Here is a 44,860-nt window from a genome sequence, read left to right on the forward strand (position 1 = left end):
ATTTGCAGCAATAATGGAAGGATGGCAATTATTCTTAGATGTGTCCACACGGTAGCCCGCTAGCGCTATCGTCCCGCTCGTGAACCCAGAATTATTGCATTAAGATAAAGTTTTAAGTACACAAGCGAGATACTCGCGCCAGCATACGATTGACTGCATTTTTTTTTTTTTAAAATAATGTTTCTTTGTGCGGATATATCTGTTATTAGATAAAAATTAAATTTATGACCGAGAAATTTACACTTACAGGCGGAGCAAGAATTGGAATGGCAAATGCCAGTTATCCTTTTGCTGATTTATATGTTGATAAAGAAGTTTTAAAAATCAATGCTTCTATTGTGGGTAATTTGGTTTTTCAGCCAAAAGATATAATTTCGATAGAAGCATACAATTCAATTCCGATAATTGGAAACGGAATTAAAATAAATCACAGAATAGAAAAATACAATTCAAAAGTTATTTTTTGGACACTTAAAAATCCAAATAGGGTTTTAAGCGAGATAAAGAAAACGGGATTTTTAGAAAATTTAAATTCTGAAATAAGCGCTCAGAATTTAGAGATTATAGAAACACAAAATCAGGGTGGATTTCCGATAAAGAAGCCTGTAGTTATATTTTATGTTTTGGCTTGGAACTTTCTTTTTTTATATAATATTATTCCTTTTTTCCTGAAAGGCAAACAAGAAGGTTTTCCATTTGGAATTGGAATGAAATCAGCTCTGGGTTTGGTTTTTATAAGTTGTATTTTAACCTTGGTTTCAGTAAAATTTAAAAAAATAATATTGAAAGAAGGTAGAGAATTTAGGGATATTAAGAAATTTATATATTTACTAATTGCTATAAGTGGGATGATGTTCTTGCAGTTTACAATTATGAATTCTACATTAGGAAATTGATTTTAATGATATTCATATGACTTTACAAGCTTTGTATGCTATTTACGACAACTGTAATTCATTGCATACAATGCCTACAATGAAGCGATTACAACTCCAACAGACGCTTTTATTAAATTTACTTAATCTAATATTTTAAACATGAATGAATATCCAATTGAAATAGAACAATTTCATCAAACACTTACTAGTTTGAAAGGAATAGAAAATGTTTCCAGCGGAATTGATAGTTTAGAAGAAGTAAAAGAGGAAATTTTATCAGGAGTGGAATTTTCACATCTTCCAATAGCTGCACTTTTAAGAACAAATGGAGGTTTTGAAAATGAGATGTTACTCCAGTTCGAATTCAATATCGATAAAACTCAGGAAAGTTTGATTTCACTAGAATTTCTTTCCTGGTTTATAAGAGATCAGTCAAGAGGAGGAATCAAATTACAATTACGGCCTTTTGCTTTACCTCCACAAGTAGGCGAGAACAAACAGTTAGGACAAACTTTAAAATTTCAAATTGATTATTTTATTGCTGATGCACCAGAAACACTTGAGCCTATTTTGGATTTAATTTCAAAACTAAATAAGTCTCTTTCCTTATTTATTAAACTTTACGGTATTCCTTTAAAGTAAAATACAGTACTATAGTATTTAATCGTTAAAATCATAAAAGACTTAAATCATTATAACAATATTTATAATAAAAAAAGCAGCTCCTAAAGAAGCTGCTTTATATTTTTGGGAGCAAAAAAGGCTAAAAATTGACGACGAAATGTAGGATTTTCGTTTATGGAATCATTAATTTTTAACCGCTTTTACTTTTTTGTTTGAAACGCTAATTTCATGTTTTATAACTTTGTTGTTTTCTAGTACTTCTAAATAATAAGTTCCGGATAAATATCCTTCTAAACTTAAAGTTTTTGAAATTTCTAATTCATTTACAGCAGATTCTCCTGTGTACAATAAATTATGGTTTTCATCATAAATTGAAAAATTTGATTTTGTAACAGTGTCTAAGGTAAAGCTAACCGTTTTTCCGTTACCGGTTTTTATATACAAGATATAATCACCTTTTCCATCAATTGCATAAGTACTAAGTGTTGATAAAAATACAGCTACAACGAAGCTGAGTCTAAAAATTTGTTTCATCTTTGTTTTGGATTTTAATTAATTTTAATTTTCTTTTTTCATTCGTGGTAATGACAAAACTACAAATACTTCTCTTATATCAAAATTTTTCTGATAGTAATTATTAACAGTAACTTGTTGAATTAAAGGCTTTTCTGTGTTTTTGTTACTGTAGTTACGGATTTATTGGCCATTTGGTTTTGTTTTTTTTAAAAATATTTAAAATTTTAACAATCAGACCATTTATTCTTTATAAGTATTTTCTGTTAAAATGTATTTTGTACACTTATTTTTTATTCAAAATTAAAATCTATAGAACAAAAAAAACAGCTCAAGAACCACCAAGAGCTGTTTCAAACAATTAAGTTTTAAACTTTACTAACTATCTAACCTCATTTTTATACTGTATGCGAGTATAAACTTTTTTAGCGTACTGCTACGCTGCTATCTTTTGCAGAAAATCCTGCTTTATATACTGATGACATTACTTTTGTTGATAATGTTGAAGTGTTATCAATTATTATAATTTCGTGTTTTATTGTTTTTACATTATCTTCTATTTCTAAAATATAACTGCCTTCTGGAAATTCTTCAAAATTGAAAGTTCTTAAAATTCCATCTTTTCCTGTAGCATATTCAGAATAAATCAAAACGCCTTGTTTGTCGTATATAGATAAAGTTGCTTTTTTTACATTATTTAAAGCAAAAGTTACCGATCTTCCATTTCCTTTAATTACATGAAGAGCAAAATCTCCATTCCCGTCGATTGCATAAGTACTCATTCCTGTGAAAAGCACTGCACATACTAAACTTAATTTTAACATCTTTTTCATAACTATAGTTTTTAAATTAATTTCTCTAATTCTATAGTGCTAAATTACACTGATCATGCCTTAAAATGCACAACCCTGTTTTCTAATATATGTGCTATATTCTCATTTACGAAACCGTTATATGTTAAAATTTGAATTATATTTAGTGATTTATAAAATTTGATTAAAAATCTGCAACTAAATTAAAAATTCACATAACAATAAATTGATGTTTAGTTAATCTAATTTTCTCGAATTTCTAATTTTATGAGGTTATTAAAAACAAAAAAAACAGCTCAAGAACCACCAAGAGCTGTTTTCAAAACAATTAAGTTTTAAACTTTACTAACTATCTAACCTCATTTTTATACTGTATGCGAGTATAAACTTTTTTAGCGTACTGCTACGCTGCTTTCTTTTGCAGAAAATCCTGCTTTATATACAGATGACATTGCTTTTGTTGATAATGTTGAAGTGTTATCAATTATTACAATTTCATGTTTTATTGTTTTTACGTTATCTTCTATTTCTAAAATATAAGTACCTTCTGGAAATTCTTCAAAATTGAATGTTCTTAAAATTCCATCTTTTCCTGTAGCATATTCAGAATAAATCAATACACCTTGTTTGTCATATATAGATAGGTTTGCTTTTTTTACATTATTTAATGCAAAACTCACAGTTCTTCCATTTCCTTTAATTACATGAAGTGCAAAATCTCCATTTCCGTCAATTGCATAAGTACTCATTCCTGTGAAAAGCACCGCACATACCAAACTTAATTTTAACATCTTTTTCATGACTATATTTTTTTAATTAATTTCTCTAAGTTCTATACTGCTAAATTACACTGATCATGCCTTAAAATACACAACTCTGTTTTCTAATATATGTGGTATATTCTCATTTACGAAACCGTTATAGGTTAAAATTTGAATTATATTAGGTGATTTAGTTAATTTGATTATTATTTTTTAATAAAATGATGATAATTACGAATGTGATAATTGAAATGGAAAATTTATTAATTTGTTATAATTATATGTTTTAAAAAAAATGTATATAACAAAATATTAGAAATTGAACATAAAAAAACAGCTCAATAACCACAATGAGCTGTTTTGAAAACTTCTAAAAAGTTTATATTGTAATGCTATTTTAACCTCATTTTTTATACTTTATAATTAAAGTATATTTTTTAGCGTACCGCTACATTTGAATTATCAGAAAGATTTGTTTTGTAAACTGATGAAATTGCTTTTCGAGATAACATACTTTCGCTATCAGTAATTATAATTTCATGTCTTACTTTTTTCAAGTTATCTTCAGCTTCTAAAAAGTAAGTTCCTGCTGGAAATTCTTTTAGATTAAAAGTTCTCAAAATTCCATCTTTACCTGAAGCTTTTTCAGAATAAATTAGATTACCTTCTTCGTCATAAATGGATAAGCTGGCTTTAGTTACTTTGTTTAATGCAAAAGTAATTACTCTTCCTTTTCCTTTTAATACATGAAGATTAAAGTCTTCATTACCATCAATTGCATATGTACTCATTCCGGAAAAAAGTACTGCACATACTAAGCTTAATCTTAAAGTCTTTTTCATGTCTTTAGTTTTTAAATTAATAGTTCTAATTCTCTGATGCTAAATTACTTCGGTTATAGACAATTTTACGCAACTGCATTGGCTGATATGTATGCTGTATTCTCATTTACGAAAGCGTTGTAGGTTAAAATTTGAATTATTTTAGGCATTTTTGTTAAATTTGCTATTATATTTTAAACTTTTGAAATGAAAACAATTGCCCCAGCTCTTGAAGTAGTATCAAACTCTTATGGAAGTTCCTTTACCTACACTAAACATGCTCAAAAAACAAACAGTAAATCACATTTATTACATTATCATCCTGAGATTGAAATTGTATTTGTAAATGGCGGTGCAGGAAAAAGACAGATAGGAAGCCACATCTCTTATTATACAAATGGTTCTTTGGTTTTGATTGGTTCCAACCTTCCACATTGTGGATTTACAAACGAAAAAACAGGTAATAAAGATGAGATTGTAATTCATTTCAAACCTGAATTTTTAGGCTCTGATTTTTTTAATGCTCCCGAAATGAAAAAAATCCAAAAACTCCTTAATCAGGCGAAAGCAGGAATAGCATTTGGAGGAGCAACAAAAAAGCGCATTGGAACAAAAATGGATTTGATGGAAAATAAATCTCCGCTGGAACGTTTAGTAACACTTTTAAGCATTTTGGATGAACTGGAATCTACAGAAGAATATACAGTTTTAAATGCTGACGGATTCTCTCTTGAAATGCAGGTACAGGATAACGATCGAATCAATGTAGTGTTTAACTATGTAAAAGATCATTTTCAGGAACCTATTTCTATTGATGAAATTTCCAGTCTTGTTAGTATGACAACCCCTTCTTTTTGTCGTTACTTTAAAAAAATATCCAATAAAACCTTTACTGAATTTGTAAACGAATATCGTTTGGTGCATGCTTCTAAACTTTTAGCTGAAAAACCAATAAGCATTAATGATGTTTGTTACGAAAGTGGGTTTAATAATTTTAGTCATTTCAGTAAATCTTTTAAACAATATACCGGCAAAAGTGCTTCAGAATACAGACAGGAACATAGGTCTGTCATTATGTAGTTAATTTTTATATGCCCATTTTTATAACCCGACAGATTTTTTAAATCTCGTCGGGTTTATTATTTATTTTGAAAAAAGTATATTTACATTCCTAATCGAATAAAAATCAATCATGAAAAGTTTTAAAATTTTAGCATTCCTGTCTGTTTTATGTTTTTCATCTATTTCGTATGCCGCCAAAGTTGATTCATTAGAAGTGGCCAGCACAGCAATGAACAAAACATATAAGGCAGCAGTTGTATTGCCTAATTCGTATACAAAGAGCAAAAATACATTTCCGGTCCTTTATTTATTACATGGTGCTTATGGACATTTTGGAGATTGGTTAAAAAACACTCCAAATAAAGAATTGGTTAAAAATTTAGCCGATCAATACAATATAATAATAGTAATGCCCGAAGGAGAAACGTTTAGTTTTTATCTGGACAGCCCTGTAAACAAGGGAAGTCAGTTTGAGACTTACATAACTCAGGAAGTGATTCAGAAAATAGATAAAACATACAGAACCATTGCCACTAAAAATGGCCGGGTTATTACAGGACTTTCCATGGGAGGTCATGGCGCTTTATATTTGTCGGCCAAACATCCTGAATTATTTTGCGCTGCCGGGAGTATGAGCGGAGCTGTTGATATGGGCACTATGCTAAATCGGGATTCATCTGGTCAGGTTATAAAGCTTATTGAGCCTGTTTTTGGCGATAAAAGCAATGACATAAAAATGTATGAGCAGCATGCCGTTTTAAATATGGCAGATAAAATAAAAGATAATAAACTTCCGCTCATTATTGACTGCGGTGTTGATGATTTTTTAATAGAAGCCAATAGAGAATTACACAGAAGGCTGGTATATAATAAGGTAGAACATGATTATACAGAAAGACCTGGTGCCCATACATGGGAATATTGGGAAAACTCATTGCCTTATCATGTATTATTTTTCAGCAAAATTTTGAATAAAAATAAAGACGTCGACAAAAAATAATTTACTGGATTATTTTGGAATTTTATTCAGTTTCAAATAACCATTATGAAATTCATCCTGTTTCACAAAAATTTCATTATAAGCAGTTATTTTTATGGAATACATATCCTGATCAGCAGGAGATAGAATGTCTGAAACATTATGGAGGTCATCCACATCGATTCCGTATTTTTCATCTATATGTGAAACGGCTCCTTTAAAACCAAAGTGTTTATAGAATGCTGATTTTTTAGATTTTTTAATTGCATCTGCAATCGTGTCTGCAACGGTTAGCATTTTATAATGATATTCTTCGAATTCATTTTGCTTATAACCGCCAAGATTAAGGAAAAACAATTTTGGTGAATTTACATCTGGTTCTAAAACATCATTTTTTGGGACAACAGATATTAAAAAATTATCTACGGCTGTGACTTCCCGCCATACATCAATATGAATATCGGTATTGGCATCTGGCCAGAATTCTTTTATTTTCGGCACTAGTTGCGATAAAGAATTCCCGATTCCGAAAAAAATATCATGCTGTTCAATAAGTCTTCCTTTTACAGTACAGCCAAGCATTACAAGGTAAAGTTTTATTTGTTCTTCCATACTTTGTAAAGATAATTTAAAAAATATACATGAAATTCTGCTGAAAAACTTTTTTTGGTTTAATTTTTGAAATACCTTTATGTATAAACCTTAAATAAATAAAAAAGATGAAAAAGATATTGACCCTTTTCGCAGTTGTTGGATTATTTGCATTCTCTGGTTGTTCAGATGATGATAATCAAGATTTTGATACAATCTCTCATGTTTTCGAGATCAATAAAGCTAATTTTAGTTCTACCGCTAATTCTGAATTATATGTAGATTTTGATACCAGAATATATACAGGAGATGTTATTTTAGTTTATCGATATGACGGAGCTGATCCCGATACAGGACGAGATATATGGACACCACTACCAGAATCTCATTATTACAGCAATGGTTCTCTACATTTTGCCCTCAAATATGATTTTACCCAAGATAATGTTAGAATCTTTACTGAAGGATTTCAATTAAATGTTAATCCTATTCCATCAGATTTTGTAGTTGATCAAATATTTCGAATTGTAATTGTTCCTGGAGATGATGGAGTAAATACAAATAAATCCGTTAATAAACCTAGCTATTCTGATTATTACGAAGTAATAAAAAAATATAGTATTGATGATAGTAATGTGAAAAGACTAAACTAAATTCTTTAAAAAAAAAGGAAATCGTAAGATTTCCTTTTTTTTTAAAGAATTTATTGTTTTATAAATGTTGTTTGATAAGAGTAACCTCTAGTTGCCCTTTCTGCCTTTATTATTATATTAAGAAAATAAATTCCTAATGGTAAATTTGAAACATCTAATTGGGTTAAGTTTGAATTTATAATTGAATAACTATTTGGTATAAACGTATTACCTGTTTGATCTATAATAGTTATATTTGATATTGTTACAGTTGTTCTAGTATCTTCAATATTTAAAATTGATGTTGTTGGATTAGGATATATTTTTATAGATTTATTTGTGGTGTTTAATCGCGATTCAAAAATAATTTTAATAATATTACTTGAACAATATTTTTTTTGAACATTATAATCATAATAAAGCCTTCTATAAAACTGAGACTTATCTTGATCTTGAGTAGAAGTATCTCTCCTTCCAGTTGAAAGATTTTGTGTAGGTAAATAATCTTTTGAATTTGCTCCAAATATATCCTCCCAATTTATACCATCATTTGAGATTTGCCATTGAACCATATCTTGATAATCTCCAATAATTGGACTTGCTAATTTATCACTAGCTACAGTTTGATCACAACAAATGATGTTTTTTGTACTGTTACTACCAAGAGGTATTATATTGACAACATTGCTTGCTGCTGACTTTCTATATTTTGTTTGTGGAGCAGATTTTTCTTCAAGAACTAATCTTCTATACTCCATTGCTTGGATAGTTTTAGGGGGAGTGTAATTCGCTTCTGTAGAGCCAATTATATCTGTCCAGCCATATTGAGCAAAATAATAAGAATTGAACCAAGACCATTTAAGAGGGAATTTAATTCTAGATTGCCATTGATAATTGGTTAAATCAGTGGTCACACTTTGGTTTCTTCTTCCTCCTGTTCCTGGTATAACAACGGTTTTAGTTGCTTGATTACCAATTATAGTTTTAGGAGTTTCATCATTTGTTAGGGATTGATTACTTTCAATTGTATTGTTGACTATAGCTGAAGTTCCGTAAAAATTTGTAGGGAAAGCTTTTATCTCACTACTATATACAGGGCTGCTTCCGTTATTAAAAGTTGTTTTTTGTCTTAGTGTAGTATATTTATATATTTGGTAATTTCCTTGGCTTCCATATTGAATGTCATTTTCATCTACCCATACTTGTGACTCGATATTTTCAGCATTAATAGAATTAGTATGAAATTCAGGTAATAATGGGATGCCACCATATGGTATATGTTGAAGAAAACCGTCGGAAGGATCCGGGGTTGTTGGAGTTGTAGGAGTAGTTGTATTGTTTTTTATAACACTTATATTGCTACTCTTATATATTAATCCAGTAAAAGTTTTATATTCGGCATAAATATATCCTCCAGTACTATTAAACTGTGCTGAATCTAAAGAAATGACAAACCCTCTTGATCCAACTTTTCCTCCTCCAAAAAATAAACTTCCTCCATTACCACCTGTGGGTATTATAGCATTTGACCCGGTGGTTTTAACATAATATAAATTTATTGTTCCATTATCACCGGCATTAGCTAATAATTCTACCATCACTGATAATGAAATACTAGAAGTAGTTACGTCTCCTAAATTGATAGAGCCAGAACTATAACCTACTCCATTTACAAGTGTTGGAGTAAGTGTAACTTTTTGCCCAAACATAGAGATGTTTAATAGGAGCAAGAAAACCAAATAAACGTAATTTTTTCTCATGATAAAATTTAATGATTTATAATGAGGCAAAAATAATATAAATAAAGTATTATCTTATATTTATAAAATAAATTACGGCTTTTTTTTACAAATTATTCTTCATCAGTATCAGTAAGCTGTTTCTCATCACCAAATTTTAATGAAACCAAAATTCCAACTAAAAGGGAAAGGGCAATGAAACCTAAAGAAGCCCATTCCGGAAGATGAATATAATCGTGCAAAAGCATTTTTAAACCAACAAAGGCTAAAATAGCAACTAAACTATATTCTAAATAACTGAATTTCGCCAGCATATTCGCAAGGAAAAAATACATAGAACGTAATCCCAGAATAGCAAAAATATTAGAACTGAAAACTAAAAACGGATCTGATGTAATAGCTAAAATGGCCGGGACGCTATCTACGGCAAACAAAACGTCCATAACTTCAATTACAATTAAGGCAACAAATAAAGGTGTTGCCGCTTTTTTTCCTTTTTCAGTTAAAATGAAAAATTTCTCATGATCCATTTCTGAAGTTATGGGTATAATTTTTCCTAATGTTTTATAAACGAAAGAATCCTTTGGTTGAAAATCTTCATCTTCTCCGCTAAACAACATTTTTATCGCTGTAAAAAGAAGGAAAGCACCAAACAAATAAGTTGTCCAGGTAAATTTGTTAATTAACATTACTCCAAAGAAAATCATTAATCCACGGAAAATTACTGCTCCCAAGATTCCCCAAAATAAAACGCGGTGCTGATATTTTTGAGGTATTTTAAAAGAAGCAAAAATAATTGCAATTACAAAAATATTATCAACACTTAAAGAAAGTTCTATCAAATAACCAGTAATAAACTTCATTGAAGCTACAGCAGGTTTGAGATTATCCGGGTTTGCAATATAATCTGTTGTGTAAAGCCAGTAAATAACTCCCGAAAAAAGGAATGATAAAGTTACCCAAATCAGTGTCCATTTACTTGCTTCTTTGGTGCTGATAATATGTGGGTTTTTGTTAAACACACCCAAATCCAAGGCAAGTATAAAAACTACGGCTAATAAAAACAAAATCCAGACTATCATGGTATATATTTTTTTAATGATTTACAAAGATAGGTTTTGAAGTCAGACTTTAAAATTAAATATTGAAAAGTTACCTTCAAATTTAGAAGTTTTTTGAATTTAATTAAGGAGAAATTAAGTAATGCTTTCTTGTCTTAAAATTGATAACAAAAAAAAGTGCCATCGATTACGATGGCACTTGTATATATTTAAACTAATGAATTATAAAGCTGATTTTACAGTTGTGATAATTCTAGCAGCAATTTTGTATGGATCACCATTTGATGCTGGTCTTCTGTCTTCCAACCAACCTTTCCATCCTTTTTGAACAGTGATTAATGGGATTCTGATTGAAGCACCTCTATCTGAAATTCCATAAGAGAAATCGTGGATAGATGCAGTTTCATGTTTACCAGTTAAGCGTAAGTCGTTGTAAGCACCGTAAACTGCAATGTGTTCTGCAACAACAGGACGGAAAGCCTCACAAATTCTTTCGTAAGTAGCCTGGTCTCCACATGTTCTTAGAACATTATTAGAGAAGTTAGCGTGCATACCAGAACCATTCCAGTCAGTATCTCCAAGTGGTTTTGGGTGGTACTCTATATAGTAACCATATTTTTCAGTCAAACGATCTAATAAATATCTTGCGATCCAGATTTCGTCACCAGCTTTTTTAGCGCCTTTAGCAAATAATTGGAATTCCCATTGTCCGCAAGCAACCTCTTGGTTGATACCTTCAAAGTTAAGTCCGGCAGCGATACATAAATCAGCATGTTCTTCTACTAATTTTCTTCCGTGAGTGTTTTTTCCACCAACAGAACAGTAGTACATACCTTGTGGAGCAGGATATCCTCCAACAGGGAAACCTAATGGCAATAAAGTTTTAGTATCCATGATGAAATATTCTTGTTCGAAACCAAACCAAAAATCATCATTATCATCATCAATTGTAGCTCTACCGTTAGAAGGGTGTGGTGTTCCGTCAGCATACATAACCTCTGCCATTACAAGGTATCCATTGATACGGGTTGGATCAGGGTAAATTGCTACAGGAACCAGAAGACAGTCTGAAGATCCTCCTTCGGCTTGTTTAGTTGACGAACCATCAAATGACCAGTTATCAAGTTCTGCTATCGTTCCTTTGAAATTCTCGTGCTCTTCAACTTTAGTTTTACTTCTAAGATTTTGAGTTGGTTCATATCCATCTAACCAAATGTACTCTAACTTAATTTTAGCCATAATAATATAAATTAATTTTTTTGTTTTTTTCGTTGGGTCAAATATAGATTTATTTTTTAAGTCGTAAAAATTAGGGGGGCATTTTGTTTATGGAACGTTTATTTTTTACAGAAGCGCAATTTTGACAGGGGTATATTTGTAAAAAGGCAATTTTTAACACGTTTAAAAAATAAATTCGTAATTATTTTATATGTTTTATTATTTTAGTTGTTATCTAATTATTAAGAATTGTTTATTTCTTGGATAATACTGTAGGAATTTGTTATATTTCTTTTAAAGTAATCCATTATTCTTTGAAATATGTCTGATATGTTGAAAAATTATTGTTCTAATATTATAATTAAGATGCTTTAAACAACTTTTATTATTGTTTATATTTGTTTCCAGCAAAATTGAAAATAAGTATAATTATAAAAAATACAGACATGTCAACATTACGTTTTCAGGCTTTGAAAGAAGCTTCAGCAAGAAAGCCAATACACTTTGAAGAAATAGATAGAAAATCAACCATTTTTGGTGCCAATGTGTTTAATGAAAAAGCAATGAAGCAATTTCTGACGTCAGATGCTTTAAAAGGAGTGAGGGATGCTATTCAACACGGAACCAAAATAGACCGAAAACTAGCCGATTATATAGCAATGGGAATGAAAGAGTGGGCTTTAGCAAAAGGAGTTACACATTATACCCACTGGTTTCAGCCTCTTACCGGAACAACTGCAGAAAAACATGATGCCTTTTTTGATATATCTTATGATGGGAGTGATCCGGTTGAAAAATTTGGAGGTGCACAGTTGGTGCAGCAGGAACCTGATGCTTCAAGTTTCCCAAATGGGGGCATCCGAAATACTTTCGAAGCCAGAGGATATACGGCTTGGGATCCAACTTCGCCAGCTTTTATTTATGGAACGACGTTATGTATACCAACTGTATTTATTGCTTACACAGGTGAAGCTTTAGATAATAAAATTCCGTTATTAAGAGCGCTTTCTGCTATGGATGAAGCGGCGACCGAGGTTTGTAGATATTTTGATAAAAACGTCAAAAAAGTAACTGCCACTTTAGGCTGGGAACAGGAATATTTTTTAATAGATAAAGCGTTGGCCAATTCACGTCCTGATTTGATGATGACCGGGAGAACATTATTAGGACATACATCTGCTAAAGGACAACAGCTTGATGATCATTATTTTGGATCGATACCTACGCGTGCTTTAACTTATATGAGAGATTTAGAACAGGAATGTATGTTATTGGGAATTCCGGTTAAAACGCGGCACAACGAGGTAGCACCCAACCAGTTTGAGCTGGCTCCAATTTTTGAAGAAACCAATCTTGCTGTTGATCACAATTCTTTATTGATGGATGTAATGCAAAAAGTTGCGGAGCGTCATGATTTTAAAGTTTTATTTCATGAAAAACCTTTTAAAGGAGTAAATGGTTCAGGAAAACATAACAACTGGTCATTGGCTACTGATACGGGCGTAAATTTATTGAGTCCAAGTAAAACGCCAATGAGCAATTTACAGTTTTTAACGTTCTTTATCAACACCATTAAAGCGGTTAATGATTACGAAACTTTATTAAGAGCTTCTATCGCAACTGCCAGTAATGATCACAGGTTAGGTGCTAATGAAGCGCCACCGGCTATTATCTCGGTTTTTATTGGAGAACAGTTAACAAAAGTTTTATCGGAACTGGAAAGTGTAACTACCGGAAAATTATCTCCTGAAGAAAAAACAGATTTGAAACTGAATGTAGTAGGTAAAATTCCGGATGTGCTTTTGGATAATACGGATAGAAACAGAACATCTCCCTTTGCTTTTACAGGAAATAAATTTGAATTCAGGGCTGTTGGTTCAAGTGCCAACTGTTCGAATGCTATGACTACATTAAATACGATTGTAGCAAAACAATTAAAGGATTTTAAAATTGAGGTTGATTCCTTAATCGAATCGAAAGACATGAAAAAAGATGATGCCATTTTTAATGTTTTAAGAGAATATATCAAACAATCAAAAAAAATACTTTTTGAAGGAGACGGATACAGTGAAGCTTGGGAAAAAGAAGCCACTAAAAGAGGATTAAGTAATTTTAAAACTACTCCTGAGGCCATAAAGGCAAAAGTTTCTAAACAGGCATTGGACTTATTTAGCGAAATGGGAATTTTGAACCATATTGAAGCCGAAGCACGATATGAAATTGAATTGGAAGAATACACAAAAAAAATCCAAATTGAAGGAAGGGTTTTGGGTGATATTGCCAGAAATCATGTTATTCCAACTGCTATTCGCTATCAAAATACTTTAATTGAAAATGTAAAAGGTTTAAAAGAAATTTTCGGAAAAGAATTTGAAACGATTGCAAAAGAGCAAATTGTGCTAATCAAGGAGATTTCATCTCATATTGAAGGGATTAATTCTAAGGTTTTAGCCATGACTAATGAAAGAAAATCGGCTAATCAATTAACGGATGCCCAAAAAATGGCCGAAACATATTGCAATAAAGTTATACCTTATTTTGAAAACATACGCAATCATTGCGATAAACTTGAATTATTGGTTGATGATGAAACCTGGACTTTAACGAAATACAGGGAGTTATTGCTAACTAAATAATTTTATCAAAACATACTATTTAAAAAGATGGAACTTATATGGTTCCATCTTTTTTGTTTTATAAAATCATTATTTATGATGATTTCGTTGGTTTAGTAAAAATTAAATTTGTGTACTAATTTTTATTTAATGAAAAATATTTTATTCGTTTCGTTTTTTTTGTTTTGGTTTTTCAAATTACGTTCAAAATACCCCTAAAGTAAATTCTAAAAATGAAGAAAATAAAAATGATTTAAAAAAAATTTGATTACACAAGATGATTCTTTTTTTAATCAAACATTAATTTCTTCCAGACCCAATAAAAGATCCTTATATATTAAGGAAAGCTTGCCAAATGTAGAAGATCAGGAAATTGATAATAGATTTAGAAGCATTATTGTTGAATTTGAAGATGCAAAAAGCGGACTGTTCTGTTTGAGGTCAAAATCAGTTAATCACTAAATATCAATTCACTTATAATGATATTTCCAAAAAATAAAACCTGAAAAAGGGTTTATATCTTACTTTTTATTCAATAATAACAGAATTTTAGTAGCTAAGAATTCTACTCTGGAAACTAACAAGGCATTATATAATGAAGCTTACGGACATAATGCCAATCTAATTTCCAAAGTTTTTTTAATGATTAATAATCAGTCTACACCTTATTTTTCAAATGAAGGGAAAAATGATTATTCACTGATTTTAGAATTAGATAAACAGATTGACACCCATGCAATTCTTTACCTGAACGAAAAAGGAAATCCTGTCCAAGGATTTTTAATAGAGCAGCAACAATCTGATAAATACAAATATATACAATACGAAGATTCTAAAATAGTTTTTCTAATAGAAAGATTAACTTTTGAAGATATGAAGAAATTAATTTTATAGGCTCAAAAGCAATAATTATGAATCAAAACTAAATGACATAAATTTATCAAGAGACAAAACCGATTTTCCAAAACAGCCAAATTCTGAAATTACAATTACAGAAAATGTAGATCATTATCGGATAACCAATAGTGGTGAAATTTCATTTAGTAAGTTTTTTATAAATAAAAAGACAGGCTTTAACTCTGGTTTGCTGGAAGGTACATATTCAGTGCCACAGGTTAAGCCTGTTCCGGAATCTACTTATGATCAGGAAGAAAAAAGTAAAACTTCTTGATGGAGATTATCTTTCAAAAAAAAGCAAAAAAAGAAATTATTGAGATGGCTGTTCCTTTATTAAACAAAAAACAGCCTTTATTAATATTAAACTTCGGTAATTACGAAATTACAGTTTTAAGCGACAGCAAAATATATTGGTTGAATTTAAAAGAACGTTTAGCAATTGTATTTATGTAAAATATATTAACAAATTAGTTAAATAATTATCAAGACCAAAAATGAATAATTAATCCCTTTTTCATCTTAAAATTATACTACTTTATGTTTAAATTGTATAATAACGAAAACAAAATTTATGTTAATTTTGTCATATTAAAAACCAAACCTTAATAAAATTAAAATAAAAAAAATGAAAAAATATTTATTTATAACAACTATACTTCTCTTAGCTTATTCCTGTGCAACCAATCCTATAACAGGAAAAAAAGATCTTAATTTTGTTTCTAATAGCGAATTATTTCCATCATCTTTTCAACAGTATGATACCTTTTTAAAAGAAAACAAGGTAATTACAGGTACATCTGATGCAAAAAAAGTAGAAAATGTTGGAATGAGAATTAAAGCTGCTGCTGAGAAATATTTAACCTATTTAGGACAATCCCAGTATCTTAAAGATTACCGTTGGGAATATAAATTGGTAGATAATAAAGAAGTAAATGCATGGTGTTTGCCAGGAGGTAAAATAGTTGTTTATTCAGGAATTTTACCTATTACCCAAAATGATGCCGGCTTAGCGACAGTTATGGGGCACGAAGTTTCACATGCATTAGCTAATCATGGTGCGCAAAGAATGAGTGCAGCCCAATTGCAGCAATTAGGCGCCGTTGGTGTAGCGGTTGCTACAGGAAGCCAAAGTGCTGAAAATCAACAAATGTGGCAACAATATTATGGATTAGGTTCCGAAGTAGGAGTAATGCTGCCTTTTAGCAGAAGTAATGAAAGTGAAGCTGATAAAATTGGGTTGACTCTTATGGCAATTGCAGGATATAATCCTGATGATTCAATCGCATTTTGGACGAGAATGTCAGCTAAATCAGGAGGATCCGGAACACCGGAATTTTTAAGTACGCATCCCTCTGATGCTACAAGAATTAATAACTTGAAATCATTGATTCCAGAAGCAAAAGCTACTGCAGCTAAAGTGGGAATTATTTATAAATAATAAAAAAAAATTATAAAATAAGTTTAAAAGAAGGTTGTAATTAATCTACTTTTAAACTTATTTTATTATATAAAGTTACAGTTTCCATTGCTTCTTTAACATCATGAACCCTAAGTATCTTTGCACCTTTAGTTAAAGCAATAGTGTTAAGAACTGTTGTTCCGTTTAGAGCTTCCTGAGCTGTACCATTTAATGTTTTGTAAATCATAGATTTTCTTGAAAAACCAGCTAAAACCGGTAATTCTAACAAATTAAAAAGTTCCATTTTTTGCAAAATTTCATAATTCTGATTGGTTGTTTTAGCAAATCCAAACCCTGGATCTACAATTAAATCATTGATTCCAAAATTTTTCGCTTTTTTTGCTTTTTCAGAAAAATAGAAAAGCATTTCTTTTACGATGTCATCATATTGAGTTAAACCCTGCATTGTTTTAGGATTTCCACGCATATGCATCATGATGTAAGGCACATTATAGTGTGCAATAACATCAAACATTTTATCATCTAATCCCCCGGCAGAGATATCATTTATAATGGCTGCACCATTTTCAATACTTGTTTTTGCGACTTCAGCCCTAAAAGTATCAATTGATAATAACGTATCCGGAAAATTGTTCAAAATCAATTGAATTACGGGAACAATACGTTCAATTTCTTCTTTTTCCGAAACAAATTCAGCACTTGGTTTACTTGAATAAGCACCAATGTCTATAAATGTTGCACCATCATTAAGCATCTTAGTAACCTGAGAAATGATTTCATCTTGATTTTTATATTTTCCGCCATCAAAAAATGAATTGGGAGTAATATTTAAAATTCCCATAACTTTAGGAATAGACAAATCAATAAGTTGGCCTTTGCAGTTAATCAGCATAGTTTCAGGTTATTTTAGTTTCAAGTTTCAGGTTGTTAAACATTTTCATACAGATTTTAATCTGAAACAGAGAAAACTTGAAACATGAAACAAAACTTTTAAAAATTTTATCCTTATTTTTGAATAAATTTTAGCAAATATACAGCAATAAATGAAGAATACTTCCCTTGAATATGATAATGTAATTACAATTTGCCGCAGTTTATTTATCAATAAAATGAAAGATTATGGCAGTGCCTGGCGAATTTTGAGACTGCCTTCATTAACAGATCAGATATTTATAAAAGCACAAAGAATCAGAAGTTTACAGGAAAATGAAATCCGTAAAGTTGATGAAGATGAAAAAGGAGAATTCATTGCCATTGTCAATTATTCTATTATGGCTTTGATTCAACTTGAATTAGGTGTTGTCGATCAGCCTGATCTGGATGCAAAGAAAGCAACAGAATTGTATGATGCCAAGATTAAATTGACAAAAGAGTTAATGGAAGCCAAAAATCATGATTATGGAGAAGCATGGCGAGACATGCGTGTTAGCTCATTAACTGATTTAATTCTGCAAAAGTTACTTCGTGTAAAACAAATTGAAGACAATAAAGGCAAAACCCTGGTTTCAGAAGGCATAGATGCTAATTATCAGGATATGATTAATTATGCAGTTTTTGCCTTGATTTTAAATCCGCTTGTTCAAAAAAAATAGTTTCACATTAATAAATTCCCAATTTAAAAATGAAAAATATCATTACTCAATTCTCTAGATTATTTGTCGGCGTATTATTTATTATATCCGGATTGATAAAACTAAATGATCCTGTTGGTTTCTCTTATAAATTAACCGAATATTTTAGCGAACCTGTTTTCAATGTACCATTTTTAGAGCCTTTGGCTTTAGGTTTGGCAATCTTTTTAGTGGTTTTGGAAGTTGTTTTAGGTGTCATGTTATTAGTGGGTTATAGAGTAAAAATGACAATCTGGGCATTATTGCTGTTAATTATATTTTTCACTTTCCTTACTTTTTATTCTGCTTATTTTGATGTGGTAAAAGATTGTGGTTGTTTTGGAGATGCTTTACACCTAACGCCTTGGCAATCATTTACAAAAGATGTAGTTTTACTATTCTTTATCCTTATTTTATTTTTTAATCTAAAGTTAATAAAACCATTATTTTCTACCTCAAAAACTAATGTTGCAGTTTATTTGAGTGTAATTTTATGTGCATTTATGGCATTTTGGGTTTTAAATCATAATCCAATAAAAGACTTTCGACCATATAAGGTTGGAACGAACATTGAAAAAGGAATGGAAATTCCGGAAGGCGCTCCAAAATCGGTAGTAGAGATGATTTTTATATATAAGGTAAATGGCATTGAAAAGGAATTTACCGAAAAAGATTTAATGAATATTCCGGAGGGGGCCATATTTGTTGATCGAAAAGATAAGGTAATAAGTGAAGGTTATGTTCCTCCAATTCATGATTTTTCAATGACAAAAGATGATTCCGATTATAAAGAAGAATTATTGAAAGAACCAAAATTATTAATTTTTGTTACTTACGATTTAAAATTGTCTAAAAAAGACGGTATGGAAAAACTGGAGAAATTAAATCAACAGGCCAAAACAAAAAATTATAAAGTTATAGGAATGACAGCTTCTGGAGCTGATGAGATAGCTAAAGCAAAGAAACAATATAACTTAAATTTCGACTTTTATTTTTGTGATGCTACAACTCTAAAAACGATTGAAAGAGCTAATCCGAGTATTGTTGTTTTACAAAAAGGAATTGTAATTCAAAAATTACATTACAATGATATTGAAGATATAAAATTATAGAATAGATAAGAGTTTTAATTGATACTACTCATTGACTAATTAATAGGATTTAATTAATTTTTTTGAATTTATAATTTTATCTTCGCAGCCACGTTTTATATGTAATAGCTTCAAATAAACATGTTAAAAAAACTTGTTTTTATTTTTTTGTTTTTTGTTTGTTCGGTTTCTTTCGGACAAATAGGAGGACGTTACACGTATCAATTTTTAAATCTTACAACTTCTCCACGGCAGGCAGCTTTAGGAGGAAAAGCAATTACCATTTATGACGAAGATGTAAATCAGGTAATGTTTAATCCTGCTACACTGAATCCAGACATGGATAATCACCTGGCCATGAATTATGGTAATTATTATGGAGAAGCCACTTACGGAACAGCATCATACGCTTATACTTACGACAGACATTTGCAAACTTTTTATGCCGGAATAAGTTATATTAATTATGGCACTTTTGAAGGTTATGATGAAAATGGGCAGGCAACATCTGATTTTAGTGGGAGCGAAGCTGCTCTTGCTTTTGGATATTCTTACAATATACCCAATACGGATATACACGTTGGAGCAAATGCCAAATTAATCACATCAGCTTTAGAAAATTACAACTCTTTTGGAGGAGCACTTGATTTAGGGTTTCTTTTTATTGATGAAAGAAACGATGTTAACTGGGCTCTTGTTATTAGAAATATAGGCACTCAATTTACTACTTATTCAGACACTAATGAGAAATTACCTCTTGAGATTATTGCAGGGGTTTCGCAGGAATTAGATCATGTACCCATTAGATGGCATCTTTCACTTGAAAATTTGCAACAATGGAATATTGCTTTTTCCAATACTTCAAGAGGTGGAACTAATATTTATGGCAGTGTAAACGAAGAAAAAGTTTCATTTGTCAACAATGCGTTGCGACATGTAATTTTTGGAGTTGAACTTTTTCCTGAAAAAGCGTTTAATATTAGGTTGGGATATAATTTTAGAAGGGCAGAAGAGTTAAGAATCGAGGAACAGCGCAATTTTTCAGGAATTTCATTAGGGATTGGATTAAAAATGAATCGTTTAAAATTTAATTATTCCTATTCAAGATATACTTTAGCAGGAAATACAAGTCTGTTTGGCCTTATTTTGAATCTACAATAATTATGCAATCATTTTTATAATTAAATTTAAAACTTAAATAAAATTCACTTGAAAAATATAACCATTGCAATTGACGGATTTTCATCAACGGGAAAAAGTACCCTGGCAAAACAATTGGCAAAAGAATTATCTTATGTATATGTTGATACGGGTGCCATGTACCGGGCTGTTTCATTATTTGCAATGCAGAATCAATATATTGGGCCTAATTTTTTTGATAAAAAAGCGTTGATCGATGCTTTGCCTAAAATTCAGTTAGAGTTTAAATTCAATAATAATTTAGGCTTTGCCGAAATGTATCTGAATGGAGAAAATGTTGAAAGAGAAATCAGAACAATAGAAGTATCCAATTTTGTTAGTAGAGTAGCCGAAGTTTCAGAAGTTCGTACGAAATTAGTGGAACAACAACAAGAAATGGGAACCAATAAAGCTATAGTAATGGATGGAAGGGATATTGGTACAGTCGTATTTCCTGCTGCCGAATTAAAAATATTCATGACTGCCAGTGCTGAAACCCGTGCTCAAAGACGTTTTGATGAATTGAAACAAAAAGGTGATAATGTATCCTATGAAGAGGTTTTAAAAAATGTTGTTGAAAGAGATTATATCGATACACACAGACAAGATTCTCCTTTAATAATAGCTGACGACGCCATAGAAATAGACAATTCTTATTTGAATAGGGAAGAACAATTTACAGCTGTTTTGGAATTGGTAAATGAAGTTGTTAAAACAGTATAATTTTTTGCAGATCTCATTTTTAATGGTAGTTTTACCACTTCATTTATATAAAGAAATTTCATCTTATGGGAATTAAAAACAGATTAATTGTAATGAGTTTTCTTCAGTTTTTTGTCTGGGGAGCCTGGCTTATTACTATTGGGAATTATTGGTTTGTAACTAACAATTGGGAAGGAACTCAGTTTGGTCTTGTCTTTAGTACTATGGGAATTGCTTCTTTATTTATGCCAACTATAACTGGGATAATTGCTGACAGATGGATAAATGCTGAAAAATTATATGGTGTTTTACATATTTTGTATGCAGTAGTTTTATTTTTTATTGCCCAGGTTACCACACCTGATACTTTTATTTATGTTATGTTTTTGGCAATGTGTTTTTATATGCCAACAATTGCCTTAAGTAATTCAATTTCATACACTTCCCTGAAGTTAAATAATAAAAATGTAGTAAAAGATTTTCCGCCAATTCGTGTTTGGGGAACTATAGGTTTTATTGTTGCCATGTGGATAACCAATTTAAGTGGAAGCAAAGCAACTGAATTTCAATTTTATATAGCCGGAATTGGTGCTTTGGTTTTAGGAATTTATTCTTTTACATTACCTAAATGCGAACCGCAGCGTTTGACAAAAGAAAATGCTTCCTGGGTGGAAACTTTAGGACTTGAAGCTTTTAAATTGTTTGGAAATTATAAAATGGCACTGTTTTTTGTTTTTTCTCTTTTTTTAGGAGGAGCTTTGCAATTAACAAATGCATATGGTGATGTTTTTCTTGAAGAATTTAAATATTTTCCAAAATACGCGGATTCTTTCGTAATTAAATATTCAACTATCATTATGTCAATTTCTCAGGTTTCTGAAACTTTGTTTATATTGGCAATTCCATTTTTTTTAAGACGCTTCGGAATCAAACAAGTAATGTTAATAAGCATGTTAGCGTGGGTATTACGTTTTGGATTGTTTGCGTTTGGAGATCCGGTAACGGGTTTATGGATGATTATCCTATCATGTATTGTTTATGGAATGGCATTTGACTTTTTTAATATTTCAGGCTCCTTATTTGTAGAAAGCAATACCGATTCAAAAATCCGTTCCTCAGCACAAGGTTTATTTATGATGATGACAAATGGAGTAGGAGCTGTCTTAGGAAGCTTAACATCAGGTTGGGCAATTGATAAATATTTTACTAAATCTTTTACAACATCTTCACAATTAGCTGATTTTTTACAAACGGATGTTACAAATTCAAAAATGCTGCAATTTGTAAAATCTCAGGGGAATACAATTTCGGCTGATGGTTATTTTAGCAAGGAAATTTTAATGAAAGACTGGCATAATATTTGGCTATCATTTGCAGCTTATGCCCTTATTATTGCAATAGCATTTGCCGTCTTATTCAAACACAAACACAATCCTAAAGAATTAGAAAATCTAGGACACTAATTATTCTAACAAAACAGCCTATATGTCTTAAATAAATAGGCTGTTTTTGTTAAGTTATATAATAAAAAAATTATTTTGAACGTTGATATTTTTCAAGTGACAACAATGCTTGTTCATTAATTTTATTTTGAAAAAAACCTGTCCATCCAAGCAAGTATCCTGTAATCCCAAAAGCTTGCTTTGACCATTTCCAAATATCAAAACTATCGGTATGTTTGATAATTAGTCCATCTTGAAATACAAATTGAGCAGAAATTTTATTGATCACTTTTCTATTGGTTTTACTGTAATTATAAGTCGCTTTCCATTGAGCTGATCCTGTAAAATCATCCGCTTTTATATCTGAAAATTCAATTTTAATGTTTCCTTTGCTTTTTTGAATCAGCATTTGCCACATTATGGAAACTTCTTCTTCTTTTAAAGGTCCAAAAGCAGGATCCACAAAATAAATTTTTTGATGATAACATTCACTCATTGTTTTTGCATCAGCGACTGCAAATGCAGAATAAAATTTGGCAATTAGATTTTCGTTTGAATTCATTTTGGAAAATTAGATTATAAAAATAATACTAATTTTTGTTATATAAACTCTTATAGAACACTAATTTCTGCTGCAGTATCAAAAGTTTTTTTAGACTTATCAAAAGTAGTAGAAAAATAATTTTTTCTATTTACCGCTGTGAAATATCCGGTCTGATTTCCAAATGCATTTGAGTTACCTGTTATAATAAATCTAATGGCGTGTATGTCGGTTTTTTTTAATTTTGTAAATTCTTTTGGAGTAAAATAATAGAATGAAGTTGTTTTATTATCAATTGTTTCTTTACTGTTTTTATCAACGCAGGCAATTACGTCTCCATTCACTAAATCAACATATACTCCACCAGAAATCTTTACTTTATCATTTGGTATTGAAACAGTTATTTTTAAAATCCCCCCATTTTCTGTTTTTGCAATTTGTATATCAGCTTCTCCTGTAAAGGCATATTTTTCACAAATGAAAACATATTCTTCTGTCGCCGGATAAGGTTTTGAACCTTTTATACTCATGGTCTTCTGAGCATTCGCAAAACTTGAAATCAGAATAAAGTAAAACAGGAATATTTTTAAATTCATGGTTATTAATTTACTCATTTATTTTAGAATCAAATTTATCATCCCAATCCATGGATTTAATTGCGGAAATTAAATTTTCTTCATTTATAAAAACACGAAGCTCCTTATTGGCTACTTTTTTTGTATATAAAGCATGATAGCGATAAATAGTTTCTTGTTTAGTTTTATAAACGCCATCTAATTTCAAATCAACAAAGCTTCCGTAATATTGTCTAAATCTCTGACAGGTTTTTGTTAAACGCTCTTCAGTAGTATTATCCATTACTGATTTTGTAACTTCAGTTTCGTTGAAAGGCTTAAACTTAGAAGTGTTGCATGTTTCCAAAACACGTTTTGCTAAATCGTACGCCTTTTTTTGTTGATTTGAATTTACTTCAGCTGTAGAAACTCTTTTAATTTTTAAATCTTCAGTGTCACGGCTTACATTCTTGGACTTACAGCCAATTAACAAAAACAACAAACATATAATCAATACTGACTTCTTCATAACAATTTATATTATTTTTAATAACAAATTAGGGTCGGGACAATTTTCGATGTAAAAATTTAAATCATTTTTACTGCAGACTCCTGGATAATCTCCCCAATAATTTTCTATATTTTTAATAATCTGAAAATGCAAATGAGGGGCATAATCTCCATTTACTTCAGAATTTCCAATGGTGGCAATTTTTTCTCCTTTTTTATAAAAAGTACCAACATTAAGATTCTTTATACTTTCTAACGATAAATGTCCGTATAAAGTATAAAATTTTTCATTTTCTATTTCATGTTCTAAAATAATTGTGGGACCATAATCTCCAGTTCCTTCATTATTTTTAAAACTGTGCAATTTTCCATCAAGAGCAGCCAAAACAGAAGTTCCGGCATTAATCCATAAATCAATACCAATGTGAATATTTCTTTCCGGAATAGTATCATTTTTAAAAATGATGCTTCTTTTATAAATATTACGTGTTTCTATATAACCGCCATAGGCTACTTTACCATCATTTTTATTCAGAAAATCAGAAATAAAAATTTCAAAATCCTGAGCATTTTCAAAATTTCTTTCAAATAATTCCGGATTATTAACTGACAGGTCTAGAGGAATATAATTTGAAAAATCAACATCTGGATTAATGACTTTTGTTGAAGGTAAGGATTTTAAAATAGAATGAAGTGTTTTCATAAATCTTTATTAAGCTACTTTTTCTATAATTATCAGTTCATTATGATTTTCAATACGAGGTAACTTTTTTGTAGAATATAACTCAGGATGTATTTCTGAAATATATTTTCTGTTCCTGATATTGTGCGATTCATCAAGAATCATTGTATTAAAAAGCACAAAACCTTTATCATTTAAAAGGGAACAAATTTTGTTGGCAAAAAAACTTTCAAATAAAAAATTAGGCATATGTATATCTTCAAAAACATCTATAATAATTAAGTCATATTTTTGATTTGTTTTTAAAACAAATTCAAATGCATCATCAATAACAATATCTAATTGTTGGATTAAATTAAGATTAAAATACTTATTGGCAACTTCAATAATATCCGGATCAATTTCTACGCCCGTCATTTTACCTTTATATTCTATTTCATTAACTAATGTTTTAATAACACTTCCACCTGCAACACCTAATATTAAAATATGTTTCATATTAAGTATATTCTGATATCCAATATTCCGTAAGCCATATCTTAATATTCTTTGCAGACTTCCGTACGAATAATTTGTATTTTCAGAATCTAAAACCAATTCTCCATTTGCCCATGTAACTTCAATGACTTTACTACGAACAGATTTTTTTTTAAATATTTTTATTGGGATTAGATAACTAAATATTTTTTGAATCATTTTATGTTCTTTTTACCAAATTTAATATTTAAATTTTTTATTTTGTAGAATATATTAAATTAATGAAGAAACAAGTATACAAATTTCTTTTTTTTAAGCTAATGGGCTGGAAAATAATAGGGATTGAAAATGCAGAAGTAAAAAAATGTGTAATGATGGTAATGCCTCATACCAGCAACCATGACTTTTATTTGGGAATTTTCACAAGAGGCATATCCGGATTAGAAATGAACTGGGTAGGGAAGAAAGAATTATTCAAATTTCCATTTGGATATTATTTTAGAAGTGTAGGAGGTGAGCCTTTGGATCGTTCAGGAGGCTTGAATAAGGTAGATGCTATTGTTTCTATTTTTGAAAAGAAAGAAGTCTTTCGTTTAGCTGTGGCTCCGGAAGGAACAAGAAAAGAAGTTAAGGAAATTAGAAGTGGCTTTTATTACATAGCACTAAAAGCAAATGTGCCTATAATTCCAGTTTCATTTAATTGGGGTAAAAAAGAAGTAAATTTTGGAAAAGGCATTTTACCCACCGGAAATTACGAAGCTGATGTTCAAATTTTAAAGAAACATTATAATGGAGTTACAGGTAAGATTGAAGAAAAAGGTTTTCAATTGTAATTTTTAATGACTGCTGAGAATTGCTTAAATGAAAATTAAAATAAAATTTTCAAAAAAAGAGCTAAATTTTAATTTATGGAATATATACCTTAAATGTTCCATTTTTATAAAAGAGTACGATCCGTTCAATTTCATCTTCAATCTTGCCTGAATTTGTTAATTTATTTTCAACATTATTTGAAAGCGGATTCATTTTTTTTTCATCGGTATCTATTTCTGAAAACAAATCCTGAACATCAAGGTTATCATCTGATGAAAGAGTAACAATCGGTTTATTAATTTCCAAATAATTTTCTTTTTTGGAAGTTACAATTTTTTCCTTTTTTGGAAAGTCTCCGATACCATTTAAGATCCAGTATAAATCCACTTCAGGAAAAACCTCTAAAATTTTCATTACAAAATCTAAACTAGGTTTGTTCCTACCTGAAAGCAGGTGAGACATGCTGGAACGCTGAACCCCAATTTTATCTGCAAAAGAGGATGCATTTAAACCATAATAATCAAGTATAAATTCAAGCCTTTTTATAAAATCATCTATGTTTACCATTGTAAATTCTTATTGAAAATTCATATGTTTACAAATGTAACTAAAAGTAATCTAATAACCAATTTTACAACTGTAAATTATAATAACTGCTGTTTATTATATTTATTCTTACTATAAGTAACACATTTTAAAGCGCTCATAATATGAACTTTAAATTACATAATTAACATAATTAACAATTGTTATAAGAATTATATGCTTGGCCAAATCGACCAAGTTAATAACTGTTTACATTTCTAAATTATTACTCATTTTTTATGTTTACAATTGTAAATGTAAAGATGTTTACTTTTGTAAACTAATTAAATTTCGATGAATTTAGAAGAACTATTTGAACAGTATAAAGAAAAATCAATTAACGGGCGATACCTGAAATTGGATCATATTAAGCCTCTATTAGACAAATTGAATACTGAAAATCAGGTTAAAGTTATTGGCAAATCTGTCTTAGGAAAACCAATCTATAGCTATGAAATTGGCAGTGGCAAAATACGTATTTACTTATGGTCACAAATGCATGGAAATGAAAGTACAACTACAAAAGCATTATTTGATTTTATTAACCTCTTAAATAGCGGTAGTGTTTTTGCAGAAAATCTCCTTAAAACATTTACTTTTTATTCTATTCCAATACTAAATCCTGATGGAGCTGCGTTGTATACTCGTGCAAATGCTAATAATATTGATCTAAATAGAGATTCTCAGGATCTTACACAACCTGAAAGCCAAACATTACGTGCAGTTTTTGAAGACTTTAAACCGCATTATTGTTTTAACTTGCATGATCAGCGAACAATTTTTGGAGTTGGCGATTCCGGCAAGCCTGCAACAGTTTCTTTTCTAGCTCCTTCTTATAATGAAGAGAGAGAAATTAATGAAAACAGATTAAAAGCTATAAACTTAATTGTTGAAATGAATAATGAATTGCAAAAATATATTCCCGGGCAGGTTGGTCGTTTCGATGACTCATTTAATATCAATTGTATAGGAGATACATTTCAATTTTTAGGAGTGCCAACTATTTTATTTGAAGCGGGACATTTTGAAAATGATTATCAGAGGGAGTTCACAAGAAAGTATGTCTTTATTTCTTTTATTACAGCTTTTAAAGCGCTTTCCGAAAACGTTATAGTTGATAATGGAATTATTGATTATTTGAATATTTCACAAAATAACGTGGTTTTTTATGATTTTATGTATAAAAATATCAAAATAAATTATGATGGTATTGAAATTATTACGAATTTTGTCGCACAATACAAAGAAGAATTGATTGAGGATGAGATTCAATTTAATGCCTATATCGCAGAAGTAGGTGAATTGGAAAATTATTTTGGTCATTGCGTATATGATGGTAAAGAAGCTGTCTATTCAGATGATAACAGCAATTTTCCGAAAGTGAATCAAAAAGCAGATTTTTATTTGGATAAAACTATAAAATTTGTTAATGGATTGATAAAAAGCTAATTTTTATGTGAATTTGTTATTTTTTATATATATTTTTATCCTTTGTAACAGCAAATTAGTAATATTAATTAAAGAATTATGAGTAAATTTCGTTTAGATGAAGTAGATCACCAGATTTTAGATATGTTAATAGACAATACGAGAGTTCCGTTTACTGACATAGCCAAAAAATTGTTGATTTCTGCTGGAACTGTACATGTTAGAGTAAAAAAAATGGAGGATGCAGGGATAATAATGGGATCATCATTAGCCTTGGATTACGATAAATTAGGGTATTCATTTATTGCTTATGTTGGGGTGTTTCTTAATAATACATCTCAAACAAAATTTGTATTAGAGCGAATTAACCAAATTCCATTTGTAACAGTAGCATCTGTTACTACAGGGAAGTTCAATATTTTTTGCAAAATCAGAGCAAAAGATACTAAACATGCCAAAGAAGTTATTTTCATGATCGATGATATTGAAGGTGTTTACAGAACTGAAACTATGATTTCATTGGAAGAAAGTATCAACGATAAAAAGCGTTTGATGCATACTATCTTTAAAAATATGTAATATTCTTGAATGCTATATAAAAATATAACCTCAAGTTTTTGCTTGGGGTTTTTTTATGACTAACCAACCAATTATAATAAGACATGTATACGTTACCTAAAATTGAACGTTTTAATCAGGATGTTCTTTCTAAATATCACATTTATAATAGTGTATTTATAACTTTGCCTTTTGATTCCATAGATAATACGGGAGTTTTACTTCCTTTATTTACAGAAACCTGCGAAACAGGATTCAAAAAACAGGAAACTCCAAAAGAAATTTTTGATTTTTTTTCGAATAAGTTTTTAAACAACGCATCTGAGACAGAAAGAATTGATTTGATGTTTCGTTTTATTCAATATATTGAACGTCAGATTGTGTTATTTGATGCTATTGAAGATGCGGCATTTTCTGCTGTCAATAATTTGGAAGGACGTGGATCTCTTCGTGATATCAAGGAAAAATCTGATGCAAAAGAAAAAGATGAGGAATTAATAGAATTTCTCGAAAATTTTAATGTACGAACTGTTCTGACAGCGCATCCAACACAATTTTATCCGGGACCAGTTCTTGGAATTATTAATGATTTAACGGAAGCAATTCGTTCAAATGATTTGTTAAAAATAAAACAATTGCTGGCGCAATTAGGTAAAACACCATTTATTCAAAACGAAAAACCAAATCCATATGATGAAGCAGTAAGCTTGATTTGGTATTTGGAAAATGTTTTTTATGAAACTGCCGGAGAGATTGTTCATTATTTACAAAAAAACATTTTACAGGGTGAGGCAATTCAAAATCAGCTAATTAAACTTGGATTCTGGCCAGGAGGAGATCGGGATGGTAATCCTTTTGTTACAACAGAAATAACTTTGAAAGTAGCAGAACGTTTACGTACTTCAATTTTAAAATGTTATTATGTTGAGATGAGAAATTTGAAAAGAAAGTTAACTTTCTCAGGTGTAGATACTTTAGTTGCTGAACTTGAATATAAACTTTATAGATCTGTTTTCTATTCTAAAGGAGAGATTTTTATTACTCTTGAAGAATTATTAATACAATTAGATAAAATTCGAACTATAATTATTGAAAAACATCAGTCATTATATTTAGATGAATTAGAAGCCCTTCTGGTAAAAATTAATTTATTTGGCTTCCATTTTGCGACCTTGGATATTCGCCAAAATAGTAAAATTCATAATGCGGTATTTAAGGACGTTGTGGATTTTTACCTAAATTCGGGTTCAGGCATATTTCCAAAAAATTATTTTGAATTAACTGAAGATCAAAAAATAAATGTCTTATCAAAAGTGAAAGGTAATTTAGTTCCTGCTGATTTTCAAGATGAAATAACAAGATCTACTTTAGAATCTGTTCAGGCAATTAAAACAATTCAGGAAAATAATGGTGAATTTGGTGCAAACCGTTATATAATCAGCAATAACGAAAGTGCGTTGAACGTAATGGAAACTTTTGCCATGATTAGATTAAATAATTGGGAAAATCCTAGCGTTGATATTATTCCACTTTTTGAATCTGTTGATGATTTGCAAAATGCTCATGCTATTATGGAGCAATTGTACACTAATACTGAATATTCAAACCATTTGGAAGCAAGAGGGAACAAGCAGACAATTATGTTAGGTTTCTCTGACGGAACAAAAGATGGCGGTTATTTAATGGCTAACTGGAGTATCTATCAGGCAAAAATATCACTTACTGAAATTTCAAGAAAATATGGAATTAAAGCTATTTTCTTTGATGGACGTGGCGGACCTCCAGCACGTGGTGGTGGAAAAACACATAAATTTTATGCGTCTTTAGGGCCAAAAATAGAAAATAACGAAATTCAGATTACGGTTCAGGGACAAACAATTAGCTCTAATTTCGGAACGTTGGATTCCTGCCGTTATAACATTGAAAATTTATTAAGCGCCGGTGTAACCAATCAGGTGTTTAGTAAAGGTAAAAATGAATTGAGTACAGAAGAGACGCAAATTTTAACTCAATTGGCAGGTTTAGGGTACGATAAGTATTTAAGTTTTAAAAATCATCCAAAATTTATTCCCTATTTGGAAAAAATGAGCACGTTAAAATATTATTCTAAAACCAATATTGGAAGCCGTCCTTCAAAAAGAAGTAAATCAGAACAATTAGATTTTGCAGATTTGAGAGCAATTCCTTTCGTAGGTTCATGGAGTCAGCTTAAACAAAATGTACCTGGATTTTTTGGAGTTGGATCAGCTTTGAAGCATTTTGAAGACACAAATCAATGGGATAAAGTGCATGATTTGTATCATAATTCTTTGTTTTTTAAAACTCTTTTAGAAAATAGTATGATGTCATTAGCAAAGTCATTTTTACCATTAACAGCTTATATGAGAAATGACCCTGAATTTGGTGAATTCTGGCAGATTATTTATGATGAGTTTTTAGAAACCAAACGTCTTTTATTAAAAATTGCTGGTCACAAGACACTCATGGAAAACTATCCTGATGGTATAGCATCTATTCAAATAAGAGAACGTATTGTATTGCCCTTATTGACAATACAACAATATGCTCTTTTAAGAATTAATGAATTGAATAAAGAAAAAGAAGTCAATGAAGAATTAGTTAAAGTATATGAAAAAATTGTAACACGTTCTCTTTTTGGAAATACAAATGCAAGTAGAAATTCCGCTTAAATTTAAAATATATGCTAGCTTCTGATCTGTTATCAAATGAATATTCGGTCTTTAATGCAACTTATATAAAGGCTGTTGAAAATAAAACTGTATTACAAGGTCTTAATGATGGATTGTTACAACTAATCAAATTTATAAAAAATGTTCCATCTGAAAAATTGGAATATCGATATACTGAAGGAAAATGGACAATTAAGGATATCGTTTTGCATATGATCGATACAGAGCGTATTTTTGCCTACAGAGCTTTAAGGATTAGCCGTGGTGATAAAACACCATTGCCCGGATTTGAAGAAAATGATTATGTCCCGTTTGCATTTGCCAATAATCGTTCTGTAGAAAGTTTGTTAGAAGAATTTGAGAATGTTAGAAAAGCTACAATTAGTTTTTTCGAAAACTTAAATGACGAGCAGCTGTTATTTTTAGGTACCGCTTCAAATACTACAATTTCAGTGAGGGCAATTGGTTTTATAATTACCGGTCATCAAAACCATCATTTAAAAGTGATTGAACAAAGATATTTGTAAAATTTACTGTAAAGCACGCTTTGTTACAAAAGTACGATAGCCGATAATTGCCATCTGCCACTTTTTGGCTTTTGAGATATCTAATCCTTGTTTAGTAAAACTTGGTAAAAGAATTTTATTTATTTTGGCTAGAATTTTATACATGATGGATTATTTTTTTCAAAGATATAAAAAAGACTTTGCGGTTTGCAAAGTCTTTTTTTATATAGGCTGGTTTTTATGATTTTTTAGCCAATATTATTTTATCTATTTTTTCCAGCATTTCTTTAGCGTTTGAATTATTAGGCATCAGTTCTAAGCTTTTTTTATAAGTTTCTTTAGAAATATCCAACTGGTTATTGCTAAAATAACTTTCAGCCAAGCTGTCAAAAGCATTTCCAGATGTTGGATTTTCTTTTGCGTTCAACTCAAAAACTTTTATGGCATCATTTATTCTTCCATATGTCATAAGTGTATAACCAATAACATTTAATCTATATTCAAAATTCCAATCAGGATGATTCCTTTTTAGAACTAAATAATTTTGCTCTGATGTTGAGATATCAAATTTCAAAAAATCCTGATTTATTTTTTCACCAGCCAAAAGATAATCATCAATTAACGTTGTATCTACAATTGCAGCCACATGATTTATTACTTGACTTTGAACATACAAATTAGAATATTTATGCCCATTTGATAAAAATATTACTGTTAACTCATTATTCGTAAACTTTCTAAAAGCTGTTTCATTACCTCCAGTAAATCCATACGAAAGAGTTTTGTTTACAGGAACAATTTCCCAGCCATAAGCAAAATTATCTACATTATTTGTAAAAGAAAACGGTTTCCACATCGTAGATTTTGTTTCTTTTTTAATGTAAATGTCTGCATCTAGATTTTTATTCCACTTGATAAATTCAGGTAGATTAATATTCAAGCCATTTGCAGAATGTGAATCACTACCGCTGTTATAATCATTCTTTTTGTATTTTTTGTTTTCTGCATCATAATTATAGCGAACCGCACCTTTTGGGGTTATTTGTCCAAAATCAGATAAAAAGAAAACATCAGATTTTGCTTTCGGAAATTGATTTTTTAATATATATTCATCAAAAGGAAGGCTTGTAATCTTTTCAATGATTTTAGCTAAAAACAGATAATTGGTTTGATTATAGCGATATTGATTTCCAGTAGCAAATTGCATTGGTTTTTTTGATAGTAAAGAAATTTTTTCAGAATACGGCAAGGAAAATAGAATATCTTCAAATTGAACTATATCCGGAAGTCCGGAAGAATGTGTTAGTAAATTTTTTATTTTTATTTTCTTCCATTCCTTTGGCAGATTATTCAAATATTTAGAAATAGGATCTTCTAATGATAACTTTTCTTTTTCTATGAGTTGAAAAATACCAACACTTGTAATTAATTTGGTTGTAGAGAAAATTTTAAAAGCAGTGGTTTTATCCACTGCTGTATTTTCTTCCAATGATGCTTTTCCGTAATATTTCTCATAAATAACTTTTCCATCTTTTATAACAGCTAAGGCTGCTCCAGGAATTTCGTTTAATTCGATAACTTCTTTGATATAAGTATCAATTTTCTGTTCAATTAGTTTATTTTCAGTTTGGCTAAAACACAAATTTATAACGAATAGAAGACATAGAATAAAAAATCTTTTTTTCATCTAGAAGAATAAAATTTAATTAAGATCGTTTACTTTCTTTTTCCATTTTTTTTAATTCTTTCTCATGAATCTTCATGTTTTTTTCATGTTGCTTCATATTTTTCTCGTATTCTTTCATATGAATCTCATATTGCTTCATATCTTTACCATATTTCTGCTCAACATATTGAGTGTATTTTTCCATGTCTGCATCGAATTTTTCCATTGCAATGTCATATTTCTCCATTTCCTTGTCAAAAATCGCGGATCTTTTTTCCATAATTTCATCAATTTCTTTTTCGTAGGCAGACATGTCAGGTTCAAAAGCTTCCATTTTTTTCTCAAATTCATCCATTTCTTTTTCGAATTTTTTCATTGCTGCTTTATCGTTGCTATTCGTCGGATGAACTGGAGGTTTTGGCATTTTTGACATATCTACAGGAGGTGCTTGTGGCATTGGTCCGGTTGGAAATGTAGGTATTGTAGGAGGTGTTGGTGGAGTTGGAGGTAAAGAATTTAGATCATTACTTGTAACATCCTGATTCTCTTCATCTGCTTCAGCAATCTGAAATTCATCATCATCTGTAATTATATTGATCTTTTTAGTACCTTTTTTATCAGTAATAACCACTATTCCACAGCTTTTTATAGCATTTTTACCTTCAATCTGAATAGTTTGCTCTTCTCCTGTCCCTTTATTTACATCAACTTTGATAGATGTTAATTCATTATCAGAATTTCTTTTTACTTCAGAAATAACAATATCAACATTATGATTTTGTTTTAAATTTTGAGCAAAATCTTTCAATTCCTGATCAGTTGTGTTCTTCTTAATTTTGTAAACATCAACAGATTTAATCTCTTTGTTAGAAATTTCTTTTTCGACTTTTTTTCTTTCTTGTGCTATTGTTTGTATTTGAAATAAAAGCACAAAAGCTACAAGTGCCGGAATTACAGCATAATACTTCCAATAATTTCTCTTTTTTGATTGATTTTTGTTTAACATGACAATTCGTTTTTTGATTAATGATTGATAAAAATGATTGGTAATGGCAACACAACTTTCATGTGTTGTTATTTTTAAAAGCGTGTATTGATACGCTTTTTTGTCGGATATTTTTTTTGTGGCTTCATAATCCGCAATAAATTCAAGGTTTTGCATGATGGCTTTTTTATACAACCATATTATGGGATTGAACCAAAACAGCACGCAAAATAACCTTGAAATCAGTACATCTAGAGTGTGATTTTGGTCGCTATGCACTTTTTCGTGTTCAAGAATATTTTCTAATTCTGAAGCACTATACATTGATGAGTTGTATACGATATAATCAAAATAAGAAAATGGAGCAATATTTTCTTGTACATCTATAAATTTAAAATCAGCTTGTTGTTCTATTTTTTTTCCTTTTAAAACTGAATTTAAGCTATGAAAATCCATGGCAAATTTTATCATAAAAGCAAAAAAACCAATTGTATAAATAGCAAGATAAACCAAATTCCAGTCTATTTCAAAAGTTTTTTCAGTGACGGTTTGTGGAATATATGCTGGTGAATAATTAAGAATTGAAGGAAGCGGAGCAGGTTCAACCCAAATAACTTTAGTATACACTAACAAAGGTAAAACAATAGATGTTACTAATCCAGCCAATAAAAACCATCGATTACTATTGAAAAAAGTTTCTTTGCGTAGTAAAAAATAATAAGCAAGGTAAAACATTACTACCAATGCAGATGATTTTGCGATAAAAATGAAAATTGCCTCCATAAACGATTATTTTTCTTCTTTAGTTTTCTCGATCATATCCAGAATTTCTCTTAATTCAGCTGCGGAGATTTTTTCTTCTTTTGCAAAAAAGGAAACCATATTTTTATAAGAACTATTAAAATAATTATCGATAGCCGTTTTCATGTACTTTTTGCTGTAAGCTTCTAAGGCAATAATCGGATAATACTGATGTGTATTTCCAAAAGCATTATGAGCTACGAAACCCTTTTCTTCAAGATTGCGAACAATAGTCGAAAGTGTATTGTAGTGAGGCTGGTCTTCAGTTATTTCTGCCTGGACTTCTTTTACAAAAGCTTTTTTAAGCTTCCATAAAATGTGCATGATTTCTTCTTCTTTATTGGTTAACTTTTGCATGTTTCTAATTTTAATTCAAACGTACAACTATTTTTATAGTTACGCAACTATAAAAATAGTTATTTAACTAAAAAATAAGTTTCAATTGAGATTAATGCATAGAAATGCCTTCAAATTTAAATGTAATAATTTGAATTTTAAATATTTACGACAAAAAAAAGTTTTATTATTATTTTTCGTTTAGGAGTGAATTTTTTATCCACAAACAACAAAAAGTAGCAACAACACCAATACTGGCCATAAAAAACCAATTCATTTGGTATCCAAATCGTGTAATAATTTCGAAGCCAACTTTAGAACTTATTATATGAGCTAAACTAAAGCTCATGGTGTAAAGTGCCATATATTGTCCTTCCTGACCACGAGGAGCACGGCTTAAAGCAAAAGCATTCGAAAAAGGAAAAGCTAAAATTTCACCAATAGAGATGCAAATCATACTGATTACAAGTATACCAGCCCAAATATTAATAAGCAATAAAAAGAAACTCAAAGCCATTATAAAAGAGCCAATGATGATAATTTTTATTTTTTGATATCCTTTTCTCTCCATATAACCTACAGCAGGCATTTCTAGAGCAAAAATTAAAAGTCCGTTTAACGTCATTAATAGTCCGGTCTGAAATTCAGTCATGCCAAATTTTTCGCTATGATATAAAGGTAAAGTTGTAAACAGCTGAAAGAAAATCATGGCTGTAACAAAACTTACGAACAGGAAAACCCAAAATATCCTATCCTTAAACACAGATTTGGCTGGTGCTGCATTTTCAATTGTATCTTCATAAATAATTTTTTTCTTTTCTTTAACCAATAAGGCAAAAATTGAGATTGAAATGATACAGGAAGCACCATCAACCCAAAAAAGTCCCTTATAACCAATTCCCATAATAATCAAACCGCCTAAAGCAGGACCGGCAGCAAAGCCTAAGTTTACAGCCAGACGTACTAAAGTTAAGGCACGGGTTCTGTTCTCGGGTTTAGCATACGCACCCAACGAAACAAACATAGCAGGACGAAACATATCTGCAATAGCCATCAGGCAGAACATTCCAATACAAAGTCCAAAAAAGGTAGTGATATACTGAATTAAAAACATTCCAATTCCAGTAGTGAACAAACTAAAAATCATGATTTTATAAAATCCGATCTTATCTGATAATTTACCTCCAAGCCAGGATCCTAACATGGATCCAAAACCAAAGGAAACCATAATCCATCCAACCTGATTGTAGCTAAAATGAAGATCTTCCTTTAAATATTTTGATAAAAAAGGCAGCACCATTGTGCCCGCACGATTGATAAAAGTTATAATAGCAAGTATCCAAATTTCTCTTCTAAATCCTTTAAAATTGTTGATATACTGATTAAAAGCAGCTTTGAACATTCTAATTTTGTTATTTACAACAAAGTTAAAAAACTTTGTAACGCAGAGCAGTTGTTGCTTTGTTAGTTTTAAACTATTTTTGTTGAAAATTTTAATATGAAAAAAATCATACTTGTTATTTTGATTTTTGCTTTTAATTTCAGCTTTGGTCAAAATAAATTTAATAAAAGTGATGCTGAAAAATTTCAAACCACAATCAACACGGAATATGCTGACAGTAAGACAAGTCCGTTGATGGCAGATGATTTGAAAACATTTAAATCATTGGATTTTTATCCTGTCAATGCTAAATATTTTGTGATTGCAAAATTAGTTAAGGCCAGGAATGAAAAAGCTTTTGAAATGAAAACATCTACAAGCAGAAAACCAAAATACATTAAATACGCTACTGCTTTTTTTACCATTAATGGAGTTTCATTAAAATTAAACGTGTATCAGGATGTAGAGCTTTCCAAATCAGATAAAAATAAAGATTATTTGTTTTTGCCATTTTCAGATAAAACATGTGGAAAGGAAAGCTATATAGGAGGAAAATATATTGATCTGAAAATTCCAAAAGGTAAGACTATTGCAATCGATTTTAATCAATCTTACAATCCTTATTGTGCCTATAATCGTAAATATTCCTGCCCGATAGTGCCATTGGAAAACGATTTGAATATTGAAATAAAAGCCGGAGTTAAAAATTTTCATTAATGGATTTCTTTAATTTGCATACACATCAATTTACAAACCAGCCAGATGTATTGGAGTTGGTCAATCAGTATCCGAAAAAGTTTGATGATACAATTCCGTTTTATTCTATTGGCATTCATCCCTGGTACATTACTGAGGAAATGATTGATGAGGAGTTGATAATTATTGAAGAGAAACTGAAAACCAAAAATTGCCTGGCAATTGGCGAATGTGGTTTGGATAAACGAATAAAAGTACCATTTGAGTTACAAGTTTCGGTTTTTGAAAAACAATTGATCTTAGCTGAAAAATATAGAAAACCAGTCGTTATTCATTGTGTTGCTTCTTTTCAGGAAGTTATAGCGATTAAAAAGAAAATGAAAATTTCGGTTCCGATGATTATTCACGGTTTTTCCAAAAATAATCAAATTGCCAATCAGCTGATAAAAGAAGGATTTTATCTTTCCTTTGGGAAATATTTAATTAAAAATCCGGAATTAAAAAAAGTTTTTCAAGATATTCCAAACAATCGGCTTTTTTTGGAAACCGATACTATAGAAGAAGATATTCAATATGTTTATACTTTAGCAGGAGAATATAAAAATTTGAATAGCAAAGAATTAAAACAAGTTATTTCAAGTAATTTTGTGCTTGTTTTTGACAAAATCAATACCAATAATATAACATAAAAAAGTATAAAAAATATGGCAGAATGGACAGAAAGAGCCGAGCTTTTATTTAAAAAAGAAGGATTAGAAAATCTACAGAATTCAAATGTTTTAGTTGTAGGTTTAGGAGGCGTAGGCTCATTTGCAGCAGAATTTTTGGCAAGGGCAGGAGTAGGGAAAATGACAATTGTAGATGGCGATGTTGTGGATATTACGAATATCAACAGACAACTTCCCGCTTTGCATTCTACTATTGGACAGCCAAAAATTACAATTGTTGGCGACCGTTTACAGGACATCAATCCGGAATTAAAATTAACACGTGTACAGGAATTCCTGTCACCTGAAAGAGCTTTTGAGATTGTTACCGATGAATTTGATTATGTTTTGGATTGTATTGACAGCGTAACTCCAAAACTTAATCTGATTATAGCAGCAAAACGTAAAAGAGTAAAAATCATCAGCAGTATGGGCGCCGGTGGTAAAATGGAAGCTTCAAAAGTAAAAGTGGCAGATATTACGAATACTGTCAATTGCTTTTTTGCAAAAACCATCCGAAGACGTTTGAAAGAAGTGAAAATTGATAAATTAAAAGTCGTTTTTTCTTCTGAAATCCAAGATGAATCAAGTTTGAGAATGACTGACGGATCCAATTATAAAAAATCTTTTTACGGAACCAATAGTTACATGCCTGCATTGTTCGGACTATATGCCGCTGAAACCGTAATTCGCTATTTAATAAAGAAAAATAAATAAAATTAGAATTTATAAAAAATGATAAAAACAGTAATTTTTGACATGGATGGTGTGATTGTAGACACTGAACCTGTACACCGTTATGCCTATTACAAACAATTTTCAGAATTAAATATAATAGTTACTGAAGAGATGTACACTTCCTTTACAGGATTTTCAACCAAAAATACATTTCAGACATTAAAAGGATTTTTTCCTGCGATAGAGCATGAGGTAGAGGATTTGATTCAAAGAAAAAGAAGCATTTTTAACGATGCTTTTGATACAAAAGAAGATTTATTTTTATTGGAAGGGGTAGAAAACCTTATAAAAGATTTATATCAGAGTGGGATTCAGTTAATTTTGGCCTCGTCGGCTTCAAAAGTAACCATTGATCGTGTTTTTACCCGGTTTCATTTACACCAGTATTTTTCACATATAGTAAGCGGTGAAGATTTTCCACAATCAAAACCTAATCCAGCTATTTTTATTCATGCAGCTTCCTTATCTGTTGCGCCAAAAAATGATTGTATTGTGATTGAAGACAGCACAAACGGAGTAAAAGCAGCAAAAGCTGCCGGTATTTATTGTATTGGGTATAACAGTGAACATTCAAAATTACAGGATTTATCTGATGCGGATTTCACTATTAATCATTTTAATGAATTGAGTGCAGAAAAAATATCACAATTAGTTATTTGAATTAAGTAAAATTTAACAATTGTTCCGTTATTGAATTTGTAAATTTGAGGCAACAAAAACAAACTTGAAAAATGAAAAAAATATTTATTGCATTGTTCACTATATTGGCTTGCTCTTTTGCTGAAGCTCAGGTAAGGACACCACAGGCAAGTCCAAAAGCTATTATAAAACAAACTGTTGGATTGACAGATGTTGAAATTGTTTATTCCCGTCCGGGCGCAAGAGGCAGAGCCGTATTTGGAAATCTTGTTCCATTTGGTAAGCTTTGGCGAACTGGTGCTAATGAAAATACAATTATTAGCTTTAGTGATGATGTTGTTATAGATGGAAAGATATTAAAAAAAGGAAAATATTCTTTGTACACAATTCCTAAAATCGAAAGCTGGGAAGTGATTTTTTATTCAACAACTGATAATTGGGGGTTACCTGAAAGTTGGAATGATGCAAATGTGGTATTAAGAACAACTGTAAAAGAAAATGCATTGCCAACTCCGGTTGAATCATTTACTATAGGAATTAGCGGACTTGATCCAAATTTTGCTTATTTAGAAATGGCCTGGGAAAATTCTCATGTAGCTTTAAAATTCGAAGTTCCCACTTCAAAAATAGCAACAGAAAGTATTCAAAAAGCGTTAGGCGGCCCAACATGGAATGACTATTATGCTGCGGCTCAATATCTTTTTCAATCGAACGGAAACATTGCTAATGCGAGAACTTATGTTGATAAGGCATTAGATATGAGTACTGAAAAGCCTTATTATGTTTCAAGACTGAAATCATTGATTCAGGCAAAACAAGGAGATAAGTCAGGAGCCATTGAAACGGCAAAAATTTCTCTTGCTGCTGCTGAAGCTGCAAATAATCAGGATTATGTAAAAATGAATAAAGATAGTATTGCTGAATGGAATAGATAGTATTTATATTTACTTACAAATAAAATCCCATTTTGAATCAATTTTCAAAATGGGATTTTTGTTTACTATAAAAAAGGCTAAAGCACTTCAATGCTAAATTCAGCATTGAAAGTTTGATTGGTATCCAATAACTGTATTCCTTCTTTTTTAAATAAATCTCCGAATTTATCCAATCTATCAGAATAGCCAAACCAAGGTTCAATACAAATAAAAGGAGCATTTTCTTTTGTCCAGATTCCTAAATTGGGAAAATCTTCAAAATCAACTTTAATATATGGTTTTGAGTTTTCAAGAATAGTTAACGAATTTGATTCAAGCGTTTTAAAAACCAAAGCATCATTTTTAAATAATTTGTAATTCATTGAAACTATATTGTTTGAAGTTTCCAGAGTTTTAGTTGTATTAGAAATTAAGCCATTTTTCAAAAGCGAATATTCCAGTTTTTCTTCTTTTTCAAATTGAATACTATAATTTGAAAATTTCTCTGGCAAAGCAAAAGCAGGGTGTGCTCCAATAGAAAAAGGCATCTGCGTTTCTCCTTTATTGATTACTTTATACCCTATATTCAATTTATTGTCCTGAAGTTGGTAAATAAGCTGCAATTCAAATTTGAATGGATATTTTTCAAGCGTTTCTTCATTATAAGATAAGGAAAACCTAGCCGACGATTCTGTTTTTTCGATCAGTTGAAATTCCATATCACGGGCAAAACCGTGTCGTGGCAAATGATACTCTTTATTATCAAATGTGAATGTTTCATTTTTCAGGCTTCCAACAATTGGAAAAAGTATCGGAGAATGTTTTGGCCAGAAATCTGGATTTCCGTTCCATATATATTCTTTATTTTCATTGTCTGCGAGTGAAAAAAGTTCTGCTCCCGAATGCTTTATGGATGCGGATAACGTTTTATTTGAGATAGTTGTATTCAAAATTTTAATGACTTTTTTTGTTAATTTAATTAAAGATAAATGTTTTTTTAAAATTTTAGTTCATGCTTTTAAAAATACGAAATTACTGTTTTAATAAAATTTTGATAAAATTGAATTAAAGCTTTTGTTTTTCTCTGCAAATAGCTTTTTTTTTCATTAATTTGTTATATAAACAGGTATAATATGAAAACAAACTTTCCAAAAGCCATATTAGGAATGGCTCTATTTATTGGAATTTCTTCTGTCTGGTCACAATCGACGCCAGCTGCAACAGCAACAAATTCAATTAATAATTATGATTATCATGATGCTTTCGCACCGCATTTCTACACAAAAAATGGTAGTTCTACACGTTCTGCAAGCGGCCAGCCGGGTGTAGAATATTGGCAGAACAGAGCTGATTATCAGATAAAAGTAAAATTAAACGAAGCAACAAATGAAATTGTTGGTACTGATGAAATTACGTATACGAATAACAGCCCTGATAAATTGTCTTTTGTCTGGCTGAATCTAGAGCAAAATTTATTCAAAAATGACTCAAGAGGAAATGCTCTCGTACCTTTAACGGGAAGTCGTAACGGAGCTCAGGGACAGCTTTTCGATGGAGGTAATAAAATTAAATCGGTAAAAGTAATCTCTGGAAAAAAGAAAACAGAAACTGAAGCAAAATATGTAATTACAGATACAAGAATGCAAATTTTTCTTCCTCAGGAATTAGCTTCCAAAGGAGGTTCTGTGAAGATTAAAATTGAATATACATTCATTGCGCCTTTTGAAGGATCTGACAGAATGGGCGTTTTGGAAACTAAAAATGGTAAAATATTCACAATTGCCCAATGGTATCCGCGCATGTGTGTGTATGATGATGTAAGAGGCTGGAATACTGCGCCCTATTTAGGAGCGTCTGAGTTTTACCTGGAATACGGCGATTTTGATATAAATATTACTGTTCCTGCTAATCATTATGTAGTAGGTTCAGGAGAATTACTAAATGGTTCGGAAGTATTTTCTGCAGATCAGTTTAAACGTTACAAAGAAGCATCCCAAAGTGATAAAACAGTCATGATTCGCTCTGCCGAAGAAGTTGCAGCAACAGCTAATTCAAATGCAGCATCCGAAAAAACCTGGCATTATCAAATAAAAAACTCCAGGGATTTTTCATGGGCATCATCTCCGGCTTTTATTTTAGACGGTGCAAAAATCAATTTGCCAAGTGGTAAAAAAGCTTTGGCCTTGTCAGCCTATCCTGTTGAAAGTTCAGGAAATGATGCATGGGGACGTTCATCAGAATATGTAAAAGCATCAATAGAACATTACTCGAAACAATGGTTTGAATATCCTTATCCAGCCGCTACAAACGTAGCAGGAAATGAGGGAGGAATGGAATATCCAGGAATTGTTTTTTGTGGATGGAAATCTAAAGGTCAGGATTTATGGGGAGTTACTGATCATGAATTTGGACATATCTGGTTTCCAATGATTGTGGGATCTAACGAGCGTTTATTTGCCTGGATGGATGAAGGATTTAATACTTTTATCAATTCTATAAGTACTACTGCATTTAATAATGGCGAATATAAAGAAGAGGCAACTGATTTACATGAACAAGCAGAGCCATTTACCCGTCTGGATTTAGAAACAATAATGAGTTCTCCGGATAATATGAAGGAAGCAAATATTGGTATGCTGTGTTATTTTAAACCAAGTTCAGGTTTGATAATTTTAAGAGAACAGATTTTAGGAAAAGAACGTTTTGATATTGCTTTTAGGACTTATATTGAGCGCTGGGCATACAAGCATCCTCAGCCGGATGACTTTTTCAGATCTATTGAAAATGTTGCAGGAGAAGATTTAAGCTGGTTTTGGAGAAGCTGGTTTGTAAACAACTGGCGTTTTGATCAGGGTGTGAATTCAATTAAATATGTAAAAAATAATCCTGCAAAAGGAGCTGTAATTACTGTTGAAAATTTAGACAAAATGCCAATGCCAATTGTATTGGATGTAAAAACCAAAAGTGGTAAAATATCCAGGGTTGCATTACCTGTTGAAATTTGGCAACGTAATAAAGAATGGTCTTTTAAACATAATTCAACGGAAGAAATCGAAAGTATCACGTTAGATCCTGATCATGTTTTTCCTGATTACAATGAAACTAATAACATTTGGGCAGCCGGAAAAGGTAAAGTTGAAAAAGATATTATTCTTGATGGTTATTTAGGAAATTATACTGCTCCAAAAGCTTCTTTAAAAATTGAAATAACGGAGAAAAGTAGTGCTTTAAATGTTGAGATTACCAACTTTCCTAAGTTTACTGTAGAATCAGTTACGGGTGAAAAAGATACATTTGAATCTAAAAGAGCTGGATTAAAATTCAAATTTAATGAAGCAAAAACCGGGTTTGATATGATAGTTGTGGGTAATGGGCAGGTAATTCCGTTTACAAAGAATTAAAAGAGTTTATATTAAAATTTTGAAAACCCGATAGTTACTTGTAGCTGTCGGTTTTTTTTTTGTTTAAAAATAACATATCATTAAAAAAATGTTAGAATTTTAAAAATTGGTTTTCTAAATAAAAAAATAGTGTACTTTTGCACCGATGAATAAAATAAGTTTACATACAACTTCTTTGTCACGGACAATCTCTCCTGGAACTTCTCCCGAAGTACGGATGCTATCTCTATAGTATTCAAAGAGTTTTTAGCCGCGTATTTATTTATATTCATTTATTTTGAAATCACATAAGTTGTCCCTCGGACAAACACATACCAAAAGTATTTATTTCTTCAAACATTTCCTTAATCAACTTTTTGATTTTGAGAATATTACTTCCGTTGTGTCTAATTTTATTAGCTTTCTTTTTGAATTTCAGACCAAACAGTACGTTTTAATATTTAACGCTAAACTTCAACTATTGAAATGAAGATATCTATTGTTGTTACTCAGGAAGAACACTTCAAATTCGCACAGGAAATTTGCGACACGATAGAATCATCTGCCTTGTTAAGAGGTACGGGGATTGCTAAAAGAACTCCTGAATACATTCAGAAAAAAATGTC

General features: G+C 30.6%; 46 protein-coding genes and 1 pseudogene. 26 read left to right on the plus strand and 21 right to left on the minus strand.

Annotated elements, in window-relative coordinates:
• Positions 1-224: 224 nt before the first annotated feature.
• Together ABI657_RS08735 and ABI657_RS08740 are read left to right on the plus strand one after the other, a co-directional pair.
• The gene (locus ABI657_RS08735) at positions 225-896 is read left to right on the plus strand and encodes a hypothetical protein (protein ID WP_348096868.1); all 672 of its coding nucleotides are present in this window, start codon (positions 225-227) and stop codon (positions 894-896) included.
• Positions 897-1,037: 141 nt separating this feature from the next.
• A complete protein-coding gene (locus tag ABI657_RS08740) occupies positions 1,038-1,520 on the plus strand; it encodes a hypothetical protein (protein WP_348096869.1) in 483 nt (160 codons plus the stop codon).
• Between the two features lie 165 nt (positions 1,521-1,685).
• On the opposite strand, the gene ABI657_RS08745 is transcribed toward ABI657_RS08740, so the two are convergent.
• The 4 genes from ABI657_RS08745 to ABI657_RS08760 form a co-directional block, all read right to left on the minus strand.
• Positions 1,686-2,036, minus strand: coding sequence for a secretion protein (locus ABI657_RS08745; RefSeq protein WP_348096870.1), 351 nt, complete (start codon positions 2,034-2,036; stop codon positions 1,686-1,688).
• Between the two features lie 404 nt (positions 2,037-2,440).
• A complete protein-coding gene (locus ABI657_RS08750) occupies positions 2,441-2,848 on the minus strand; it encodes a T9SS type A sorting domain-containing protein (protein ID WP_348096871.1) in 408 nt (135 codons plus the stop codon).
• 371 nt (positions 2,849-3,219) lie between these two features.
• On the minus strand, positions 3,220-3,627 hold the full coding sequence (locus ABI657_RS08755) for a T9SS type A sorting domain-containing protein (protein WP_348096872.1): 408 nt from the start codon (positions 3,625-3,627) through the stop codon (positions 3,220-3,222).
• Positions 3,628-4,025: 398 nt separating this feature from the next.
• On the minus strand, positions 4,026-4,430 hold the full coding sequence (locus ABI657_RS08760) for a T9SS type A sorting domain-containing protein (RefSeq protein WP_348096873.1): 405 nt from the start codon (positions 4,428-4,430) through the stop codon (positions 4,026-4,028).
• A 186-nt stretch (positions 4,431-4,616) separates the two neighbouring features.
• On the opposite strand from ABI657_RS08760, the gene ABI657_RS08765 reads away from it, so the two are divergent.
• Both ABI657_RS08765 and ABI657_RS08770 read left to right on the plus strand, forming a co-directional pair.
• Positions 4,617-5,489, plus strand: a complete 873-nt coding sequence (locus ABI657_RS08765) for an AraC family transcriptional regulator (RefSeq protein WP_348096874.1) — start codon at positions 4,617-4,619, stop codon at positions 5,487-5,489.
• Positions 5,490-5,601: 112 nt separating this feature from the next.
• Positions 5,602-6,471, plus strand: coding sequence for an alpha/beta hydrolase-fold protein (locus ABI657_RS08770; RefSeq protein WP_348096875.1), 870 nt, complete (start codon positions 5,602-5,604; stop codon positions 6,469-6,471).
• A gap of 9 nt (positions 6,472-6,480) precedes the next feature.
• On the opposite strand, the gene ABI657_RS08775 is transcribed toward ABI657_RS08770, so the two are convergent.
• Positions 6,481-7,062: a DUF1543 domain-containing protein gene (locus tag ABI657_RS08775; protein WP_348096876.1), complete on the minus strand. Its 582-nt coding sequence runs from the start codon at positions 7,060-7,062 to the stop codon at positions 6,481-6,483.
• A 119-nt stretch (positions 7,063-7,181) separates the two neighbouring features.
• Here ABI657_RS08775 and ABI657_RS08780 point away from each other — a divergent pair, with 119 nt between their 5' ends.
• On the plus strand, positions 7,182-7,694 hold the full coding sequence (locus ABI657_RS08780) for a hypothetical protein (protein ID WP_348096877.1): 513 nt from the start codon (positions 7,182-7,184) through the stop codon (positions 7,692-7,694).
• A gap of 50 nt (positions 7,695-7,744) precedes the next feature.
• Here ABI657_RS08780 and ABI657_RS08785 read toward each other — a convergent pair whose 3' ends face one another.
• The 3 genes from ABI657_RS08785 to ABI657_RS08795 all read right to left on the minus strand — a co-directional run bounded on the left by ABI657_RS08785 (position 7,745) and on the right by ABI657_RS08795 (position 11,712).
• Positions 7,745-9,433 (minus strand): T9SS type A sorting domain-containing protein, encoded by a 1,689-nt coding sequence (locus tag ABI657_RS08785; protein ID WP_348096878.1) that lies wholly within the window; start codon positions 9,431-9,433, stop codon positions 7,745-7,747.
• A 92-nt stretch (positions 9,434-9,525) separates the two neighbouring features.
• Positions 9,526-10,494: a TerC family protein gene (locus ABI657_RS08790; RefSeq protein ID WP_348096879.1), complete on the minus strand. Its 969-nt coding sequence runs from the start codon at positions 10,492-10,494 to the stop codon at positions 9,526-9,528.
• 201 nt (positions 10,495-10,695) lie between these two features.
• Positions 10,696-11,712 carry a glutamine synthetase beta-grasp domain-containing protein gene (locus ABI657_RS08795; protein ID WP_348096880.1) on the minus strand — a complete coding sequence of 339 codons (1,017 nt, stop codon included), beginning with the start codon at positions 11,710-11,712 and terminating at the stop codon, positions 10,696-10,698.
• Positions 11,713-12,137: 425 nt separating this feature from the next.
• On the opposite strand from ABI657_RS08795, the gene ABI657_RS08800 reads away from it, so the two are divergent.
• The 4 genes from ABI657_RS08800 to ABI657_RS08815 all read left to right on the plus strand — a co-directional run bounded on the left by ABI657_RS08800 (position 12,138) and on the right by ABI657_RS08815 (position 16,641).
• On the plus strand, positions 12,138-14,327 hold the full coding sequence (locus tag ABI657_RS08800; protein WP_348096881.1) for a glutamine synthetase III: 2,190 nt from the start codon (positions 12,138-12,140) through the stop codon (positions 14,325-14,327).
• 621 nt (positions 14,328-14,948) lie between these two features.
• Complete coding sequence (locus ABI657_RS08805) at positions 14,949-15,200, plus strand: hypothetical protein (protein ID WP_348096882.1); 252 nt, start codon at positions 14,949-14,951, stop codon at positions 15,198-15,200.
• 273 nt (positions 15,201-15,473) lie between these two features.
• Entirely contained in the window at positions 15,474-15,656 is a 183-nt protein-coding gene (locus ABI657_RS08810) for a hypothetical protein (RefSeq protein WP_348096883.1), read from the plus strand.
• A gap of 172 nt (positions 15,657-15,828) precedes the next feature.
• Positions 15,829-16,641 (plus strand): M48 family metallopeptidase, encoded by an 813-nt coding sequence (locus tag ABI657_RS08815; RefSeq protein ID WP_348096884.1) that lies wholly within the window; start codon positions 15,829-15,831, stop codon positions 16,639-16,641.
• A 40-nt stretch (positions 16,642-16,681) separates the two neighbouring features.
• Here ABI657_RS08815 and folP read toward each other — a convergent pair whose 3' ends face one another.
• Positions 16,682-17,515, minus strand: coding sequence for a dihydropteroate synthase (folP, locus tag ABI657_RS08820; RefSeq protein ID WP_348096885.1), 834 nt, complete (start codon positions 17,513-17,515; stop codon positions 16,682-16,684).
• A 151-nt stretch (positions 17,516-17,666) separates the two neighbouring features.
• Between folP and ABI657_RS08825 the strand changes: the two genes are divergently transcribed.
• The 5 genes from ABI657_RS08825 to ABI657_RS08845 all read left to right on the plus strand — a co-directional run bounded on the left by ABI657_RS08825 (position 17,667) and on the right by ABI657_RS08845 (position 22,668).
• Positions 17,667-18,215, plus strand: coding sequence for a DUF1599 domain-containing protein (locus ABI657_RS08825; RefSeq protein ID WP_348096886.1), 549 nt, complete (start codon positions 17,667-17,669; stop codon positions 18,213-18,215).
• Positions 18,216-18,244: 29 nt separating this feature from the next.
• A complete protein-coding gene (locus ABI657_RS08830; RefSeq protein WP_348096887.1) occupies positions 18,245-19,345 on the plus strand; it encodes a BT_3928 family protein in 1,101 nt (366 codons plus the stop codon).
• A gap of 120 nt (positions 19,346-19,465) precedes the next feature.
• Entirely contained in the window at positions 19,466-20,485 is a 1,020-nt protein-coding gene (porQ, locus tag ABI657_RS08835; protein WP_348096888.1) for a type IX secretion system protein PorQ, read from the plus strand.
• A gap of 48 nt (positions 20,486-20,533) precedes the next feature.
• Positions 20,534-21,226, plus strand: a complete 693-nt coding sequence (cmk, locus tag ABI657_RS08840; protein WP_348096889.1) for a (d)CMP kinase — start codon at positions 20,534-20,536, stop codon at positions 21,224-21,226.
• Positions 21,227-21,291: 65 nt separating this feature from the next.
• Positions 21,292-22,668 carry a nucleoside permease gene (locus tag ABI657_RS08845; RefSeq protein WP_348096890.1) on the plus strand — a complete coding sequence of 459 codons (1,377 nt, stop codon included), beginning with the start codon at positions 21,292-21,294 and terminating at the stop codon, positions 22,666-22,668.
• Positions 22,669-22,738: 70 nt separating this feature from the next.
• Here ABI657_RS08845 and ABI657_RS08850 read toward each other — a convergent pair whose 3' ends face one another.
• From ABI657_RS08850 to ABI657_RS08870, 5 genes are read right to left on the minus strand one after another with little or no spacing between them, the layout of a single operon-like run.
• Positions 22,739-23,209: a nuclear transport factor 2 family protein gene (locus tag ABI657_RS08850; protein WP_348096891.1), complete on the minus strand. Its 471-nt coding sequence runs from the start codon at positions 23,207-23,209 to the stop codon at positions 22,739-22,741.
• Positions 23,210-23,259: 50 nt separating this feature from the next.
• Positions 23,260-23,802: a hypothetical protein gene (locus tag ABI657_RS08855; protein ID WP_348096892.1), complete on the minus strand. Its 543-nt coding sequence runs from the start codon at positions 23,800-23,802 to the stop codon at positions 23,260-23,262.
• On the minus strand, positions 23,795-24,271 hold the full coding sequence (locus tag ABI657_RS08860; protein ID WP_348096893.1) for a hypothetical protein: 477 nt from the start codon (positions 24,269-24,271) through the stop codon (positions 23,795-23,797). Before ABI657_RS08860 ends, ABI657_RS08855 begins: the two co-directional genes overlap by 8 nt.
• A gap of 6 nt (positions 24,272-24,277) precedes the next feature.
• Positions 24,278-24,955 carry a peptidoglycan DD-metalloendopeptidase family protein gene (locus ABI657_RS08865; protein WP_348096894.1) on the minus strand — a complete coding sequence of 226 codons (678 nt, stop codon included), beginning with the start codon at positions 24,953-24,955 and terminating at the stop codon, positions 24,278-24,280.
• 9 nt (positions 24,956-24,964) lie between these two features.
• Positions 24,965-25,630: a fused MFS/spermidine synthase gene (locus ABI657_RS08870; RefSeq protein ID WP_348096895.1), complete on the minus strand. Its 666-nt coding sequence runs from the start codon at positions 25,628-25,630 to the stop codon at positions 24,965-24,967.
• Between the two features lie 62 nt (positions 25,631-25,692).
• Here ABI657_RS08870 and ABI657_RS08875 point away from each other — a divergent pair, with 62 nt between their 5' ends.
• Complete coding sequence (locus tag ABI657_RS08875; RefSeq protein WP_348096896.1) at positions 25,693-26,244, plus strand: 1-acyl-sn-glycerol-3-phosphate acyltransferase; 552 nt, start codon at positions 25,693-25,695, stop codon at positions 26,242-26,244.
• Between the two features lie 73 nt (positions 26,245-26,317).
• Here the strand turns inward: ABI657_RS08875 and ABI657_RS08880 are convergent, their stop codons facing one another.
• A complete protein-coding gene (locus ABI657_RS08880; protein ID WP_348096897.1) occupies positions 26,318-26,791 on the minus strand; it encodes a helix-turn-helix transcriptional regulator in 474 nt (157 codons plus the stop codon).
• Positions 26,792-27,103: 312 nt separating this feature from the next.
• Between ABI657_RS08880 and ABI657_RS08885 the strand changes: the two genes are divergently transcribed.
• From ABI657_RS08885 to ABI657_RS08900, 4 genes are all read left to right on the plus strand, one after another.
• The gene (locus tag ABI657_RS08885) at positions 27,104-28,258 is read left to right on the plus strand and encodes a M14 metallopeptidase family protein (protein WP_348096898.1); all 1,155 of its coding nucleotides are present in this window, start codon (positions 27,104-27,106) and stop codon (positions 28,256-28,258) included.
• Positions 28,259-28,336: 78 nt separating this feature from the next.
• A complete protein-coding gene (locus ABI657_RS08890) occupies positions 28,337-28,816 on the plus strand; it encodes a winged helix-turn-helix transcriptional regulator (protein ID WP_007805990.1) in 480 nt (159 codons plus the stop codon).
• Positions 28,817-28,899: 83 nt separating this feature from the next.
• Positions 28,900-31,485 carry a phosphoenolpyruvate carboxylase gene (locus ABI657_RS08895; RefSeq protein ID WP_348096899.1) on the plus strand — a complete coding sequence of 862 codons (2,586 nt, stop codon included), beginning with the start codon at positions 28,900-28,902 and terminating at the stop codon, positions 31,483-31,485.
• 11 nt (positions 31,486-31,496) lie between these two features.
• Entirely contained in the window at positions 31,497-32,012 is a 516-nt protein-coding gene (locus ABI657_RS08900) for a DinB family protein (RefSeq protein WP_348096900.1), read from the plus strand.
• A gap of 3 nt (positions 32,013-32,015) precedes the next feature.
• Here ABI657_RS08900 and ABI657_RS08905 read toward each other — a convergent pair whose 3' ends face one another.
• The 5 genes from ABI657_RS08905 to ABI657_RS08925 all read right to left on the minus strand — a co-directional run bounded on the left by ABI657_RS08905 (position 32,016) and on the right by ABI657_RS08925 (position 37,181).
• Positions 32,016-32,156: an SsrA-binding protein gene (locus tag ABI657_RS08905; RefSeq protein WP_348096901.1), complete on the minus strand. Its 141-nt coding sequence runs from the start codon at positions 32,154-32,156 to the stop codon at positions 32,016-32,018.
• 73 nt (positions 32,157-32,229) lie between these two features.
• Positions 32,230-33,678, minus strand: a complete 1,449-nt coding sequence (locus ABI657_RS08910) for a serine hydrolase (protein WP_348096902.1) — start codon at positions 33,676-33,678, stop codon at positions 32,230-32,232.
• A 19-nt stretch (positions 33,679-33,697) separates the two neighbouring features.
• Complete coding sequence (locus ABI657_RS08915; RefSeq protein WP_348096903.1) at positions 33,698-35,425, minus strand: M56 family metallopeptidase; 1,728 nt, start codon at positions 35,423-35,425, stop codon at positions 33,698-33,700.
• 6 nt (positions 35,426-35,431) lie between these two features.
• Positions 35,432-35,800 (minus strand): BlaI/MecI/CopY family transcriptional regulator, encoded by a 369-nt coding sequence (locus tag ABI657_RS08920; protein ID WP_348096904.1) that lies wholly within the window; start codon positions 35,798-35,800, stop codon positions 35,432-35,434.
• Positions 35,801-35,969: 169 nt separating this feature from the next.
• Entirely contained in the window at positions 35,970-37,181 is a 1,212-nt protein-coding gene (locus ABI657_RS08925) for an MFS transporter (RefSeq protein WP_348096905.1), read from the minus strand.
• A 96-nt stretch (positions 37,182-37,277) separates the two neighbouring features.
• On the opposite strand from ABI657_RS08925, the gene ABI657_RS08930 reads away from it, so the two are divergent.
• The 5 genes from ABI657_RS08930 to ABI657_RS08950 all read left to right on the plus strand — a co-directional run bounded on the left by ABI657_RS08930 (position 37,278) and on the right by ABI657_RS08950 (position 40,875).
• A complete protein-coding gene (locus ABI657_RS08930; RefSeq protein ID WP_348096906.1) occupies positions 37,278-37,877 on the plus strand; it encodes a DUF1684 domain-containing protein in 600 nt (199 codons plus the stop codon).
• Positions 37,877-38,545 carry a TatD family hydrolase gene (locus ABI657_RS08935; RefSeq protein ID WP_348096907.1) on the plus strand — a complete coding sequence of 223 codons (669 nt, stop codon included), beginning with the start codon at positions 37,877-37,879 and terminating at the stop codon, positions 38,543-38,545. Before ABI657_RS08930 ends, ABI657_RS08935 begins: the two co-directional genes overlap by 1 nt.
• Positions 38,546-38,560: 15 nt before the next feature.
• Complete coding sequence (locus ABI657_RS08940; protein WP_348096908.1) at positions 38,561-39,280, plus strand: tRNA threonylcarbamoyladenosine dehydratase; 720 nt, start codon at positions 38,561-38,563, stop codon at positions 39,278-39,280.
• Between the two features lie 18 nt (positions 39,281-39,298).
• Positions 39,299-39,961 (plus strand): HAD family hydrolase, encoded by a 663-nt coding sequence (locus ABI657_RS08945; RefSeq protein ID WP_348096909.1) that lies wholly within the window; start codon positions 39,299-39,301, stop codon positions 39,959-39,961.
• Between the two features lie 71 nt (positions 39,962-40,032).
• Entirely contained in the window at positions 40,033-40,875 is an 843-nt protein-coding gene (locus tag ABI657_RS08950) for a DUF2911 domain-containing protein (RefSeq protein ID WP_348096910.1), read from the plus strand.
• Between the two features lie 77 nt (positions 40,876-40,952).
• Here the strand turns inward: ABI657_RS08950 and ABI657_RS08955 are convergent, their stop codons facing one another.
• Positions 40,953-41,804: an aldose 1-epimerase family protein gene (locus ABI657_RS08955; protein WP_348096911.1), complete on the minus strand. Its 852-nt coding sequence runs from the start codon at positions 41,802-41,804 to the stop codon at positions 40,953-40,955.
• Positions 41,805-41,987: 183 nt separating this feature from the next.
• On the opposite strand from ABI657_RS08955, the gene ABI657_RS08960 reads away from it, so the two are divergent.
• Both ABI657_RS08960 and ABI657_RS08965 read left to right on the plus strand, forming a co-directional pair.
• A complete protein-coding gene (locus tag ABI657_RS08960; protein WP_348096912.1) occupies positions 41,988-44,255 on the plus strand; it encodes a M1 family metallopeptidase in 2,268 nt (755 codons plus the stop codon).
• A 465-nt stretch (positions 44,256-44,720) separates the two neighbouring features.
• A pseudogene (locus ABI657_RS08965) lies at positions 44,721-44,860 on the plus strand (GNAT family N-acetyltransferase); the annotation flags it as partial.

Origin of the sequence: Flavobacterium sp. (assembly GCF_039930565.1) — a bacterium.
Lineage (GTDB): Bacteria > Bacteroidota > Bacteroidia > Flavobacteriales > Flavobacteriaceae > Flavobacterium.

What these genes read in the sequence shown, in the direction of transcription:
- ABI657_RS08915 (WP_348096903.1), bottom strand. Translation starts at nt 35,425, where the DNA reads ATGGAGGCAATTTTCATTTTTATCGCAAAATCATCTGCATTGGTAGTA.
- porQ (WP_348096888.1), top strand. Translation starts at nt 19,466, where the DNA reads ATGTTAAAAAAACTTGTTTTTATTTTTTTGTTTTTTGTTTGTTCGGTT.
- ABI657_RS08895 (WP_348096899.1), top strand. Translation starts at nt 28,900, where the DNA reads ATGTATACGTTACCTAAAATTGAACGTTTTAATCAGGATGTTCTTTCT.
- ABI657_RS08795 (WP_348096880.1), bottom strand. Translation starts at nt 11,712, where the DNA reads ATGGCTAAAATTAAGTTAGAGTACATTTGGTTAGATGGATATGAACCA.
- ABI657_RS08740 (WP_348096869.1), top strand. Translation starts at nt 1,038, where the DNA reads ATGAATGAATATCCAATTGAAATAGAACAATTTCATCAAACACTTACT.
- ABI657_RS08885 (WP_348096898.1), top strand. Translation starts at nt 27,104, where the DNA reads ATGAATTTAGAAGAACTATTTGAACAGTATAAAGAAAAATCAATTAAC.
- ABI657_RS08800 (WP_348096881.1), top strand. Translation starts at nt 12,138, where the DNA reads ATGTCAACATTACGTTTTCAGGCTTTGAAAGAAGCTTCAGCAAGAAAG.
- ABI657_RS08940 (WP_348096908.1), top strand. Translation starts at nt 38,561, where the DNA reads ATGGCAGAATGGACAGAAAGAGCCGAGCTTTTATTTAAAAAAGAAGGA.
- ABI657_RS08765 (WP_348096874.1), top strand. Translation starts at nt 4,617, where the DNA reads ATGAAAACAATTGCCCCAGCTCTTGAAGTAGTATCAAACTCTTATGGA.
- ABI657_RS08930 (WP_348096906.1), top strand. Translation starts at nt 37,278, where the DNA reads ATGAAAAAAATCATACTTGTTATTTTGATTTTTGCTTTTAATTTCAGC.
- ABI657_RS08760 (WP_348096873.1), bottom strand. Translation starts at nt 4,430, where the DNA reads ATGAAAAAGACTTTAAGATTAAGCTTAGTATGTGCAGTACTTTTTTCC.
- ABI657_RS08910 (WP_348096902.1), bottom strand. Translation starts at nt 33,678, where the DNA reads ATGAAAAAAAGATTTTTTATTCTATGTCTTCTATTCGTTATAAATTTG.
- ABI657_RS08770 (WP_348096875.1), top strand. Translation starts at nt 5,602, where the DNA reads ATGAAAAGTTTTAAAATTTTAGCATTCCTGTCTGTTTTATGTTTTTCA.
- ABI657_RS08790 (WP_348096879.1), bottom strand. Translation starts at nt 10,494, where the DNA reads ATGATAGTCTGGATTTTGTTTTTATTAGCCGTAGTTTTTATACTTGCC.
- ABI657_RS08855 (WP_348096892.1), bottom strand. Translation starts at nt 23,802, where the DNA reads ATGAGTAAATTAATAACCATGAATTTAAAAATATTCCTGTTTTACTTT.
- ABI657_RS08880 (WP_348096897.1), bottom strand. Translation starts at nt 26,791, where the DNA reads ATGGTAAACATAGATGATTTTATAAAAAGGCTTGAATTTATACTTGAT.
- ABI657_RS08865 (WP_348096894.1), bottom strand. Translation starts at nt 24,955, where the DNA reads ATGAAAACACTTCATTCTATTTTAAAATCCTTACCTTCAACAAAAGTC.
- ABI657_RS08960 (WP_348096912.1), top strand. Translation starts at nt 41,988, where the DNA reads ATGAAAACAAACTTTCCAAAAGCCATATTAGGAATGGCTCTATTTATT.
- ABI657_RS08850 (WP_348096891.1), bottom strand. Translation starts at nt 23,209, where the DNA reads ATGAATTCAAACGAAAATCTAATTGCCAAATTTTATTCTGCATTTGCA.
- folP (WP_348096885.1), bottom strand. Translation starts at nt 17,515, where the DNA reads ATGCTGATTAACTGCAAAGGCCAACTTATTGATTTGTCTATTCCTAAA.
- ABI657_RS08785 (WP_348096878.1), bottom strand. Translation starts at nt 9,433, where the DNA reads ATGAGAAAAAATTACGTTTATTTGGTTTTCTTGCTCCTATTAAACATC.
- ABI657_RS08815 (WP_348096884.1), top strand. Translation starts at nt 15,829, where the DNA reads ATGAAAAAATATTTATTTATAACAACTATACTTCTCTTAGCTTATTCC.
- ABI657_RS08945 (WP_348096909.1), top strand. Translation starts at nt 39,299, where the DNA reads ATGATAAAAACAGTAATTTTTGACATGGATGGTGTGATTGTAGACACT.
- ABI657_RS08805 (WP_348096882.1), top strand. Translation starts at nt 14,949, where the DNA reads ATGATTAATAATCAGTCTACACCTTATTTTTCAAATGAAGGGAAAAAT.
- ABI657_RS08750 (WP_348096871.1), bottom strand. Translation starts at nt 2,848, where the DNA reads ATGAAAAAGATGTTAAAATTAAGTTTAGTATGTGCAGTGCTTTTCACA.
- ABI657_RS08735 (WP_348096868.1), top strand. Translation starts at nt 225, where the DNA reads ATGACCGAGAAATTTACACTTACAGGCGGAGCAAGAATTGGAATGGCA.
- ABI657_RS08755 (WP_348096872.1), bottom strand. Translation starts at nt 3,627, where the DNA reads ATGAAAAAGATGTTAAAATTAAGTTTGGTATGTGCGGTGCTTTTCACA.
- ABI657_RS08870 (WP_348096895.1), bottom strand. Translation starts at nt 25,630, where the DNA reads ATGATTCAAAAAATATTTAGTTATCTAATCCCAATAAAAATATTTAAA.
- ABI657_RS08745 (WP_348096870.1), bottom strand. Translation starts at nt 2,036, where the DNA reads ATGAAACAAATTTTTAGACTCAGCTTCGTTGTAGCTGTATTTTTATCA.
- ABI657_RS08890 (WP_007805990.1), top strand. Translation starts at nt 28,337, where the DNA reads ATGAGTAAATTTCGTTTAGATGAAGTAGATCACCAGATTTTAGATATG.
- ABI657_RS08900 (WP_348096900.1), top strand. Translation starts at nt 31,497, where the DNA reads ATGCTAGCTTCTGATCTGTTATCAAATGAATATTCGGTCTTTAATGCA.
- ABI657_RS08825 (WP_348096886.1), top strand. Translation starts at nt 17,667, where the DNA reads ATGAAGAATACTTCCCTTGAATATGATAATGTAATTACAATTTGCCGC.
- ABI657_RS08830 (WP_348096887.1), top strand. Translation starts at nt 18,245, where the DNA reads ATGAAAAATATCATTACTCAATTCTCTAGATTATTTGTCGGCGTATTA.
- ABI657_RS08935 (WP_348096907.1), top strand. Translation starts at nt 37,877, where the DNA reads ATGGATTTCTTTAATTTGCATACACATCAATTTACAAACCAGCCAGAT.
- ABI657_RS08845 (WP_348096890.1), top strand. Translation starts at nt 21,292, where the DNA reads ATGGGAATTAAAAACAGATTAATTGTAATGAGTTTTCTTCAGTTTTTT.
- ABI657_RS08860 (WP_348096893.1), bottom strand. Translation starts at nt 24,271, where the DNA reads ATGAAGAAGTCAGTATTGATTATATGTTTGTTGTTTTTGTTAATTGGC.
- ABI657_RS08775 (WP_348096876.1), bottom strand. Translation starts at nt 7,062, where the DNA reads ATGGAAGAACAAATAAAACTTTACCTTGTAATGCTTGGCTGTACTGTA.
- ABI657_RS08925 (WP_348096905.1), bottom strand. Translation starts at nt 37,181, where the DNA reads ATGTTCAAAGCTGCTTTTAATCAGTATATCAACAATTTTAAAGGATTT.
- ABI657_RS08950 (WP_348096910.1), top strand. Translation starts at nt 40,033, where the DNA reads ATGAAAAAAATATTTATTGCATTGTTCACTATATTGGCTTGCTCTTTT.
- ABI657_RS08905 (WP_348096901.1), bottom strand. Translation starts at nt 32,156, where the DNA reads ATGTATAAAATTCTAGCCAAAATAAATAAAATTCTTTTACCAAGTTTT.
- ABI657_RS08875 (WP_348096896.1), top strand. Translation starts at nt 25,693, where the DNA reads ATGAAGAAACAAGTATACAAATTTCTTTTTTTTAAGCTAATGGGCTGG.
- ABI657_RS08920 (WP_348096904.1), bottom strand. Translation starts at nt 35,800, where the DNA reads ATGCAAAAGTTAACCAATAAAGAAGAAGAAATCATGCACATTTTATGG.